Raw genomic sequence first — 40,898 nt, 5'->3', positions numbered from 1 at the left:
TCGGCTGGTGATCAACGCGCAGAACTGCGTGCACTGCAAGACCTGCGACATCAAGGACCCGACGCAGAACATCGTGTGGGTCACGCCGGAAGGCGGCGGCGGGCCGAATTATCCGAACATGTAACCTGCCGGAACGCGCCGCCACGAGCGGCGCGTTTTTTAGGGCCGCTGCAAACGGCTGCAAACGAAACGGGGCGCTGCATCACGCAGCGCCCCGTTTGCATTCGTCGCTCGACGGTCGAGACGGGGCGCCCCGCGCCGCGCCCTCTTGCGTCAGGTCGCGCTACCGGCGATCTTCGGCGTCTGCGTCTCGACGTCGCCGCACTGCGCACGATGGCGCAATGCATGGTCGATCAGCACCAGTGCGAGCATCGACTCGGCGATCGGCGTCGCACGGATGCCGACGCACGGATCGTGGCGACCGAAGGTTTCCACCGTAGCCTCCTCGCCGGCCTTCGTGATCGAACGGCGCGGCGTGCGAATGCTCGACGTCGGCTTGATCGCGATCGACACGGTGATGTCCTGTCCCGTCGAGATCCCGCCGAGCACGCCGCCCGCATGGTTGCCGACGAAGCCGCCCGGCGTCAGCTCGTCGCCGTGCACGGAGCCGCGTTGCGCGACGCTGTCGAAGCCCGCGCCGATCTCGACGCCCTTCACCGCGTTGATGCTCATCATCGCCTTCGCGATGTCCGCATCGAGACGGTCGAACACGGGCTCGCCCCAGCCAACCGGCACGCCCGACGCGACGACGTCGATGCGCGCGCCGATCGAATCGCCATCCTTGCGCAGCGCATCCATGTAGGCCTCGAGCTCGGGAACGACCGCCGCGTTCGGCGAGAAGAACGGATTCTCGCGCACGTGCGACCAGTCGACGAACGGCACGTCGATCTCGCCGAGGGCGCTCATGCAGCCGCGCACCTCGACGCCGAAGCGCTCGCGCAGCCACTTCTTCGCGACCGCGCCCGCGCCGACGATCGGCGCGGTCAGGCGTGCGGACGAGCGGCCGCCACCACGGTAGTCGCGGATGCCGTACTTCTGCCAGTACGTGTAATCGGCATGGCCGGGACGGAACGTCTCGACGATGTTGCCGTAGTCCTTGCTGCGCTGGTCGGTGTTACGGATCAGCAGCGCGATCGGCGTGCCGGTCGTCACACCTTCGAACACGCCGGACAGGATCTCGACCTCGTCGGCCTCCTGCCGTTGCGTCACGTGCCGCGACGTGCCGGGCTTGCGGCGATCGAGCTCGACCTGGATGTCGGCTTCGGCCAGCCCCATCCCCGGCGGGCAGCCGTCGATCACGCAGCCGATCGCGGGACCGTGCGATTCGCCGAAGGTCGTGACAGTGAAAAGCGTGCCGAGGGTATTGCCGGACATGATGGAACCGCCCAAAGAGAAATGGGCAAACCGATGCGCCGCCCGGGCCGCAGGCAGGTCGATCGTTTGCCGGTCGAGAAAAAGAGGTAAGCCGCTATTATGCCAGCCGTCCCGAGAGCGCGTGCCGCATGAGACGCAGGCCGGGCGCACGGTACATGCACGCGCAGCCCGGGCGGTGCGGCCGGAAGCCCGTTCCGGCCCGCTTGCAGGCGAAATACTCGTCTGGCGCGATACCGGCGGGCACCCCGCCCGCCTACTTCCGCGCGCCGCGCAGCTCGGTCACCGCGGCCTGCAGCGATTCGGGCGTCGCGACCGACGCCGGAATCGGCTCGCCGACCGCCAGCGTCAGCCGGCTCATCACGCCGCGCTTGATGGGCCGCGGCATCCGCGCATCGGAATGCCGCGAAAAATAGCTGCCCCACAATCCGCGCAGCGCCATCGGAATCACCGGCGCCGGCGTGCGGCTCAGGATCTCGGTGATGCCGTGGTGGAACGTGTTGATGTCGCCCGTCTTCGTCAGCTTGCCCTCGGGGAAGATACACACGAGTTCGCCGTCCTTCAGCGCGGCCTCGCAGGCGTCGTAGGCGCGCGCGAGCATCCCGGGATCCTCGTGGCGCGGCGCGATCGGGATCGCCTTCGCATGCCGGAACACCCAGCTCGCGAAGCGCGTCTTGAAGATCCGGTGATCCATCACGAAACGGATCGGGCGCGGGCTCGCGGCGGCCAGCACGAGCGCATCGACATAGCTGACATGGTTGCAGACGAGCACGGCCGCGCCCTCCGCCGGGATCCGCTCCGCGTGCACGAGGCGAATCCGGTAGAAGGTGTGCACGAGCACCCACGCGACGAAGCGCAGCAGGAACTCGGGCACCAGCAGGTAGATATACGCCGCGACAATGACGTTCAGCAGCGCGGTGACGAGGAACAGGCCCGGGATGCCGACGCCGGCCTTGGTCAGCCCCATCGCCATCACGGCCGACAGGATCATGAACAGCGCGTTCAGGATGTTGTTCGCGGCGATGATCCGCGCACGGTGCGTCGGTGCGCTGCGGCTCTGGATCAGCGCGTACAGCGGCACGCTGTAGAAGCCGCCGAACATCGCGAGCAGGAACAGGTCGGCGAGGATGCGCCAGTGGCGCGCGCCGGCCAGGAATTCGCCGACCGACAGCAGGTGGCCGGGCGACGGCAGCGCGTGGCTCGCGAAATACAGCTCGATCGCGAACACGCTGATGCCGATCGAGCCGAGCGGCACGAGGCCGATCTCGACGCGCCGCTGCGACAGGCGCTCGCACAGCAGCGAACCGAGGCCGATGCCGACCGAGAACGTCGCGAGCAGGATCGTAACGACGTCGGGGCTCGCGGACAGCACGTCCTTCGCGAAATTGAAGAACGACGTGAGGAACGTCGCGCCGACGAACCACAGCCACGAGATGCCGAGCAGGCTCAGGAACACGGTGCGGTTCTGCCGCGCGAGCCCGAGGTTGCGCCAGGTCTCGCTGAACGGATTCCAGTTGATCACGAGATCGGGCTGCGGCGCCGGCGTGGACGGCACGCGCTGCGCGACGAGCCGCCCCGCGAGCGCGATGACGACGACACTCACCGCGAGCACGCGCTCGCCGCTGCCTTCGATGCCAGCGGCCGCGCCGCCGATGATCGTGCCGATCAGGATCGCGATGAACGTGCCCATCTCGACGAGACCGTTGCCGCCGACCAGTTCGTGTTCGCCGAGATGCTGCGGCAGGTACGAATACTTGACGGGCCCGAACAGCGTCGAGTGCATCCCCATCATGAACGTGCACAGATACAGCAGGGTCGCGCTGTGCATGACGAAGCCGGCCGCGCCGACCAGCATCAGCACGATCTCGAAGGTCTTCACGAAGCGCGTGAGGGTCGCCTTGTCGTACTTGTCGGCGATCTGGCCGGACGTCGCCGAGAACAGCACGAACGGCAGGATGAAGATCGCGGAAATCAGGAATGCGGCAGTCTTCGCGTCGACGCCGGAGAATCGTGCGGTGTGATAGGTGACGAGCGACGTGAAGCCGATCTTGAAGACGTTGTCGTTCAGCGCACCGAGGAACTGGGTCGTGAAGAACGGTGCGAAACGGCGCTCGCGCAGCAGGTCGAACTGCGATGCGTGGGCGCGCCGTTCGTCGCGCCGCCCCGAAGTGGCTTGCGTTTGATCGCTCATGCGGAATACGCGCGCGTCGTCTTGGCGAAGCTGCGCGGGCCTTGTTGTGTTGTCGTTGAAAAAACGGCGGCGCAGGACAAACCTGCGCCGCCGCGTGCCGGATGGCGACGCCCGCGCGTCAGGGCGCGGGGCGCGGCGTGGTTCACGGCTTGTGCGCTTCGGCTTCCGATTCCGGCCAGTCGCGGATGTACGCCTTCAGCATCCGGTTCTCGAAGCTCTGCGCCTCGACGACCGTCTTCGCGACGTCGTAGAACGAAATGACGCCCATCAGCACCTTCTTGTCGAGCACGGGCATGTAGCGCGCGTGCCGCTCGAGCATCATCCGGCGCACTTCGTTGACGTCCGTTTCCGGCGTGCACGTGAGCGGCTCGTCCATCACCTTGCGCACCTGCACGTCGCCGATCGCACCGCCGTTGACGTGCAGGCGCAGGATGATTTCGCGGAACGTCAGCATCCCGACGAGATCGCCGTACTCCATCACGACGAGCGAACCGATGTCGTGCTCGGCCATCGTATCGACCGCTTCGCGCAGCGGCTTATCGGGCGTCACCGTAAACAGCGTGTTGCCCTTCACTTTCAGAATATCGCTGACGCGCATCGTAGTCCCCTCATGCTTGAATGCAAAACCTCTTTCGATCCTATCGGAAAGCCTGTCAAAAGGAAAGCACAGGCCGGCGCGGCGGGCCGCCCCGCTTGCGGACACCGGCCGCCGGCCGCACAATGGCCGCATGAACAGCGGCCCGAGGAGACGGCCATGGCGCATACCCATTCGGAGCAATTCGCCAGCTTCGCTGATTTCTACCCGTATTACCTGAACGAACACCAGAACCTGACGTCGCGGCGGCTGCACTTCATCGGCTCGCTCGGCGTGATCGGCTGCGTCGCGATGGCGATCGCGACAGGCAACTGGCTGTGGCTGCCGGCGGCTGTCGTCTGCGGGTACGGGTTCGCGTGGGTCGGACACTTCTTCTTCGAGAAGAATCGTCCGGCCACGTTCCGGCACCCGATCTACAGCCTGATGGGCGACTGGGTGATGTTCAAGGACATCTGCATCGGCAAGATTTCACTGTAGCCGCCGGCCCCGCATTCACGCGGGCCGCGGCGGCCGCGCATGCGGGTCGGGCACGCCGTCCGGCGCCTGCCCCGGGATACCTGTCGGCTGTGCGCCCGCGAGCCGGTGCGCGGCGATCAGCGACGCGAGCGACACGTCGAACCGCTCGTTCGACAGCACCTCGAGCAGCGCAGCGCCGTCGACATGGCTGCGCCGCCGCTGCAACTGGTAAGTCAGTTCCGTGCGGTCGATCACCAGCACGTCGAACAGTTGCGCCAGGGTCAACTGCTCCGGGTTCGCCAGCAGGACATAGCGCGACGCGGCATCGCCGCCGTCCAGCCGCGCGACCCATTCGCGTTCCTCCATGGTCGTCAGCAGCCGTTGCGCGGTTTCCATGTCGCAGCGCAGCATGGCCGCGAGCCGCAGAGCCGCGTAACCGGGCTTACCGGCCGCGCGCGCCTCGGCAAGCCGCGCGAGCAGTTCGAGCGCATCGAGCAGGTCGCTGCCCGGATAGTGGATGCGGTGGAACTGACCGACGCGGATCGCCGGCAGCGCGGAGGTCACCATCGCACCGAGAAGCGCGACGAACCAGCTGAGATACACCCACAGCAGAAACACCGGCAGCGCCGCGAATGCGCCGTACACGGCCGTATAGGTCGGAATGCGCCGCACGTAGTAGCCGAAGCCGCGCTTCGCGAGCTCGAACGCGACGGCCGCGAACAGCCCGCCGATCACCGCGTCGCGCCATGCGACCGTGCAGTTCGGCAGGTACACGTACAGCAGCGTGAACGCGAGAACCGTCAACGGCAGCGACGCAAGCGCGAGCAGCCACTCGACGATCGACGTGGACGGCGCGGCGCCGGTGAACGCCAGCGACTGCGTAAACAGGTACGACGAGATCGACAGGCTCACGCCGAACAGCAGCGGGCCAAGCGTGATCAGCGCCCAGTACGCGAGCACGCGCTGCGCGAACGGCCGCGGCTTGCGCACCCGCCAGATCAGGTTGAACGCCGATTCGATCGTCATCATCGTCATCACCGACGTGACGACGAGCACGATCAGGCCGGCCGTCGTCAGCCCCTTGGCCTTCGACGCGAACTGGTTCAGGTACTTGAAGATCTGGATGTTGAATTGCGCGGGCATCAGGTGATCCGCGAGGAACCCCTGCAGCGACAGCTGGAACGACGCGAACATCGGGAACGCGGTGAACAGCGCGAACGCGACCGTCACGAGCGGCACGAGCGCCAGCATCGTCGTGAACGTAAGGCTGCCCGCCACTTGCGGGATGCGATCCTCGGCGCTGCGCCGGGCCGCGAACTGCGCGAGGCGCTTGATGGTGTCGAGATCGACGCTCAACTTCGGCAAACGGCTTCTCCTACTTGGTGCCGCGCGCCCGAAGGCGCGCCGCCGCCGCGCTGCGCGACGGCTTCAGCCCCTATAATAGCCGCTCGATCCAGCAGGGGCCGACTGCACCGGGCACGCGCGCGGCCGCACGCGGTTCCGTAGCCCATGAAAGACATCCTCGTCCTCTATTACAGCCGTCACGGCGCCACGCGCGATCTCGCGCTCGCGATCGCCAACGGCATCGACAGCGTGCCGGGCATGCAGGCACGCATCCGCACCGTGCCGCCCGTGTCGACGGTCTGCGAAGCCAGCGCCCCCGACATTCCCGCCGACGGTCCGCCCTATGCGGAACTGCGCGACCTCGAGGAATGCGCGGGCCTCGCGCTCGGCTCGCCGACCCGCTTCGGCAACATGGCCGCCGCGCTCAAGTATTTCCTCGACGGCACGACGCCGCAATGGCTGTCGGGCGCGCTGACCGGCAAGCCGGCGAGCGTGTTCACGTCGACCGGCAGCCTGCACGGCGGCCAGGAATCGACGCTGCTGTCGATGATGCTGCCGCTGCTGCATCACGGGATGATGATCGTCGGGATCCCGTACACCGAATCCGCGCTCAGCACGACCCGCACCGGCGGCACGCCGTACGGCGCGTCGCATGTCGCGCAGCACGGCCGCGCCGACCCCGAAGGGCTGTCGGCGGACGAAAAGGCGCTCGCTGCCGCGCTCGGCGTGCGGCTCGCGCGCGCGGCGGCCGCCCTCTCCAACGCCCAGGCCGCCGAAGCCGCATGAACGCGCCCGCCCGCCCCGCCGTCGCTGCCCGGCCGCGCTGCGCGCTGGCCGCCGTCGCGTGCCTCGTCGCACTGATCGCGCTGTCGCTCGCGTGGGAGCTGTGGCTCGCGCCGCTGCGCCCGGGCGGCTCCGCGCTGATGCTGAAGGCCGTGCCGCTCGCGCTCGCACTGCCCGGCGTCTGGCGGCGTAACATCTATACGATGCAGTGGGCGAGCATGCTGATTCTCGTCTATTTCGCCGAAGGCATCGTGCGCGGCATGTCCGATCGCGGGTTGTCCGCGACGCTCGGCTGGTGCGAGACCGCGCTTGCCGTCGGCTTCTTCGTGGCGGCGCTGGCGTACGTCGCGCCGTTCAAGCGCGCGGCGAAAAAGTCGCGCGCCGCGTCCTGACCCTTACGCGACAAGGTGATGATGTCCTCCGAAGCTTTCGTTTCCGCGTGCCGCGACGCGATCGGCGCCGACCACGTGCTGACCGATCCGCACGATACCGAACCATTCCTGACCGACTGGCGCCGCCGCTACAAGGGTGCCGCGTGCGCGGTGCTGAAACCCGCGAACACGGCCGAAGTCGCCGCGCTCGTCAAGCTGGCCAACGCGCACGGCATCGCGCTCGTGCCGCAAGGCGGCAACACGGGCCTCGCCGGCGGCGCGACGCCCGACGCGAGCGGCAGCCAGGCCGTGCTGAGCGTCGCGCGCCTGAACCGCGTGCGCGCGCTCGATCCGCACAACAACACGATCACCGTCGAAGCCGGCGTGATCCTCGCCGACGTACAGGCACGCGCCCGCGAAGGCGGCCGGCTGTTCGCGCTGAGCCTCGCGGCGGAAGGCAGCTGCACGATCGGCGGCAACCTGTCGACCAATGCCGGCGGCACCGCGGTGCTGCGCTACGGCAACGCGCGCGAGCTGTGCCTCGGGCTCGAGGTCGTGACGCCGCAGGGCGAGATCTGGGACGGCCTGCGCGGGCTGCGCAAGGACAACACCGGCTACGACCTGCGCGACCTGTTCATCGGCGCGGAAGGCACGCTCGGGATCATTACCGCTGCCGTGATGAAGCTGCATCCGCTGCCGGCCGCGCAGGTCACGGCGCTCGCCGCGCTCGAATCGCCGCACGCGGCGCTCGACTTCCTAGCGCTCGCGCAGCGCGCGGCAGGGCCGCTGCTGACCGGCTTCGAGCTGATGTCGGATTTCTGCATGCAACTGGTCGGCAAGCACTACCCGCAACTGCGCTACCCGTTCACGCAGACGCATTCACAGACGGTATTGCTCGAACTGTCCGACAACGAAAGCGAAGCGCATGCGCGCGCGCTGTTCGAGAAACTGATGGAAGAAGCGTTCGAGGCCGGGCTCGTGGTCGACGCGGTGGTCGCGGAAAATCTCGCGCAGTCGCGCGCGTTCTGGGACCTGCGCGAGCACATCCCGCTCGCGCAGGCCGACGAGGGGCTCAACATCAAGCACGACATCGCGGTGCCGATCTCGTCGGTCGCGCGGTTCATCGACGAGACCGACGCGGCGATCCAGCAGGCCGCGCCGGGCGCGCGGATGGTCACGTTCGGCCACCTCGGCGACGGCAACCTCCACTACAACGTGCAGATGCCCGAAGGCGGCGATCCAAAGGCGTTCCTCGCCGCGTTCCAGGCGCCGATCAACCGGATCGTCTACGACAACGTGCACCGCCACCACGGCACGATCAGCGCGGAACACGGGATCGGCCAGTTGAAGATCGACGACGCGCAACGCTACAAGTCGCCGGTCGAAACGACGTTGATGCGCACGCTGAAGACCGCGCTCGACCCGCGCGGCCTGATGAATCCCGGCAAGGTCCTGCGCTGAAGCCGCCCACTCCGGAGCGAAGCCCGTGAAAGTCCGCGTACTGTCCGACCTGCATCTCGAAAGCAACCAGCCCGACGCGATCGCGCATGCCGACGCGGATCTCGTCGTGCTCGCCGGCGACATCCACAATCACGCGGAAGGCCTGCGCTGGGCCGCCGAGACGTTCGACCCGGCCGTGCCGGTGATCTACGTGCCGGGCAACCACGAGTACTACGACGGGGAATTCGGCGCGCTGGAGGCGGCGATGCGCGACGCGGCGCATGCGCTCGACAACGTGCATTACCTGAACAACGGCATCTATGTCGATCCCGAACAGCGCTTCCGCGTGCTCGGCACGACGCTGTGGGCCGATTTCTTGCTGTTCGGCAGCGACGAAGCCAGCATCGCCGCCGCAATCGACGCCGGGCTGCGCGTGATGCTCGATTTCAAGGGATTGATCCAGGTGACCTGGCCGCACGACGCGGCGCTGCATGCGGCACCGGGCGCGGCGGAGCGGGATTTCTCGCCGGCCGATGCGATCGCGCTGCATCGGCAAGGCCGCGCGTGGCTGGAAGCGCAGCTCGCGGTGCCGTTCGCGGGGCGGACGATCGTCGTCACCCACCATGCGCCGCACCGGCGCTCGCTGGCGGAACGCTATGCGGAAGACCTTGCGTCGGCGGGGTTCATCACGGATATGGCGGAACTCGTGCGGCCGCCGGTGGATTTGTGGATCCACGGCCACACGCATACGTCATTCGACTATGTTGCGGAGGGCGGCACACGCGTGGTGTGCAATCCGCGCGGCTACATCCGTCGGCGCACCGGCGAACTGGAAAATACCGCGTTCGTGTGGGACAAGGTCGTCGAGCTCGGCTGAACGCCGGCCCGCCCGGCCGCGTTGCGCGGCCTTCTCCGACCGGGGCTGATATGGGCTGATATGGCCCGATCAGCGGTCGCTGCGGCGCGATCCGTGCTGCGCCGCGCGCACGCGCACCGGCACCGGCTTCATCCGTGCCTTCGCCTTCATCGCGCGCAGCAGGTCGCGGGTCGCCGCGGCGGCAGCGGCCGCGCCAAGCAGGACTCCAAGGCCGATCATCAGGTGCGTGTCCATTGCTACTCCGGGGTGACGTATCTCGATTACTTTAACAGTATCAAACTGTCCGACACGCGTTCGTAAAAAAATGTTGCGTGAAGGACAAATCTCGTCAGATTGCGGTCAACCGCGCGGTCATGTCGCACGCGTGTACTGCTCGAGCGCGGCTTCGTCGGCGGCGAGCGTGGACGGCAACTCGTCGCGCAGGAAATCGACCCAGGTACGGATTTTCGCGTCGAGGTACTGACGCGACGGATACAGCGCGTAGATGTTCATCACGTGCGACCGGTACTCGGGCATCACGCGCACGATATGCCCGCTGCGCAGCCAGCCGATCGCCGAATAAAGCGGCAGCCCGCCGATCCCCATCCCCTCCCGCACGGCCACCGCGAGCGCCTCGGCGACGTTCACGCGAAACGGCGGCGCCGTGATCGGAACGACCTCTTCACCGTTCGGCCCCGCCAGCGCCCATTCGTCGTAGTGAAAGCCCGGCGCGACCATCCCGAGGCACACGTGCTGCGCGAGATCCGCCGGCCGCTGCGGCACGCCGTGCGCCTCGACGTAGCCGGGCGACGCGCACACAACGCTGTAGCTCTCGCCGAGCCGCTGCGACACGAGCCCCGAATCGGGCAGGTCGCGGCCGACGACGATTGCAACGTCGTACCCCTCGTCGAGCAGGTCGGGCATCCGCTGCGCGAGCGTCAGCTCGACGTGCACGTCCGGATAGCGCTCGCGATAGCGCGCGACGGCCGGCACCAGGTAGTGCTGGCCGAGGCTCGTGAAGCAATGGACCTTCAGCTTGCCGGACGGGCGCGCGTGCGCGTCGCCGGCCTCGGCTTCGGCCTGGTCGACGTACGCGAGGATCTGCTCGCAGCGCTGCAGGTAGCGCTCGCCGGCTTCGGTCAGCGCGATCCGGCGCGTCGTGCGGTTCAGGAGGCGCGTGCGCAGGTGCGCCTCGAGATCCGAGACCGCGCGCGACGCATAGGCGGTGGTCGAATTCATCTGCTGGGCGGCCGCGGTAAAGCTCCCCGCGTCGACCACGCGGACGAATACCCGCATGTTTTGTAACGTATCCATCCGATTACCCGTTTGAATCCGGACGGATTGTTGCACAGAGGCGAACAAGTATTGTCTCAGGATTCGTAAAAATGACTTGCACCGTTGTCCGTTTATTCAGGAATCACTGAAAAATATAATCGCATCCGACTCATCTATATCCGAAAGGGAGAAAATCGTGCAGTCTCCGGCGACAAAAGGGACGCTCGCACTGGCGGTTCTTGCAGTCTCATTAATAATGGCCGGATGCGCGAGCATGGGCGACAACAAGCCGCAGTCGGCCCGCATCGAAGCGAACGCGCTCGACGCCGGCGCCGCGATCCGAGCGGCCGACCGCGACGCGGGCTGGCCCGCGGCCGACTGGTGGCGCGCCTACCGCGATCCGCAGCTCGATTCCTGGATCGCCGCCGCCCAGGCCGGCAACCCGACGCTCGCGGCCGCCGAGGCACGCGTGCGCGAAGCGCAGGCGATGGCGCGCGTCGCCCGCTCGGCCGAACTGCCGCAGATCAACGGCAACCTGTCGCTGATGCGCGAGCACTGGCCCGACAACGTGTTCTACGGCCCGGGACCGCTCGCGAACGCGGACACCTGGAACAACACCGGCACGCTCGGCCTGTCGTACCACCTCGACCTGTGGGGCAAGGACAAGAACACGACCGAGCGCGCGCTCGACACCGCGCATGCGAGCGCCGCCGACGCGCGCGCGGCGAAGCTCGAACTCGAAGTCAACGTCGTGCGCGCGTATGTCGGCATGTCGATGAACTATGCGCTGCTCGACCTCGCGCACGAAACGTTCGAACGCCAGCGCTCGCTCGCCGATCTCGCGCGCAAGCGGCTGCAGGCCGGCCTCGGCACGCAGCTCGAAGTGAGCCAGGCGGAATCGACGCTGCCCGACTACGAGCGCCAGATCGACAGCTATGAAGAAGCGATCCAGCTCGCGCGCCACCAGCTCGCCGCACTGGCCGGCAAGGGCCCGGGCGCCGGCGACGCGATCAAGCGGCCGCAGCTTGCGCTCGACGCGCCGGCCGGCCTGCCGTCGGCGCTGCCGGCCGACCTGCTCGGCCGCCGCCCCGATGTGGTCGCGGCGCGCTGGACGGTCGACGCGCAGGCGCGCGGCATCGATGTCGCGAAGGCCTCGTTCTACCCGAACATCGACCTGCTGGCGACGGTCGGCGGCTTCGGCGTGACCGCGCCGTTCACCGACTTCCTGCGCGCGATGAACGGCGGCTGGACGGCCGGCCCCGCGCTGACGCTGCCGATCTTCGAAGGCGGCCGGCTGCGCGCGCAGCTCGGCGCGGCGAATGCCGGCTACGACCAGGCGGTCGAGCGCTACAACCAGACGATCGTCGGCGCGCTCAAGGACATCGCCGACCAGGTCGTGCGAATCCGCTCGCTCGATACGCAGAAGAAGGACGCCGCGCGTTCGGTGGCCGCCAACGACCGCAGCTACCAGTTGTCGCGCGAGGGCTTCCGCCGCGGGCTGACCGATTACGTGAACGTGCTGATCGCGCAACAGCAGCTGCTGCGCGCGCAGGAGACAGCGGCCCGCATCGATGCGGAACGCCTCGCCGCGCACGCGCAGCTGATGGCCGCGCTCGGCGGCGGCGTCGAGACGGGCAAAGACGTTCCGGCGGACGACCAACCCGCCGACGGCGCCAACCCGTCGGGCGCGAAGCCCGCGGCGGCCGTTGCCCGGCCCGCGCAGGTCGCCGCTGCCGGCACGTCCGGCACGTCCGGCACGTCCGGCACGTCGGCCGCACGGTAACGCGGAGCGCCCGCCATGTCAGCTTCCTCCTCCGCTTCCACGCACGCCGGCGGTCCGCTCGCGGCCTGGTCCGCCGCGTTCGGCGACTGGGCCCGCAGCGACGGCGCCGCGTGGCTCTATCTGTTCAAGGCGCTGCTCGCCGCGTTCATCGCGACCGGCGTGTCGATGCGACTCGACCTGCCCGCGCCGAAAACGGCGATGACCACGGTGTTCATCGTGATGCAGCCGCAAAGCGGCGCGGTGCTCGCGAAGAGCTTCTACCGCGTCGCCGGCACGATCTTCGGGCTCATCGCGACGCTCACGTTCGTCGGCTTGTTCCCGCAGCAGCCGCAACTGTTCCTGCTGGCGGTCGCGCTGTGGGTCGCGCTGTGCACGGCCGGCGCCGCGCGCAACCGCAACTTCCGCAGCTACGGCTTCCTGCTGGCCGGCTATACGACCGCGCTGATCGGGCTGCCCGCATCGCAGCACCCGGACGGCGCGTTCATGAGCGCGCTGACGCGCGTTGCCGAAATCATGGTCGGGATCGTGTCGGCCGGCGTGGTCAGCGCGCTCGTGTTTCCGCAGTACACGGGCGAGCAGATGCGCACGACGGTGCGCAAGCGCTTCGGCAGCTTCGTCGACTATGTTGCGTCGGCACTGTCGGGCAAGCTCGACCGCGCGCATATCGAAACCATCCATACGCGCTTCGTCGCCGACGTGGTCGGTTTCGAGGCCGCGCGCAGCATGGCCGTATTCGAGGATCCGGATACGCGGATGCGCAGCGGCCGCCTCGCGCGGCTGAACAGCGAGTTCATGAGCGCGTCGAGCCGTTTCCATGCGCTGCACCAGTTGATGAACCGGCTGCATGCGGCCGGCGCGCAGGCCGCGATCGACGCGATCGAGCCGTACTTCCGCGAGATCGCGCCGCTGCTGCTGACGCCCACGGGCGAACCCGTGCGCACGTCGACCGACGCGGGGCACGCGGCCGAGCAACTGCTCGCATGGCGCGACGCGCTGCCGCGCCGCATCCGCTCGACCCGTGCGGCGCTCGAAACGCAGCCGGACTTTCCGCTGCTCGACTTCGATACGGCCGCCGAACTGCTGTACCGCTTCATCACCGACCTGCACGAGTACGCGGCGACCTATGCGTCGCTGTCGACCGCGACGCACGAACGCGAGCGCTGGATCGAACGCTACGAGCCGCGCACCAACATGACGGCGATGGTGATCGCGGCGATTCGCACCGCGACCGTGATCCTCGTGCTCGGCTGGTTCTGGATCGAGAGCGCGTGGCCGAGCGGCGTGACGCTCACGCTGACGGCGGCGGCCACCTGCGCGCTCGCGTCGTCGACGCCGCGCCCGACCGCGATGTCCGCGCAGATGGGCATGGGGACGGCACTCGCCGTCTGCACGGGCTTCCTGCTGACGTTCGGCATCTATCCGCACATCGACGGCTTCCCGTTGCTTTGCGTCGCGCTCGCGCCGCTGCTCTCGATCGGCATCTTCATGACGCTGAAGCCGAAGCTCGCGGGCTACGGGATGGGCTACCTGATCTTCTTCAGCTTCCTCGCCGGCCCGGACAACATCACGCACTACGACCCGACCAGCTTCATGAACGACGCGCTCGCGCTCGTGCTGTCGATGCTGGCGTCGGCGATCGCGTTCGCGGTGCTGTTCCCGCCGACCGCGCCGTGGCTCAAGAAGCGGCTGTTCGCCGACCTGCGCCACCAGGCCGTCGCGGCCTGCCACGCGCGGCTCGCCGGCTTGCGCACGCGCTTCGAGAGCGGCGCGCGCGACCTGATGTACCAGGCCCACACGCTGTCGGCCGACCAGCCCGACGTGCAGCGCGATGCGCTGCGCTGGATGTTCGCGGTGCTCGAAACCGGCAACGCGGCGATCGACCTGCGCCACGAGCTGGCAACGCTGCCGTCCGACCCGCGCTATGCGCCGGCGATGCCGTGGCGTCGCGCGATCGAGACGATGCGCGGCTCGCTGTCGACGCTGTTCGCGAAACCGAGCGCCGAGCGCTTCGATGCAACGCTCGCCGCGACCAATGCCGCGATCGACGCGACCCGGCAGACGCTCGACGCGTTCGAGCCGACGCGCGACGAGCGCCATCGGCTGCAGCGCATCCTGAGCCATCTGCATTTCGTTCGCACCGCGCTGCTCGATCCGGAATCGCCGCTCGAGCCGCTCAACCGCAACCGCCCCGTGCGTCCCCAACCAGGAGCCTCGTCATGATGCCGCGTGAAATCGCCATTCTCGATGCCTACATGCCCACGGTGGTGCTGATGTTCGTCCTCGGCGCGCTCGCGACCTGGGCCGTCGACCGCCTGCTCGCCTATACAGGCCTCTACCGTCTGGTCTGGCACCCGTCGCTGTTCCGGGCCTGCCTGCTCGTCTGCATTTGCGGCGGACTGAGTCTTGCCGTTTACCGTTGATTCCGAACCATCATGATTCTCAGAAAACTCTTCGGCTTCGTCGCGACCGCCGTCATCCTTCTCGTCGCGATCCTGATCGGGCGCTCGCTGTGGGTGCACTACATGGACGATCCGTGGACGCGCGACGGGCGCGTGCGCGCCGAGATCGTCAACGTCGCGCCGGACGTGTCGGGCGCGATCGTCGAGCTGCCCGTGCATGACAACCAGCTCGTGAAAAAAGGCGACCTGATCATGCAGATCGACCCGTCGCACTACCAGATCGCGGTCGAGCAGGCACAGGCGGCCGTCGCCGCCCGCCGCGCGGAACTGCAGATGCGCCGCGACGACGCGGCCCGCCGCGCGGATCTCGATGCGCTCGTCGTGTCGAAGGAAAACCGCGAGAACGCAGCGCACAGCGCGTCGAGCGCCGATGCGCAGTACCAGCAGGCAATCGCCGCGCTCGACGCCGCGAAGCTCAATCTCGAACGCACGCGCGTCGTCGCGCCGGTCGACGGCTACATCACGAACCTGCAGACGTTCAAGGGCAACTACGCGGTGGCCGGCCAGGCGAAGCTCGCGATCGTCGACAGCCACTCGTTCTGGGTCTACGGCTACTTCGAGGAAACCAAGCTGCCGCGCGTGAAGATCGGCGCGCCGGCCGAGATGCGGCTGATGAGCGGTGGCGTGATGAAGGGCCACGTCGAAAGCATCTCGCGCGGCATCTACGATCGCGACAACCCGCAAAGCCGCGACCTCGTCGCGGACGTGAACCCGACCTTCAACTGGGTGCGCCTCGCGCAGCGCGTGCCGGTGCGCATCCGGATCGACGAAGTGCCGGCCGACGTGGTGCTGTCGGCAGGCACGACCTGCACGGTCATCATCGATCCGGACAAGCAGAAGAAATCGTAAGCGCGGAGCGGCCGGGCGCGCTCAGGCCGCGATGCGAAAACGGCCGACCAGCGACTTCAACGCCTGCGCCTGTTCGTCGAGCGCGTTCGCGGCAGCCGCCGCCTGTTCGACGAGCGCCGCATTCTGCTGCGTGCCGGCGTCCATCTGCGTGACCGCGCGGCCGATCTCCTCGATCCCGGCGCTCTGCTCGTCCGATGCCGCGGAAATCTCGCCGATGATGTCCGTCACGCGCTTGACCGCGCGCACGACGTCGTCCATCGTGCGGCCCGCGTCGTGCGCGAGCGCCGCGCCGTTCGCGACGCGCTCCACCGATGCGCCGATCAGCGCGCGGATCTCCTTCGCCGCGGTCGCCGCGCGCTGCGCGAGCAGGCGCACCTCGCCCGCGACCACCGAGAAGCCGCGCCCCTGTTCGCCGGCGCGCGCGGCCTCGACCGCCGCATTCAACGCGAGAATGTTGGTCTGGAACGCGATCCCCTCGATCGTGCCGATGATCTCGCGAATGTTCTTCGCGCTGTCATCGATCTCGCTCATCGTCGCGACCACCCGCCCGACGACTTCACCGCCCGTTTCCGCAACGGCCGACGCATTGGCCGCGAGCGTGCTCGCCTGCCGCGCATTCTCGGCGTTCTGCCGCACGGTCGACGTGAGCTGCTCCATGCTGGCCGCGGTGCGTTCGAGCGCGACGGCCTGCTGCTCGGTGCGCCGCGACAGGTCGAGATTGCCGGTCGAGATCTCGCCGGACGCGGCCGCGATGGCCTCGGCGCTGACGGCGATCTCGCCGACGGTCGCCGCGAGCCCCGTCTGCATCTCGGCCAGCGCGCGCACCATGCTGTCGCGGTCGTGCCGTCCGAGCGCGATCGGGCGCGTCAGGTCGCCGCGCGCGATGTCGGCGGCAATCGCCTTCGCGTGCGCGGGCTCGCCGCCGAGCTGCGACGCGAGGCGCCGCACGACGCGTTCGGCGATCGCGATCGCGAGCACGATCAGCGCGGCCGTCATGATCGCGATCATCGCGAACGACGACGAGAAAATGGTGGCGGACGCATCGAGCGTCGCCTTCGATTTCTCGCCGCGCGTCTTCACGAGTTCGGCGACGAGCTTTTCGAGCTTGCCGGTTTCGACCAGCAGCGACACGTCCTGCGTGCCGACCTGCCAGTTCATCTGCGACAGGTCAAGCGGCTGCGCGCGCACGAGCGCGACGAAATCGCGCAGATGCGCGCTCCACGTGCCGACAGCCGTCGAGAACGCACGCAGCCGCGCCGAATCGCCGGCGTCGGCCGGATCCGCATAGCGCTGCAGCGTGCCGAGCGCCTGGCCGATCGACGCGAGCCCCGCGCCGACCTCGGCGCCCAGTTCGTCGCGCTCCTTCGCGGTGGTCGCGGTCAGCAGCATCTTCTGCGCACGGCTCGCCCGCAGCACCTCGGCCCGGACTTCCTGCGCCGCGCGGCTCGCGACGTGGCCCTGCTCGTAGACCGACGAGATCGACGCGTTCAGCCGGCTGATCTGCCACAGCGAAAACACGCCGATCGCGAGCGTGCCGGCCAGCAGGATCGCGAACGCGGCGCGCAAGGTCGCCTTGACGGTCCACGGCCGGCGCTCGCGACGCGCCGCGCGCGAGCGCCGTGCGGCGCGACCGGCGGCAACGTCGGGTGCCGCGGCGGCCGCACCTGGCTGCGGATGCAATGATGCTGCTTTCATCGATATATCCCCGTATGGATCACGCTGCCGGAAAGGTCGGTTCCGGCGGTCCGCGATGGCAGGCCATGCCGCGCGTCCTGCGCCTGCACGGCGGGTAGCCGGTGCCGGGCGCGGCGCACCTGTGGTCATTGGGTCGTTCTACGGCCGCCACCGCCGTTTCTTGAGTCCGGTAAAACACGCACCGGGCCCTGGCGCGGCCTCGCAGTCAGGCAGACGCGCCGCCAGCGTTATACCCGGTCAAAAAAACGGGTAACGGCCGATCTGTCGGATGAATGTCCGATTCGCGATAAAACTTGGCCTGACATTCTCGATACGCCACATTACACTTCTTTGACGCATCAACGATTCGAAACGCGCCGATCCCCATCAGAGCGCGCCCGTTACCTCAACTCGTTCAGCTCACATGGAAACCAGCCTCGACACCGGAGCCGCCGGCGCAACCGCCGCGCAGCCGTCCGCGCCCCCCGCATCGCGCACCGTCTATCCGGTGCTCGGCGCGATCAGCTTCTCGCACATGCTCAACGACATGATCCAGTCGTTGATCCTCGCGATCTATCCGATGCTCAAGAGCCAGTTCGCGCTGTCGTTCGCGCAGATCGGCCTGATCACGCTCACCTACCAGATCACCGCGTCGCTGCTGCAGCCGCTCGTCGGCCTCTATACCGACAAGCGTCCGAAGCCGTATTCGCTGCCGGTCGGCATGGGCTTCACGCTCGCGGGGCTGCTGCTGATGTCGGTCGCGCCGAGCTTCCCCGTGCTGCTGGTGGCCGCGGCGCTCGTCGGCTGCGGCTCGTCGGTGTTCCATCCCGAATCGTCGCGGGTCGCGCGGATGGCGTCGGGCGGCCAGCACGGGCTCGCGCAGTCGGTGTTCCAGGTCGGCGGCAACGCGGGCTCCGCGCTCGGGCCGCTGCTCGCCGCGCTCGTGATCATTCCGCACGGCCAGCGCAGCATCGCGTGGTTCTCGGCGGCCGCGCTCGTCGCGATGGTCGTGCTCACGCAGATCGGCCACTGGTACAAGAAACATCCGTCGATGAAGAAGAAGGCCGCGGCGGCCGGCCACCCGACGCTGTCGCGCGGCCGCGTGATCGGCGCGATCGGCGTGCTGGTGCTGCTCGTGTTCTCGAAGTACTTCTACCTCGCGAGCATCAACAGCTATTTCACGTTCTACCTGATCGACAAGTTCCACCTGTCGGTGCAGGCCGCGCAGATCCACCTGTTCGTGTTCCTCGCGGCCGTGGCGGCCGGCACGCTGATCGGCGGGCCCGTCGGCGACCGGATCGGCCGCAAGTACGTGATCTGGGTATCGATCCTCGGCGTCGCACCGTTCACGCTGCTGCTGCCGTACGCGAACCTGTTCTGGACGAGCGTGCTGACCGTGATCATCGGCATCGTGCTGGCGTCGGCGTTCGCCGCGATCCTCGTCTATGCGACGGAACTGATGCCCGGCAAGGTCGGGATGGTCGCGGGCCTGTTCTTCGGCTTCGCGTTCGGCCTCGGCGGCGTCGGCGCGGCCGTGCTCGGCCAGCTCGCCGACGCGACGAGCATCACGTTCGTCTACAAGGTGTGTTCGTTCCTGCCGCTGATCGGCGTGCTGACGGTGTTCCTGCCGAACCTCGAAAGCAGCCGGCGCAAACAGGCGTGACAAGCCGGCAGCGGCGTGCGCGCCGCGGCCGGCCCAAAGGCTTGTACGGAGAAAACGACGGCGGCTTCAGGCCGCCGTCGTCGCATGCAGCGTCAGGAAACGCTTGAGGATGCCGGACGAATAGCTGCTCGCGATCGCCGACAGGAAGTGCGAGAACGACTGCGTCGCGTGATCGTCGGCCGTATCGGAAATCGTGCGCACCAGCGCGAACGGCACGTCGTGCTCCGCGCACACCTGCGCGATCGCCGCGCCTTCCATTTCGACCGCGAGCGCGTCCGGCAGTGCGTCGCGCAGCGTGACGACCTCGCGCTCGCTCGACACGAAGCGGTCGCCGCTGATGACGAGCCCTGCGTGCAGCGTCGCGCCGGCGAGCCCGAAACGCTCGGCGAACAACGCGCCCTCTTCCGCGACGAACAGCGTGCACGCGGCCCTGAGACGGGCCGTCAGTGCCGCGTCGGTCGCGAAGCGCGTGATGCCGAGCAGCGGCACCTCGTAGCGCGGAAAGAGCGGCGACGCGTCGAGATCGTGCTGCAGCAGCATGTCGGCCACGACGACATCGCCGACGCGCACCGTGCGCGACACGCCGCCCGCGACGCCGGTAAACACGACGCCCGCCACGCCGAACACGTGGATCAGCGCGCTGACCGTCGCGGCGGCCGCGACCTTGCCGACCCGCGCGAGCGTGACCACGCAGGCCGCGCCGTGCACGGTGCCGACATGGTAATCGCGGCGGCCGAACGTGACCGTCTTCATCGCGCCGTCGGCGCGCATCGCGGCGATCAGGTCGCCGAGTTCCTCGGGCAGCGCGGCCAGAATGCCGAGCGGGCGCGTCGAAGGCGTGGCAACCATGTCGATGCTCATCATTCCACCGCCTGCAGTTTCGCGACCGCGAGCGCGAGCCACTTCTCGCCGTGCCGCTTGAACTTCACCTGCGCCTTCGCATCGGTGCCGCTGCCTTCGAGCGCGGTGACCGTGCCTTCGCCGAACTTGGTATGGAACACCTGCTGGCCGACCCGGAAGCCGGCGCCGGCCGCGCGCTGCTTGTCCGCGAACGCAGGCAGCGGCGCGGACACCGCCGCATCGACGATCTGCTCGCGGCTGCCGCCGCCCGGCCGCGCGAACCAGTCGCGCCCGTATCCTGCGTTGTCCGAACGCCCGCCCCAGCGCGAACCGGCCTCGACCTTCGGCGTCAGCCACTTCAGCACGTGCTCCGGCAACTCGTCGAAGAAGCGCGAACGCACGTTGTAGCGCGTCTGGCCGTGCAGCATCCGGCTCTGCGCGAACGACAGGTAGAGCCGCTCCTTCGCGCGCGTGATCGCGACGTACATCAGCCGGCGCTCCTCCTCGAGGCCGTCCGATTCGAGCACGCTGTTCTCGTGCGGGAACAGCCCTTCCTCGAGGCCCGTGATGAACACGGCCGAGAATTCGAGCCCCTTCGCCGCGTGCACCGTCATCAGTTGCACGGCATCCTGCCCGGCCTGCGCCTGGTTGTCGCCGGCCTCCAGCGACGCATGCGACAGGAAGCCGGCGAGCGGCGTCATCGTGTCGGGGTTCTGCGCCGGGTCGCCCGGCGATGCCGGATCGAGTACCTCGACCGCCGGATCGTCCGTCGCCGCGCCGAGCGCGGGCGCCGCGATCGCACCCGCGCGCAGCGGGATCGAGCGGGCCGGTGTGTCGAGCCCGTAGCCTTCCTCGGCGACGAACGCGGTAGCCGCGTTCACGAGTTCCTGCAAGTTCTCGAGACGATCCTGCCCTTCGCGCTCGCCCTGGTAGAAATCGGCGAGACCGCTCGCGCGCACGACATGCTCGACGGTCTCGGGCAGGCTCATCTGCTGCGTGTCGGCGCGCATCTTCGCGACCAGGTTCGCGAACCCGCCGAGACTCGTGCCGGCCTTGCCCGTCACGTACGGAATCGCAGCCGCCATCGAGCAGCCGTACAGGCGCGCGGCGTCGGCGAGCTGCTCGATCGAGCGCGCGCCGATCCCGCGCGTCGGGAAGTTCACCACCCGCACGAACGCCGTGTCGTCGTTCGGGTTGTCGATCAGGCGCAGGTACGCGAGCGCATGCTTCACTTCCTGGCGCTCGAAGAAGCGCAGGCCGCCGTACACGCGGTAAGGGATGCCCGACGACATCAGCGTGTGCTCGATCGAGCGCGACTGCGCGTTGCTGCGGTACAGGACGGCCACTTCGCTGCGCGCCATCCCGGTGTTGATCAGCGAGCGGATTTCTTCGACGATCCAGCCGGCTTCCTGCGAATCGGTGCTGGCCTCGTACACGCGCACGGGCTCGCCGTGGCCCGCGTCGGTGCGCAGGTTCTTGCCGAGGCGGTGCGCGTTGTTCGAAATCAGCTGGTTCGCCGCGTCGAGGATGTTGCCGTGCGACCGGTAGTTCTGCTCGAGCTTGATCAGGTTGCGCACGCGGAATTCGTCTTCGAAATCGCGCATGTTGCCGACGTTCGCGCCGCGGAACGCGTAGATCGACTGGTCGTCGTCGCCGACCGCGAAGATCGCGTTCTGGCCGCCCGCGAGCATCTTGAGCCACGCGTATTGCAGCTTGTTGGTGTCCTGGAACTCGTCGACGAGGATGTGCTTGAAGCGCGCCTGGTAGTGCGCGCGCAGCGGCGCGTTGTACGCCAGCAGCTCGTAGCAGCGCAGCAGCAGCTCGGGGAAATCGACGACGCCCTCGCGCTGGCACTGCTGGTCGTACGCCTGGTACAGCTCGACGAACTTGCGGTTGAAGTTGTCGGTCGCGTCGACCTTGTCGGGACGCAGCCCCTGCTCCTTCGCGTTGTTGATGAAGTACTGGACGTTCTTCGGCGGGTACTTCTCGTCGTCGACGTTCGCGGCCTTCATCAGCCGCTTGATCGCGGACAGCTGGTCGGCCGTATCGAGGATCTGGAAGGTCTGCGGCAGGCCGGCGTCGCGCCAGTGCGTGCGCAGCATCCGGTTGCACAGGCCGTGGAACGTGCCGATCCACATCCCGCGCGTGTCGATCGGCATCATCGCCGACAGGCGCGCCATCATCTCGCGCGCGGCCTTGTTCGTGAAGGTGACGGCGAGCACAGTGGGCGGCGACGCGTAGCCCTGCTGGATCAGCCACGCGATGCGCGTGATCAGCACGCGGGTCTTGCCGCTGCCCGCCCCTGCGAGGATCAGCGCCGGTTCGTTCGGCAACGTGACGGCGGCGTGTTGTTCGGGGTTCAGATTGGCGAGCAGATCGGGCATGGAGCGGCGGCGGACGGGCGAGAAAAATGCGGACCCGACATTATAAGTCGGCGGCGCGATGCCGTTCCCGATCCGTTCGGTCGAGCGCCGCCAAGCGCGTTGCGGCCGCTTCGCGACAAGCCTGCGCCGGCAATGCGATGGCTGGTCGATGTGCATCCATTTATAATTGTCGGATTCGGCATCCAATTCACGCATTTTTCGGCAGATTTCCAACATGAGCGACAACACGCTTGCGAAGAGCTTCGAGCCCCATACCATCGAGTCCCAATGGGGGCCGGAGTGGGAAAAACGCGGCTATGCCGCCCCGGCGTTCGATCCGTCCCGCCCCGATTTCGCGATCCAGTTGCCGCCGCCGAACGTGACGGGCACGCTGCACATGGGCCATGCGTTCAACCAGACGATCATGGACGGCCTCGCCCGCTATCACCGGATGCTCGGCGAGAACACGCTGTGGGTGCCCGGCACCGACCACGCGGGGATCGCCACCCAGATCGTCGTCGAACGCCAGCTCGACGCGCAGGGCGTGTCGCGCCACGACCTCGGCCGCGAGAAGTTCGTCGAGCGCGTGTGGGAATGGAAGCAGCAGTCCGGTTCGGCGATCACGGGCCAGGTGCGCCGCCTCGGCGCATCGACCGACTGGTCGCGCGAATACTTCACGATGGACGACAAGATGTCGGCCGCCGTGCGCGACGTGTTCGTCACGCTCCATGAACAGGGCCTGATCTACCGCGGCAAGCGACTCGTCAACTGGGATCCGGTGCTGCTCACCGCGGTGTCGGATCTCGAAGTCGCGAGCGAAGAGGAAAACGGCCACCTGTGGCACATCCGCTACCCGCTCGTCGACGGCTCGGGCTCGCTGACCGTCGCAACGACGCGCCCCGAGACGATGCTCGGCGACGTCGCGCTGATGGTCCATCCGGAAGACGAGCGCTACGCACACCTGATCGGCAAGCTCGTCACGCTGCCGCTGACCGGCCGCGAGATCCCGGTGATCGCCGACGACTACGTCGACCGCGAGTTCGGCACGGGCGTCGTGAAGGTCACGCCCGCGCACGACTTCAACGACTACCAGGTCGGCCTGCGCCACAACCTCGTGCCGATCGAGATCCTGACGCTCGACGCGAAGATCAACGATAACGGCCCCGAGCAGTATCGCGGCCTCGACCGCTTCGACGCGCGCAAGGCGATCGTCGCCGATCTCGACGCGCTGGGTTTCCTCGACTCCGTGAAGCCGCACAAGCTGATGGTGCCGCGCGGCGACCGCACGGGCGTCGTGATCGAGCCGATGCTGACCGACCAGTGGTTCGTCGCGATGACGAAGCCGGCGCCGGAAGGCACGTTCAATCCCGGCAAGTCGATCACCGAAACGTCGCTCGACGTCGTGCGCAGCGGCCAGATCAAGTTCGTCCCGGAAAACTGGACGACCACCTACTACCAGTGGCTCGAGAACATCCAGGACTGGTGCATCTCGCGCCAGCTGTGGTGGGGCCACCAGATCCCCGCGTGGTACGGCGAGAACGGCGAGGTGTTCGTCGCGCGCAGCGAGGAAGACGCGCGCGCGAAGGCCGCCGCGCAAGGCTACACGGGTGCGCTGAAGCGCGACGAAGACGTGCTCGACACGTGGTTCTCGTCGGCGCTCGTGCCGTTCTCGTCGCTCGGCTGGCCGAACGAGACGCCTGAACTGAAGCACTTCCTGCCGTCGTCGGTGCTCGTCACGGGCTTCGACATCATCTTCTTCTGGGTCGCCCGGATGGTGATGATGACCACGCACTTCACGGGCAAGGTGCCGTTCCATACCGTCTACGTGCACGGCCTCGTGCGCGACGCGGAAGGCCAGAAGATGTCGAAGAGCAAGGGCAACACGCTCGACCCGATCGACATCGTCGACGGCATCGACCTCGAGACGCTGGTCGCGAAACGCACGACGGGCCTGATGAATCCGAAGCAGGCCGCGACGATCGAGAAGAAGACGCGCAAGGAATTCCCGGACGGCATTCCCGCGTTCGGCACCGACGCGCTGCGCTTCACGATGGCGTCGATGGCGACGCTCGGCCGCAACGTGAACTTCGACCTCGCGCGCTGCGAAGGCTACCGCAACTTCTGCAACAAGCTGTGGAACGCGACGCGCTTCGTGCTGATGAACTGCGAAGGCCACGACTGCGGCGCCGACAAGCCGGAAGTCTGCGGCGCGGGCGACTGCGGCCCCGGCGGCTACCTCGACTTCTCGGCGGCCGACCGCTGGATCGTGTCGCTGCTGCAACGTACCGAGGCCGACATCGCGAAGGGCTTCGCCGACTACCGCTTCGACAACGTCGCGACCAGCATCTACAAGTTCGTGTGGGACGAGTACTGCGACTGGTATCTCGAACTCGCGAAGGTGCAGATCCAGAACGGCACGCCGGAACAGCAGCGCGCCACGCGCCGCACGCTGCTGCGCGTGCTCGAGACGGTGCTGCGCCTCGCGCACCCGGTCATCCCGTTCATCACCGAAGCGCTCTGGCAGAAGGTCGCGCCGCTCGCGGGCCGCTATCCGCAAGGCAAGGCCGAGGGCGAAGCGTCGCTGATGACGCAGGCCTATCCGGTTGCCAACCTGCAGAAGATCGACGAGGCGTCCGAGCAGTGGGCGGCCGACCTGAAGGCGATCGTCGACGCATGCCGCAACCTGCGCGGCGAGATGAACCTGTCGCCGGCGACGAAGGTGCCGCTGCTCGCGGCCGGCGATGCCGAGCGCCTGCGCTCGTTCGCGCCGTACGTCCAGGCGCTCGCGCGCCTGTCGGAAGTGCAGATCCTCGCGGACGAAGCGACGCTCGACCGGCAAGCGCACGGCGCGCCGATCGCGATCGTCGGCCCGAACAAGCTGGTGCTGAAGGTGGAAATCGACGTCGCGGCCGAACGCGAGCGCCTGTCGAAGGAAATCGCGCGCCTGACGGGCGAGATCGCGAAGTGCAACGCGAAGCTCGGCAACGAGGCATTCGTCGCGAAAGCGCCGCCGGCCGTGGTCGAACAGGAGCAGAAACGCGTCGCCGAATTCCAGAGCACGCTCGAGAAACTGCGTGCGCAGCTCGATCGGTTGCCTGCGTAACAAACCGTAAGGCCGTTTGCGTTCACTATAATGCGGACGTGAACATACATCGTCTGACAAGTCGATTACAGGAATAAAGGTTCGATCATGTTGAAAGTCACCAAGGCGGTATTCCCCGTTGCCGGCCTCGGCACGCGGTTCCTGCCGGCAACGAAGGCGAGCCCGAAGGAAATGCTGCCGGTCGTCGACAAGCCGTTGATCCAGTACGCAGTCGAGGAAGCGATCGCCGCGGGCATCACCGAGATGATCTTCGTCACCGGGCGCAGCAAGCGCGCGATCGAGGATCATTTCGACAAGTCGTACGAGGTCGAAGCCGAGCTCGAGGCACGCGGCAAGGAAAAGCTGCTCGAGCTCGTGCGCAGCATCAAGCCGAGCCATGTCGACTGCTTCTACGTGCGTCAGCCGGAAGCGCTCGGCCTCGGCCATGCGGTGCTGTGCGCGGAGAAGCTGGTGGCCGACAACCCGTTCGCGGTGATCCTCGCGGACGACCTGCTCGACGGCAACCCGCCCGTGATGAAGCAGATGGTCGATGTGTTCGACCACTATCACAGCTCGGTGATCGGCGTCGAAGAGATCCCGCCGTCGGAGACGAAGTCGTACGGGATCGTCGACGGCAAGGAATGGGAAGAGTCGATCGTCAAGATGTCGGCGATCGTCGAGAAGCCCGCGCCGGAAGTCGCGCCGTCGAACCTCGGCGTGGTCGGCCGCTACATCCTGAAGCCGCGGATCTTCGAACACCTGCGCGCGCTGAAGCCGGGCGCGGGCGGCGAACTGCAGCTCACCGATGCGATCCAGGCGCTGCTCGCCGACGAACAGGTGCTGGCCTACAAGTACCAGGGTACGCGCTACGACTGCGGCAGCAAGCTCGGCTACCTGAAGGCGACGGTCGAATTCGCACTGCGCCACCCGGAAGTCGGCGCGGAGTTCGACGAATACCTGCGCACGCGCGGCGGCGCGCAATCGGCCGCCTGAGCGCGGCAAGGGCTCGCCCCGGCGAGCCCGCCCTCACCTCACCGGCCGGCGCTCAGCGCGCTTCGGCCGGCTTAACCGAGACGACGCCCGGCATTCCGCCCGCGTCGTCTTTTTTCGTCTTCACGAGCCAGCCGCCTCCATCGCCGAACGGCAGCTTCGCGAGCGCGCTCTTCACGAGCGCCGGCGCGGCCTGCTGCGTGGCCGGTTCGTGATCGCGCAGCGCGGCCGTCACGCGATAGACGTCGGCGCCCGATTTCGCATCGACGAAACGCAGCGTCAGCACGTGGCGATACACGCTACCCGCGAACGGCAGCGCGGGCGGCAACGGCCCGTCGACCGCCACACACGCGCTGCTCGCGGCGCCGCACTGGTCGGCGCTGGCCGCGACCGCCGCCGGCTGCGTCGCATACGCGATCGACAGCCGGTAGCGCGCGTCCTTGAGCGGCTGCGCGTCGAAGCCGCGGCGCGCGAGTTCGTCGCGCACGAGCGTCTCGATCTGCCGGTATTCGGCATCGTTGGCCTGCGCGGCCGTCCGGACGAAATCGTAGCCGTGCGCGCCGGATGCGAATGCATTCGGCTGCCCGACCGCACTCACGCCGCTCGTCACGCCGGCGCAACCCGTCAACAACGACGCCGCCAGCGCGGTCGCTGCCCATTCCTTTCTCATGGCTTTCCCCAATCCTGCCGTCGTGCCCGGCCCTGTCAGGCGGACGGCTCGTCGATCGCGGGCAGCGACACCGTCACCGCGGTGCCGACACCCACTTCGCTGTCGACCGACACGCTGCCCCCATGGCGCGTGACGACCGTCTTCACGAATGCCATGCCGAGCCCGGAACCCGGGATCTCGGGCCGCTCGCCGGCATGGAATCGCTTGAAACGCTCGAACAGATGCCGATGATCTTCCGGCGCAATGCCGTACCCCTGATCGCGAATCGTACAGAACATCCGCTTCGACGCGTGCTCGACCGTCAGCGTACACGTGATCACGGTGTCGGACGGACTGTATTTGACTGCGTTGTTCAGCAGGTTCACGAACGCGCGCGTGATCAGCGAGCGGTCCGCGCGCACCCAGCACATGTCGGCGCCGACGTTGGTGTCGATGCGGATGTGCTTCGCCTGCGCCTGCGGCCATACCTCGTCGCTCGCATCGATCAGCACGTCGACGAGGCTCGTCGCTTCGAGCTGGTACGCCTGCGACTCCGCGCGCGCCAGCTGCACGAACTCGTCGGCAAGCGACAGCGCGCGGTGCGCGTAGCGCTCGATCCGCGCGAGCAGCCCGCGCATCGCATCGGTGTCGACGCGGTCGCGCTCGATCTCGACGAGCGCGAGGATCGAAGCCTGCGGCGAGCGCATGTCGTGCGACAGCAGGTGCAGCGCTTCCTCGCGATGCCGCTCGGCCGCGTGCAGTTCGGTCACGTCGACGAGGCCGGCAATCCAGCCCGTCACGCGGCCCTGCGCGTTCGTGCAGGCGGCGTAGCGTAACAGATGGTCGAGCCCGTCGCGGTCGCGCACCTCGATGCCGCGCGCCATCGCGTCGTGCTCGGCCTCGAGCGTCGGGTCGAGCGCGGCCGGCCAGTGCTCGCGGATCGCCGCATCGTGTTCGGCGTTGCCGTCGACGGTCTTCATGAACGTCAGCTCGCCGAGCGCGGCGCGCAGCGGCCGCCCTTCCGGCAGCGGCAGCGCGAGGCGCGACCCGTAGCGCTTCGCCGCATGGTTCGCGATCAGCACGGTGCCGTCCAGGTCGGTCACGAAGATCGGCTCGGGCATGCTGTCGAGGCTGTCCCACACGAAGCGCTTCATGTCCTGCACGCGCTGCGCGGCTTGCGCCATCAGCGCCATCTGGCGCTCGAGCACGTCGCCGCCGACGCTGCGCGTGCGCGGCGCCTCGGGCAGCAGGTGCGGCTCGTCGGCGAGCCGCTGCAGTTCGCGGCGCAGGTACGACATCGTCATTTCGAGGCGCCGCCAGTTCCAGATCGGGTAGACGGCGATCAGCCCGAAGATCGCCGGCGCCGGCGACAGCCAGATGCGCGCCTCGAACAGCAGCGCCATGCTCGCGACGACGGCGAGCGCGGCGAGGCTCAGCGTCAGCAGCAGCGCGCGCCACGGCGACAGCATCAGGAAGCCGCCCAGCAGCGCGGCGAGCGGCAGCAGCGACGCGGCGAACAGCCCCGCGCGCGACGCCGGCGAGATCGCGCTGCCGGTCGCCAGCATGTCGAGCACGTTGGCGTGGATATACACGCCGGCGAGCGGGCCGAAATCGCCGGATACGGGCGTCGCGAAACGGTCGTACAGCCCGGAAGCGGTCACGCCGACGACGACGATCTTGCCGCGCAGCGCGTCGGGCTTCACACGCCCCTCGAGCACATCGTCGAACGACAGCGTCGGATAAGCGGGCGTGTTGCGGCTGAACGGGATCAGGTAGCGGCCGTCGCCGGCCGCGTCGTGCGCCAGGTCGTGCGCGTTCGCGCCCGGCGCGCCGCCGGCCGGATGCAGCCGGCCGGCCTGGATCGCGCGGTACACGGGCACCATCAGTTGTGGCCAGCGCACGCGGCCGTCGCTTTCGAACAGCGCGACGCTGCGCACGATACCGTCGGGATCGACTTCGAGGTTGATGTGACCGAGCCCAGTCGCGCGCGCCGCGAGCGCGGCCACCGGCGGTTCGACGGTACGCGTGCCGTCCGCCTGCTCGGGGCTCAGCAGCACGGGCAGGAAGGTCGGCACGTGGCTCATCGCGTCCGCGAACGCGCGATCCTCCGGCGACGGCTCGGTGAACAACACGTCGTAGACGACGGCGGCCGGCTGCGCGCGCGCCAGCGTGTCGAGCAGCCGCGCATGCACGTCGCGCGGCCACGGCCAGCGGCCGAGCGCCGACACGCTCTGGTTGTCGATGTCGACGACGACCACGTCGGGGGACAGCGGCAGGCTGCGCAGCATCAGCAGCCGGTCGTAGATCAGCCCGTCGACGCTCGACGACAGGCGGCCGAGCGCACACGCGAGGATGACCGCGATCCCGAGGCAGCCGATCGCGATCCATTCGATCAGGAAGCGGCGGCCGAGATGCCGCCGCGGGGAAACGGAGTCGGGTTTCATGCGCCGCGGGTCAGCGCGACAGCGTGAACGCGCTGACCGGACTGGTCTTCTCGTAGAACTTGCCGCCTTCGAACTCCTCGACGGTCACCGCCCAGAAATAATCGCCCGGCGGCAGGTGCGCGACGGTGATCTGGCGCGCGCGCAGGCCGACCTGGTCGACGACCGGTGCGCTCAGGTCCTTCGAGCGCGACAGCACGAACCGGTAGCGCGCGTCCTTGCCCGAACCGTTCGGCGACCAGCGGAACCCGTAGCCATCCGCGCCGGGCGACGCGCTCGCGTCGAGCCCCATCACGCGACGTTCGAACGCGTAGGTGCGCGGTAGCCCCTCGAGGCCGTTGGCATCGATCGCGGCGATCCGCACGAAGTAGTTCCCGTTCGGTACGTCGCGGAAGACCGCGCGCGGCGAATCGGTGCGCGTTTCGCGGAACAGGTCGAGCAGCCCCGCATCGTGCGCGAGCTGCACGCGGTACGCATGCGCGTTCGCCAGCGGCGCGACGTCGAACGCGACGTCGGGCTCGTCCTGCACCTTGTCGGGATGCGCGAGCGTCGGCGCGGCCAGCAGCGCGACAGGCGCGCCGACCGCGCCGGACGACGTCGCGACGCTGCCGAAGTTCGCATGCACGAGCGTCGAGCGGGCCGATTGCCGGCCGCCCGCGACCCCGACGGTGCCGTCGAGCACTTCGACGCGCGTCGACGCACTGCCGGCCGCGTCGTAGTTCACGCGAAAGCGCGTGCCGCGCACGCCGGCCACGACCGACGGCGAGCGGATCTGGAAGCGATCGTCGCGCTTCTTCAGATGAGTGACTTCGCTGTCGACCGAGCCGCGCGTGAGTTCGAACTGGCGATCGAGCGTGCCGGTCAGCACCGTGCGGCGCAGCGCCTTCAGGTCGAGCTGGCTGTCGGGCGGCAGGCTCATGTGCGTGCCGTCGGCGAGTTCGATCGTCACGAAGCCGTTCGCGCCCGTGCGCACGCGGTCGCCCTCGACGAGCGTCGCGTCGTTCGCCAGCGGCGCGTACGCGTCGCCGGACGCGCGCTCGGCCGTGCCCTGTACCGCGACGACGCGCGCGGTCAGCTTTTCCTTGCGCAGGCGCGCGACCGGCAGCTTCAGCGCGACGCCGGGCTGCAGGTGCTTCGGCGCGGGCACGCCGTTGATCTGCTGGAGCAGTTGCCAGTCGTCCGCGCCCTGCAGGTAGCGCGCGGCGACGTCGTACAGCGTGTCGCCGGCCTGCGTGCGGTAGACGACCGTCTTGCCCGCGGCAGCGGGAGGCTGTGCTGCAGCATGCTGCGCGGCGAACGCAAACGCGACCGCGCAGGCCGTGCGCAGCGCCATCGTGCGCAGGTTCGCAGTACGCTGCGTGATTCCCGACGTCACTCCGGTTCTCCCTGGCCGACCCGCTCGAGCCGGTAGCCGTAGCCGTAGATCGGCGCGAGGCGGTAGCCGTTTTCGGGCCGCAGGCCGAGCTTGGTGCGCAGCATCGAGATGTGCGTATCCATCGTGCGCGACGGGATGTCGGTCGCCTGCTTCCACACGAGATCGAGAATGTGCGCGCGCGACAGCGGCCGGTCGAGATGCTGGAACAGCAGCAGCGCGAGTTCGAATTCCTTCTGCGTCAGGCTCACCGGCTTGTCGCCGACGTAGGCCTGCTTCAGGTTCACGTCGAAACGGAATTGATCGAATTCGCGAACGGTCGCCTCGGCGTTGACCGGATACGCGCGGCGCAGCAGCGAGCCGATGCGCGCGCGCAGGATCGGGCCCGACACGGGCTTGACCACGTAGTCGTCGGCGCCGGCGTTGAGGATCTGCGTGATCCCCGCCTCGTCGTCGCGGCTCGTCATGAAGATGATCGGCAGGCTGTGCTCGGTCTGGTTGGCGCGCACCCACTTGAGCACTTCCTCGCCGGACATGTCGGGCACGTTCCAGTCGAGCACCAGCAGATCGAACGTTTCGCGCTGCAGACGCTTCTTCAGGGCCTTGCCTTCCTTGAACGCATAGCATGTATGGCCAACGGCAGTCAGCGTTTGACTGACGAAATCCGTCTGGGCCGGATCGTCATCCAGTACAGCAATTCTCATAGCACCCCGCAAAGCGAAATCGATTCGTCCAGTTCAGCTCCCCGGCACCCACCCTACCGCACAGCACGCGCGCAGCTTCCGGATACCGGCCGGCGAGCCGTCGTTCGCCGCTCGCGCCACCTGCGCAAACCGGCGACCCCGGCTAAATATCTCAAAAACGGGGCACGGACGAACCGGCGATTTCATCATAGTAGTATGAAATTCGCCAATAAATTGCGCGGACTACCGTTCTTTCTTCGAATAATCCTTCCCGTCGCGCAATCCGACGCCTAATCGACGCCCGCGATGCGGGCCACCGGCTCGGCGAAATCGTCGGCAGGCAGGCGCCGCAACAGCGGTTGCGACAGCGCCGGTTGTGCAAGCATCCGTTGCAACTGCCCGCGCACGCGCTCCCACGCGGTGGCCGCGTAGTCCGGCTGGCCCGCCGCCCATGCCTGCGCCAGATCGAACACGCGTTCGATCGTCGCACCGCAGTAGGTCGGGCCCGAGCCGTCGTCCTGTGCGGCATCGCGCAGCCGCTCGTCGAGCCACTCGGCCAGCCACGGCATCTCGACTGCTGCCGAATCCGCATAGGCCTCCAGCGCGGCACGCGCGTGGCGGTCCTGTTGCGGATCGAGCTCGATACGGCTCAATTCCGACGCGCGCTCGGGCGCAATGCATTCCGCTCCGGACGGACTTCGATAGGTCCCTGGTCTGAAGGACATGTCCTCTCCCCGTTGTACGACGGTACCGCCAGGCATGGCCCCCGTGCCCGCCGTACGACGTACCGTGGCCGGCGCCTCCACTGCAAGCGGACGACCGGCCGGGTCAGTATACGCAGCCGTTCACGAAGCGAGGTTTAAGAATTGTCAGAGGCTCGACCGGCCGGCGCCGGGCGTGGCCGGCCCGCGCACCGCGAGCGGACGCCACGGCCGGGCGCGCGAGGCAGGCCGTCAGCGGCGGCGCATCAGGAACACGAAGGTCTTGTCCTGCGTCGTCGATTCGACGATCTCGTTGCCCGTCTGCTTCGCGAACGCGGCGAAATCGCGCTGCGAGCCGGGATCGGTCGCGAGCACCTTGAGGATCTGCCCGCTTTCCATATCGGCAAGCGCTTTCTTGGCACGCAGGATCGGCAACGGGCAATTGAGCCCGCGCGCGTCCACTTCCTTGTGAATCTGCATCGGCTGTCGACCTTCGAATGTCGCGCCACACGAGGCGCGGGAGGAAGCCGCGATTTTACCGCAGCGCCGCCCCGCCCGCCCGGGCAGCCCACGGCGCGGCGCCGCGGGCACCGGCGTCACGCGCCGGAGAAGCCGCCCGCGAGCCGTTCGCGCAGGTGCCGCACGAGCGCGCGCACCGCGCTCGGCACGACCGGGCTGTACGGACGGATCGCGAAGATGTGGTCGCCGAACGCGCCCGACGGCCGCCAGCCGTCGAGCAGCGCGACGAGCCGGCCGGCGTCGAGATCGCGCCGCGCGCTGAAATCGGGCAGCAGCGCGATGCCGAGCCCGCCGAGCGCGGCCTCGCGCATCGCCTCGCTGTTGTTCGCCGCGAAACTGCCGCGCACCGGCACGCTCACGCGCTGGCGCCGCCGGCCGTCCGGCTCGAAGCTCCATGCGGCCGGTTCGTTGTCGCGCAGGTAGCACAGGCAGCTGTGATCGACGAGTTCGCTCGGGTGCCGCGGCGCGCCGCGCGCGTCGAGGTAGTCGCGGCTCGCGACGAGCAGCGAGCGCGTGTCGCACAGCTTCCACGCGACGTGGGTTTGCGGCGCGGTGGTCGTATGGCGGATCGCGAGGTCGAAACCTTCCTGAGTCAGCGAATGCAACCGGTCCGACAGGTCGAGTTCGATGTGCACGCCCGGATGCTGCCGCAGGAAATCGGGCAGGTGCGGCACGACCTGCTGGCGCCCGAGCGCGACCGGCGCCGTCACGCGCAATAGGCCGCGCGGCTCGCCGGCCAGATCCTTCACGCGCGCGAAATGCTGCCCGATCGACTCAAACGCGTCGCGCGTGCTATCGACTAGCGTCTGGCCCGCATCGGTGAGCCGCACGCTGCGCGTCGTGCGGCGCACGAGCGGCACGCCGGCCGCCTTTTCGAGATCGGCGATGCGCTGGCTCATCGCGGCCTTGCTGATGCCGAGCCGCTGCGCGGCGGCCGTGAAACTGCCGGCCGCGGCCAGCACCGTCAGTGAATGGATATGCGGCCAGAGCGCCTGGACATTTTGCTGATTCATTCACCAATTATTCATAATTCTGAACAGTGAATCAAGTTTCGCGGCCTTCTCCCGCGCGGCCGGTTTCCCTAGACTGGGTTCCGTTCCCCCTTCATCCCCCAGGAGACACGATGAATCCGGTTCCCGCGTACACATCCGACGCCGACGTCGGCCATTATGTCGACGGCGCGCCCGTCGCCGGCCGCAGCGGCCGCTTCCAGGACGTCCTCAACCCGGCGCTCGGCCGCGCGGTGCGCCGCGTGGCGCTTGCCGACGACAGCGAAGTGCAGCGGGCCGTCGCTTCGGCCAACGCGGCGTTCCCGGCCTGGGCCGAGACGCCGCCGATCCGTCGCGCGCGCGTGCTGCACCGCTTCCTGCAGCTGATGAACGAGCACCGCGACACGCTCGCGGCAATCATCACGGCCGAGCACGGCAAGGTGTTTTCCGACGCGCAGGGCGAAGTCGCGCGCGGCATCGATATCGTCGAATTCGCATGCGGCGTGCCGCAGCTACTGAAGGGCGACTTCACCGACCAGGTCAGCACCGGCATCGACAACTGGACGATGCGCCAGCCGCTCGGCGTGGTCGCGGGCATCACGCCGTTCAACTTCCCGTGCATGGTGCCGTGCTGGATGTTCCCGGTCGCGATCGCGACGGGCAACACGTTCGTGCTGAAGCCGAGCGAGCGCGATCCGTCGGCGGCACTGTTCATCGCCGACCTGCTCACGCAGGCCGGGCTGCCGGCCGGCGTGTTCAACGTCGTGCAGGGCGACAAGGGCGCCGTCGACGCATTGCTCGACCATCCGGACGTGCAGGCCGTCAGCTTCGTCGGCTCGACGCCGATCGCGGCCTACGTGCAGCAGCGCGCGGTGCAGTCGGGCAAGCGCGTGCAGGCGCTCGGCGGCGCGAAGAACCATCTCGTCGTGATGCCCGATGCGAACATCGAGCAGGCGGTCGACGCGCTGATCGGCGCCGCGTACGGGTCGGCCGGCGAGCGCTGCATGGCGATCAGCATCGCGGTGCTGGTCGGCGACGTGGCCGACCGGATCGTGCCGGCGGTCGCCGAGCGCGCACGCAAGCTGGTGATCGGCGACGGCATGCAACCGGAAGTCGAGATGGGCCCGATCGTCACCGGCGAAGCGCTGAAGCGCATCGAAGGCTATATCGAGCAAGGCGTGAGCGAAGGCGCGCAACTGGTGGTCGACGGGCGCGGGCTGCGCGTGCCGGGCCGCGAGGCAGGCTTCTTCACCGGCGGCACGCTGTTCGATCACGTGACGCCCGACATGCGGATCTACAAGGAAGAAATCTTCGGGCCCGTGCTCGGCTGCGTGCGCGTGAAGGATTTCGGCGAAGCGGTCGACCTGATCAACGCGCACGAATTCGGCAACGGCGTGTCGTGCTTCACGAGCGACGGCGGCATCGCGCGCGAATTCGCCCGGCGCATCCAGGTCGGCATGGTCGGCATCAACGTGCCGATTCCGGTGCCGATGGCGTGGCACGGCTTCGGCGGCTGGAAGAAGAGCCTGTTCGGCGACATGCATGCGTACGGCGAGGAAGGCGTGCGTTTCTACACGCGCCAGAAGTCGGTGATGCAGCGCTGGTCGTCGAGCATCGGCAAGGGCGCCGAATTCGCGATGCCGACCGCGAAGTAAGCCGGCCGGTGCGCCGCCCGCCTGACCGATCGGCGGGCGGTGCGCCGGCAGAACGCGTCAGCCGGCTTTCTTGCCGTGCGCACCGTCGGCGGTCGGCAGGTACGACAGTTCGAGCCGGTACGCGAGCGCGACGAACAGGCTCTGCGCGAGGCCCATCGTGGCCGTCAGCGCACGGAACCCGAACGTCTCGCTGTCCTGCACCATCAGCGTCACCTCGGCCTCCCGCGCGAGCGGGCTCATCCGGCTGTCGGTGATCGCGATCAGGCGCGCGCCGCGTTGCACGGCCTGCTGCGCGACCTGCACGGTCTCGTCCGCATACGGCATGAACGAGACGACGATCATCACGTCGCCGTTGCGCACCGACCGGATCTGCCCGAGATGCATGCTGCCGAGCGCGCTGAACAGCCCGATGCGCTTGTCGGTGTGCTGCAGCGCGTAGTCGAGATACACGGCGATCGGAAACGCGCGCCGCGAGCCGGCGATCCAGATCGCCTGCGTGTCGGCGAGCAGCTCGACGGCCTGCGCGAGCGCCTGCGGGTCGAGCGTCTGCCTCAACTGCTGCATCCCGGCAATGCTGCCCTTGATGAATTCGTCGGCGATCTGCTCGGGCTGCAGGCTCGACGAGCCCGATTCGATCACGTCGCGCAGCCGCAGGTTGTATGCGCGCCCCGGCGCGATCTGCTGCGCAAGCCCTTCGCGGAACAGCCGCTGCATCTCGGAGAAGCCGGAGAAGCCGAAATGCTTCGCGAAGCGCACGACGGCCGACGGCTGGACGCCGCACGCTTCCGCGAGCGACTGGATGCCTTCCAGGCCCAGCTGGTCCCGATGCGTTTCCACGTGGCGCGCAATGACCTTCAGGCGATTGCTGAGGCTGTCGTATTCCTGCGTCAGGTGCTGCAGGAACTGCTCGACGGTGGCGGGAGGTTTCTCGGATGAACTCATCGGATGGCGCGAAGTAGACGGCCCCGGTGCGCGCGCGATGCTGGCGGACGCGGCCCGGGACTCCCCTGGATACATGCATGAAGGGCGAATTTAATCACGTTTGCGGCACGGCCCGCGCCGCGCGTGTCGCTCCCACGCGCTCGATCATCACCTGCACACGCTCCACGGCAAGACTGGAAACGATTGTCCAACGCTCTCGCGGCGTCGTAAAGATTAGGGTGTCTACCGAGTCTAGCGAGGCCGACGGCCGGAGCGAAGCGGCGCGCGGCGCGCCGCATCCGGCCTGCCCTGCTCAGCGATAGTCGACCCATACGCCGCCCGCGTCGGCGGAACGCACGCAGTTCTCGACCCATCGGACGCCCTCGACGCCCGCGTGGACGTCCGGAAAGCGGATGCCCTTCAGCGCCGCGGCGTCGCCGCGATCAGCCGCGTCCATCGCGAGCGCGAAGCGCGCGTAGAGATTCGACCAGGCCTCGAACAGCCCTTCCGGATGCCCGGCGCCGATGCGATCCTCGCGCAACGCATTCGGATGCAGGTAACCCATCCCGCGATCGAGCACCTGCGCGGGCTGCCCCTGCACTTCGTAGCGCAACTGGTTCGGATGCTCGTCCCACCATTCGATGCTCGCCTTCGAACCGATCACCCTCACCTTCTGGCTGTGCATCGAACCCGCGTTCACCGCGCTCGACCACACGTAGCCGACCGCGCCCGTGTCGTATTCCATGATCGTGAACGCGTTGTCCTCGAGCGGCGCGCGGCTCTTCACGAAGCTCTGCCGCGAACACATCAGCCGCCGGATCTTCAGCTCGGGCGCCATCACCTCGGAGATGTACAGCGGATGCGTGCCGATGTCGCCGAGCACGTAGCTCGGACCCGCGAATTTCGGGTCGACGCGCCAGCGCGCGGCCGCGCTCGCGGCCTCGACACCTTCGCTGTGGAAGCCGTGCGCGAACTGCATCTGCACGATGCGGATCTCGCCGAGATCGCCGCGCGCGATCATCTCGCGCGCCTGTTCGATCATCTGGTGACCCGAATAGCCGTATGCGACGCCGACGATCCGGTTCTTCTCGACCGACAGGCGCTGCAGCGTCTCGGCCTCGTCGGTCGTGAAGCACAGCGGCTTCTCGCAGACCACGTGCAGCCCCGCATTCAGCGCGGCGCGGCAGATCTCGAAGTGCGTGTTGTTCGGCGTCGCGATCGACACCGCGCGAATGCCGTCCGGGCGGCGCGCCTCGGCGTCGAACATCGTCGCGTAGTCGGGATAGCAGCGCTCGGCCGCGACGCCGAGCTTCACGCCGAACTGGCGGCCGCGTTCGGGATCGATGTCGAACGCGCCGGCGACCAGCTCGAAGCTGCCGTCGCGCAGCGCGGCCGACCGGTGGCTGTAGCCGATCTGGCTGCCGAGCCCGCCGCCGACCATGCCCCAGCGAATCGAGTGTCCAAGCAGAATCTGTCCGTCAATCATGATGGTGGTGTTCCTGGTCCGTGTTCAGGGTTTCGGTAGTGCGAATGTTCATGCGAAGCCGGCCGACGCGAGAAACGCGCGGCTCGCGGCGACGTCGCGCAGGCTCGTGCCCGCATTGCGCGGATCGCGCTCCTGCTCGATCGTGATGTAGCCCGCGTAGCCGATGTCGTCGAGCGCGTGCCGGATCGACCGGTAGTCGAGCACGCCGGTGCCGATCGGGCACATCACGCCGCGCGCGCATGCGGCGAAGAACGCGATGTGCTCGCCCATCACCGCGTCGTACACGGCCTTGTCGATATCCTTGAAATGCACGTAGTCGACGCTCGCCGCATGGCGGCGCAGCCAGGCCTCCGGGTCCATGCCCGAGTAGTACAGGTGGCCCGTATCGAGACAAAGGCCGACCGTGTCGGCCGGCAGGTCGGCGACGATCCGGTCGATTTCGTCCGCGAACTCGATGTAGCCGCCCGCATGCGGATGGATCACCGCGCGCACGCCGAACTCGTCGCGCGCGATCGTCGCGATCTGCCGGATGTGCTCGACCATCCGCGCCCAGCGTTCGCCGGACAGCCGCGGCGCGCGATCGGCGTGGCCGGCCGCGTAATCGCGTTCTTCATGCCCCCAGTCCATCACGACCAGGTACGGCGCCGCGTGGCGCTGCCCGTGCTGCGTCGGCAGCTTCGGCAGCCGCGAGATCAGCGCGCAGATCTCGCGCGTCTGGCGCAGCAGGTTCGGCAGGTTCTCCGGCGACACGAGATCGTCGAAGATCGTGCCGGCGGTGATGCTCAGGCGCTGCCGCTCGAGTTCGGCGCTCACCACGTCGAGTTCGAGCGGGATATAGCCGTACGGCCCGAGCTCGATGCCCGAGTAGCCGGCCTGCGCGGCTTCGGCGAGCACGTGCCGCCACGGCGGCAGGTGCGGGTTCTTCACGTCGTCGACGCCCCAGCAGCAGGGTGCGCAACCAATCTTCATCGTCATGTTGGTCAGTCCGGCAGAAAAGCGGCGCACGGCCGCACGAGTCGTCGCGACGCGGCCACGGTTCAGCCGCGATAGAACGCGGGGCGCTCGGCCATCGCGATCGGTTCGACCGCGCCGCTCTTTTGCGCCCGCACGCACGCGTCGGCCGCAACCGCCGCCGCGTAGCCGTCCCATGCCGACGGGCCCGTCAACGCACCCTGCCGCACGCCGTCGATGAACGCCTGCAGCTCGACGTCGTACGACGCGATGAAGCGCTCCTTCCAGTCGGTCATGATGTCGACCGATTGCCGCGCCGCGCGCTTGAGCCCCACGGCCGGCGGATCCGGCAGCTTCGCGATGCCCTGCTCGCCGACCACCTCGCACTGGATGTCATAGCCGTACTGGCAGTTCACGAAAATCTCGACGTCGATGCGCACGCCGCTCGCGGTTTCCAGCAGCACGATCTGCGGATCGGCGAGATGCGCGGACGCATGGCGCGTCTTCTTCGGATAAACGACCTGCGCGCTCGCGTAATCCTCGCCGAGCAGCCAGCGCAGCACGTCGAGCTCGTGGATCAGCGTGTCGGTGATCGCCATGTCGGTCGTGTAGCGCTCGCCGACCGACTGGTTCCGGTGCGCGCAATGCAGCATCAGCGGCGCGCCGATCTCGCCGCTGTCGATCACGCGCTTCAGCGCGCGATAGCCTTCGTCGTACGGCCGCATGAAGCCGACCTGCACGAGCCGCTTGCCGTGCGCGACTTCCGCTTCGACGATCCGCATGCAGCCGTCGGCCGTGACGGCGAGCGGCTTCTCGCAGAACACGGGCTTGCCGTGCGCGATCGCGTCGAGCACGAACGCTTCGTGGGTCGGCCCCCACGACGTGACGAGCACGGCCTGCACGTCGGCGGCCGCGACCACTTCATGGCCGTCGCCGTAGATCTCGGCGTCGAGCCCGTACTTCGACACCGCATCGCGCGCCTGCTGCGGATCGATGTCGTTGACGGCCACCACGCGCGCACCGGACAGCGTGCAGGTCAATCTGCGGATATGGTCCTGGCCGATCGCGCCGCAGCCGATCACGCCGATTTGCAAGATCATCCGGGAGTCTCCAGTCGTTTCATCAGCGGCGCGGCCCGTGCCGCGCCGGTCAGTAATCGTTCAGCGCGCCGTGCGATCGAAATGACGATCGACGTAGCGCTGGATCGTGTCGCGCATGTAGCGCGACGACGCTTCCGCGCGGTCCTCCCACGCGAACACGCACGACGACATCACGCCGTCGAAGCCCGCGGCGCCTAGCGCGCGGAAAAACACGTCCCAATCGATCTCGCCCTGCCCGATGTCGAGATGCTGGTGCACGCGGATCTGGTTCGAACCCGGCGGGTTCACGATGTAGCGCAGCTGGCTGCTCTTGCGGTGGTCGAAGGTGTCGGCCACGCGCACGTGCGCCAGGATCGGCGCGGCCTGTGCGATCATCGCGGCCATGTCGTCGCCGTAGTAGAACGTGTGCGGCGCGATATACGACAGCTTCAGCGACGGCGAGCCGAGGTTCGTCACGATGTCGATCGCCGGCTGCAGCTGCTCGATCCAGTCCTCCGGATGCGGCTCGACCGACAGCACGATGCCCTCGCGTTCGAGAATCGGCAGCAGCTCGTCCATCGAACGGAACCACGCGGCTTCGCACAGCTCCTTCGGGTTCGCGCCCGGCCGCTCGCCGACCGAGCGCTCCGGCGACGCGCCACGCCCGAACTCGGACACCATCAGCGCGCACTCCATTTCGACCGCGACCTCGATCGCCTTCTTCCAGCAGCGCACAGCCCATAACCGCTCGTCGTCGAACGGGCTCGCCCAGCGGTACATCGGCTGCAGCGACGCGAGGCCGACACCGCTCGCACGCATCGCCTGGCGAAACGCGGCCATGCGTTCGCGCGTCGCGCGCGGCATCACCCACCAGTCGAGGAAATCGCTGCGTGGCGACAACTCGATCTGGTCGTAGCCGAGCTCGGCCACCGCGTGCGGCAGCCGGTCGAGCGGCAGGTGGCGAATCATGTACGGGTCCAGCGCGATCTTCATCAGGCTTCCTTGGCAATATCGGATTCCGGTCGGACCGGCAGGGTCAGCGACGCTTCTTCTTGTTGCGATACTGG

General features: G+C 68.0%; 36 protein-coding genes (1 of these 36 only partly in view). 14 read left to right on the top strand and 22 right to left on the bottom strand.

Going from position 1 to position 40,898, the window contains the following annotated elements:
• On the top strand, window positions 1-124 hold a 124-nt coding region (locus tag ACNQQL_RS23715; RefSeq protein ID WP_155630433.1), incomplete at its 5' end, for a 4Fe-4S dicluster domain-containing protein.
• 149 nt (window positions 125-273) lie between these two features.
• Here ACNQQL_RS23715 and aroC read toward each other — a convergent pair.
• The 3 genes from aroC to ACNQQL_RS23700 all read right to left on the bottom strand — a co-directional run bounded on the left by aroC (window position 274) and on the right by ACNQQL_RS23700 (window position 4,160).
• On the bottom strand, window positions 274-1,374 hold the full coding sequence (aroC, locus tag ACNQQL_RS23710; protein WP_347066106.1) for a chorismate synthase: 1,101 nt from the start codon (window positions 1,372-1,374) through the stop codon (window positions 274-276).
• 253 nt (window positions 1,375-1,627) lie between these two features.
• Window positions 1,628-3,562: an MFS transporter gene (locus ACNQQL_RS23705; protein WP_072444310.1), complete on the bottom strand. Its 1,935-nt coding sequence runs from the start codon at window positions 3,560-3,562 to the stop codon at window positions 1,628-1,630.
• A 142-nt stretch (window positions 3,563-3,704) separates the two neighbouring features.
• Window positions 3,705-4,160 (bottom strand): CBS domain-containing protein, encoded by a 456-nt coding sequence (locus ACNQQL_RS23700; RefSeq protein WP_006488504.1) that lies wholly within the window; start codon window positions 4,158-4,160, stop codon window positions 3,705-3,707.
• Between the two features lie 156 nt (window positions 4,161-4,316).
• Here ACNQQL_RS23700 and ACNQQL_RS23695 point away from each other — a divergent pair, with 156 nt between their 5' ends.
• Window positions 4,317-4,634, top strand: a complete 318-nt coding sequence (locus ACNQQL_RS23695; protein ID WP_111017253.1) for an Mpo1-like protein — start codon at window positions 4,317-4,319, stop codon at window positions 4,632-4,634.
• 15 nt (window positions 4,635-4,649) lie between these two features.
• On the opposite strand, the gene ACNQQL_RS23690 is transcribed toward ACNQQL_RS23695, so the two are convergent.
• Window positions 4,650-5,978: a YihY family inner membrane protein gene (locus ACNQQL_RS23690; protein WP_347066104.1), complete on the bottom strand. Its 1,329-nt coding sequence runs from the start codon at window positions 5,976-5,978 to the stop codon at window positions 4,650-4,652.
• Between the two features lie 144 nt (window positions 5,979-6,122).
• On the opposite strand from ACNQQL_RS23690, the gene wrbA reads away from it, so the two are divergent.
• Genes wrbA through ACNQQL_RS23670 form a run of 4 tightly spaced genes read left to right on the top strand, consistent with a single transcriptional unit; the run spans window position 6,123 to window position 9,428 of the window.
• Window positions 6,123-6,743, top strand: coding sequence for an NAD(P)H:quinone oxidoreductase (gene wrbA / locus ACNQQL_RS23685; RefSeq protein WP_111017255.1), 621 nt, complete (start codon window positions 6,123-6,125; stop codon window positions 6,741-6,743).
• Window positions 6,740-7,132, top strand: coding sequence for a DUF2069 domain-containing protein (locus ACNQQL_RS23680; RefSeq protein WP_034183397.1), 393 nt, complete (start codon window positions 6,740-6,742; stop codon window positions 7,130-7,132). Before wrbA ends, ACNQQL_RS23680 begins: the two co-directional genes overlap by 4 nt.
• A gap of 18 nt (window positions 7,133-7,150) precedes the next feature.
• Window positions 7,151-8,572 (top strand): FAD-binding oxidoreductase, encoded by a 1,422-nt coding sequence (locus ACNQQL_RS23675; protein ID WP_347066101.1) that lies wholly within the window; start codon window positions 7,151-7,153, stop codon window positions 8,570-8,572.
• 25 nt (window positions 8,573-8,597) lie between these two features.
• Window positions 8,598-9,428: a metallophosphoesterase gene (locus ACNQQL_RS23670; RefSeq protein ID WP_347066099.1), complete on the top strand. Its 831-nt coding sequence runs from the start codon at window positions 8,598-8,600 to the stop codon at window positions 9,426-9,428.
• A 69-nt stretch (window positions 9,429-9,497) separates the two neighbouring features.
• Here the strand turns inward: ACNQQL_RS23670 and ACNQQL_RS23665 are convergent, their stop codons facing one another.
• Both ACNQQL_RS23665 and ACNQQL_RS23660 read right to left on the bottom strand, forming a co-directional pair.
• Entirely contained in the window at window positions 9,498-9,662 is a 165-nt protein-coding gene (locus ACNQQL_RS23665; RefSeq protein ID WP_165948056.1) for a hypothetical protein, read from the bottom strand.
• 117 nt (window positions 9,663-9,779) lie between these two features.
• Entirely contained in the window at window positions 9,780-10,721 is a 942-nt protein-coding gene (locus tag ACNQQL_RS23660) for a LysR family transcriptional regulator (RefSeq protein ID WP_072444324.1), read from the bottom strand.
• Between the two features lie 157 nt (window positions 10,722-10,878).
• Here ACNQQL_RS23660 and ACNQQL_RS23655 point away from each other — a divergent pair, with 157 nt between their 5' ends.
• Genes ACNQQL_RS23655 through ACNQQL_RS23640 form a run of 4 tightly spaced genes read left to right on the top strand, consistent with a single transcriptional unit; the run spans window position 10,879 to window position 15,773 of the window.
• Window positions 10,879-12,465, top strand: coding sequence for an efflux transporter outer membrane subunit (locus tag ACNQQL_RS23655; protein WP_347066097.1), 1,587 nt, complete (start codon window positions 10,879-10,881; stop codon window positions 12,463-12,465).
• 15 nt (window positions 12,466-12,480) lie between these two features.
• The gene (locus ACNQQL_RS23650) at window positions 12,481-14,685 is read left to right on the top strand and encodes an FUSC family protein (RefSeq protein WP_347066095.1); all 2,205 of its coding nucleotides are present in this window, start codon (window positions 12,481-12,483) and stop codon (window positions 14,683-14,685) included.
• Entirely contained in the window at window positions 14,682-14,885 is a 204-nt protein-coding gene (locus ACNQQL_RS23645; RefSeq protein WP_011351756.1) for a DUF1656 domain-containing protein, read from the top strand. Before ACNQQL_RS23650 ends, ACNQQL_RS23645 begins: the two co-directional genes overlap by 4 nt.
• Window positions 14,886-14,897: 12 nt before the next feature.
• A complete protein-coding gene (locus ACNQQL_RS23640) occupies window positions 14,898-15,773 on the top strand; it encodes an HlyD family secretion protein (protein ID WP_014897260.1) in 876 nt (291 codons plus the stop codon).
• A 21-nt stretch (window positions 15,774-15,794) separates the two neighbouring features.
• Here ACNQQL_RS23640 and ACNQQL_RS23635 read toward each other — a convergent pair whose 3' ends face one another.
• Window positions 15,795-17,468, bottom strand: a complete 1,674-nt coding sequence (locus ACNQQL_RS23635; RefSeq protein ID WP_347066092.1) for a methyl-accepting chemotaxis protein — start codon at window positions 17,466-17,468, stop codon at window positions 15,795-15,797.
• A gap of 403 nt (window positions 17,469-17,871) precedes the next feature.
• Here ACNQQL_RS23635 and ACNQQL_RS23630 point away from each other — a divergent pair, with 403 nt between their 5' ends.
• Window positions 17,872-19,110 carry an MFS transporter gene (locus tag ACNQQL_RS23630; protein WP_347066090.1) on the top strand — a complete coding sequence of 413 codons (1,239 nt, stop codon included), beginning with the start codon at window positions 17,872-17,874 and terminating at the stop codon, window positions 19,108-19,110.
• Window positions 19,111-19,176: 66 nt separating this feature from the next.
• Here ACNQQL_RS23630 and ACNQQL_RS23625 read toward each other — a convergent pair whose 3' ends face one another.
• Both ACNQQL_RS23625 and ACNQQL_RS23620 read right to left on the bottom strand, forming a co-directional pair.
• Window positions 19,177-19,974 carry a 5'-methylthioadenosine/adenosylhomocysteine nucleosidase gene (locus tag ACNQQL_RS23625; protein WP_347066088.1) on the bottom strand — a complete coding sequence of 266 codons (798 nt, stop codon included), beginning with the start codon at window positions 19,972-19,974 and terminating at the stop codon, window positions 19,177-19,179.
• Window positions 19,971-22,334, bottom strand: coding sequence for a UvrD-helicase domain-containing protein (locus ACNQQL_RS23620; RefSeq protein WP_347066086.1), 2,364 nt, complete (start codon window positions 22,332-22,334; stop codon window positions 19,971-19,973). Before ACNQQL_RS23620 ends, ACNQQL_RS23625 begins: the two co-directional genes overlap by 4 nt.
• A gap of 214 nt (window positions 22,335-22,548) precedes the next feature.
• Between ACNQQL_RS23620 and ACNQQL_RS23615 the strand changes: the two genes are divergently transcribed.
• Both ACNQQL_RS23615 and galU read left to right on the top strand, forming a co-directional pair.
• The gene (locus ACNQQL_RS23615) at window positions 22,549-25,416 is read left to right on the top strand and encodes a valine--tRNA ligase (protein ID WP_347066084.1); all 2,868 of its coding nucleotides are present in this window, start codon (window positions 22,549-22,551) and stop codon (window positions 25,414-25,416) included.
• Window positions 25,417-25,503: 87 nt separating this feature from the next.
• Window positions 25,504-26,388: a UTP--glucose-1-phosphate uridylyltransferase GalU gene (gene galU / locus ACNQQL_RS23610; RefSeq protein WP_347066082.1), complete on the top strand. Its 885-nt coding sequence runs from the start codon at window positions 25,504-25,506 to the stop codon at window positions 26,386-26,388.
• Between the two features lie 52 nt (window positions 26,389-26,440).
• Here galU and ACNQQL_RS23605 read toward each other — a convergent pair whose 3' ends face one another.
• From ACNQQL_RS23605 to ACNQQL_RS23575, 7 genes are all read right to left on the bottom strand, one after another.
• Entirely contained in the window at window positions 26,441-27,055 is a 615-nt protein-coding gene (locus tag ACNQQL_RS23605; RefSeq protein ID WP_347066080.1) for a DUF4136 domain-containing protein, read from the bottom strand.
• Window positions 27,056-27,090: 35 nt separating this feature from the next.
• On the bottom strand, window positions 27,091-29,478 hold the full coding sequence (locus tag ACNQQL_RS23600; protein WP_347066078.1) for a CHASE2 domain-containing protein: 2,388 nt from the start codon (window positions 29,476-29,478) through the stop codon (window positions 27,091-27,093).
• Window positions 29,479-29,488: 10 nt separating this feature from the next.
• Window positions 29,489-30,850: a FecR family protein gene (locus tag ACNQQL_RS23595; RefSeq protein WP_347066076.1), complete on the bottom strand. Its 1,362-nt coding sequence runs from the start codon at window positions 30,848-30,850 to the stop codon at window positions 29,489-29,491.
• Window positions 30,847-31,551 (bottom strand): response regulator transcription factor, encoded by a 705-nt coding sequence (locus tag ACNQQL_RS23590; protein WP_034183383.1) that lies wholly within the window; start codon window positions 31,549-31,551, stop codon window positions 30,847-30,849. Before ACNQQL_RS23590 ends, ACNQQL_RS23595 begins: the two co-directional genes overlap by 4 nt.
• Before the next feature lie 269 nt (window positions 31,552-31,820).
• Entirely contained in the window at window positions 31,821-32,255 is a 435-nt protein-coding gene (locus tag ACNQQL_RS23585) for a peptidase (RefSeq protein ID WP_204426221.1), read from the bottom strand.
• Between the two features lie 228 nt (window positions 32,256-32,483).
• On the bottom strand, window positions 32,484-32,711 hold the full coding sequence (locus ACNQQL_RS23580) for a sulfurtransferase TusA family protein (protein ID WP_006402122.1): 228 nt from the start codon (window positions 32,709-32,711) through the stop codon (window positions 32,484-32,486).
• Between the two features lie 116 nt (window positions 32,712-32,827).
• Window positions 32,828-33,763: a LysR family transcriptional regulator gene (locus tag ACNQQL_RS23575; RefSeq protein WP_065500209.1), complete on the bottom strand. Its 936-nt coding sequence runs from the start codon at window positions 33,761-33,763 to the stop codon at window positions 32,828-32,830.
• 110 nt (window positions 33,764-33,873) lie between these two features.
• On the opposite strand from ACNQQL_RS23575, the gene ACNQQL_RS23570 reads away from it, so the two are divergent.
• Window positions 33,874-35,394, top strand: coding sequence for a CoA-acylating methylmalonate-semialdehyde dehydrogenase (locus ACNQQL_RS23570; RefSeq protein ID WP_347066073.1), 1,521 nt, complete (start codon window positions 33,874-33,876; stop codon window positions 35,392-35,394).
• Between the two features lie 57 nt (window positions 35,395-35,451).
• Here ACNQQL_RS23570 and ACNQQL_RS23565 read toward each other — a convergent pair whose 3' ends face one another.
• From ACNQQL_RS23565 to ACNQQL_RS23540, 6 genes are all read right to left on the bottom strand, one after another.
• Window positions 35,452-36,336 carry a MurR/RpiR family transcriptional regulator gene (locus ACNQQL_RS23565; protein WP_072444351.1) on the bottom strand — a complete coding sequence of 295 codons (885 nt, stop codon included), beginning with the start codon at window positions 36,334-36,336 and terminating at the stop codon, window positions 35,452-35,454.
• Window positions 36,337-36,628: 292 nt separating this feature from the next.
• Window positions 36,629-37,801 (bottom strand): Gfo/Idh/MocA family oxidoreductase, encoded by a 1,173-nt coding sequence (locus tag ACNQQL_RS23560; RefSeq protein WP_347066070.1) that lies wholly within the window; start codon window positions 37,799-37,801, stop codon window positions 36,629-36,631.
• 48 nt (window positions 37,802-37,849) lie between these two features.
• Window positions 37,850-38,776, bottom strand: coding sequence for a TIM barrel protein (locus ACNQQL_RS23555; RefSeq protein ID WP_347066068.1), 927 nt, complete (start codon window positions 38,774-38,776; stop codon window positions 37,850-37,852).
• 62 nt (window positions 38,777-38,838) lie between these two features.
• Window positions 38,839-39,852 carry a Gfo/Idh/MocA family oxidoreductase gene (locus ACNQQL_RS23550; RefSeq protein ID WP_347066066.1) on the bottom strand — a complete coding sequence of 338 codons (1,014 nt, stop codon included), beginning with the start codon at window positions 39,850-39,852 and terminating at the stop codon, window positions 38,839-38,841.
• A 60-nt stretch (window positions 39,853-39,912) separates the two neighbouring features.
• Window positions 39,913-40,824, bottom strand: coding sequence for a sugar phosphate isomerase/epimerase (locus tag ACNQQL_RS23545; protein WP_347066064.1), 912 nt, complete (start codon window positions 40,822-40,824; stop codon window positions 39,913-39,915).
• A gap of 43 nt (window positions 40,825-40,867) precedes the next feature.
• On the bottom strand, window positions 40,868-40,898 hold the final stretch of the coding sequence (locus ACNQQL_RS23540) for an ABC transporter permease (protein ID WP_347066062.1). 995 nt of this gene lie beyond the right edge of the window; 31 of the gene's 1,026 nt are visible here — the last part of the coding sequence; the start codon falls outside the window, past its right edge; it ends in the stop codon at window positions 40,868-40,870.

Origin of the sequence: Burkholderia sp. LFS061 (genome assembly GCF_047978125.1) — a bacterium.
GTDB lineage: Bacteria > Pseudomonadota > Gammaproteobacteria > Burkholderiales > Burkholderiaceae > Burkholderia > Burkholderia pyrrocinia_C.
Note: the sequence above shows the minus strand (reverse complement) of the source record. Positions and strands in the feature narration are given on the sequence as shown.

Excerpts from the sequence above, each read along its gene's own strand:
- galU (WP_347066082.1), top strand. The coding sequence starts at position 25,504 with ATGTTGAAAGTCACCAAGGCGGTATTCCCCGTTGCCGGCCTCGGCACG.
- ACNQQL_RS23630 (WP_347066090.1), top strand. The coding sequence starts at position 17,872 with ATGGAAACCAGCCTCGACACCGGAGCCGCCGGCGCAACCGCCGCGCAG.
- ACNQQL_RS23555 (WP_347066068.1), bottom strand. The coding sequence starts at position 38,776 with ATGACGATGAAGATTGGTTGCGCACCCTGCTGCTGGGGCGTCGACGAC.
- ACNQQL_RS23570 (WP_347066073.1), top strand. The coding sequence starts at position 33,874 with ATGAATCCGGTTCCCGCGTACACATCCGACGCCGACGTCGGCCATTAT.
- ACNQQL_RS23695 (WP_111017253.1), top strand. The coding sequence starts at position 4,317 with ATGGCGCATACCCATTCGGAGCAATTCGCCAGCTTCGCTGATTTCTAC.
- ACNQQL_RS23650 (WP_347066095.1), top strand. The coding sequence starts at position 12,481 with ATGTCAGCTTCCTCCTCCGCTTCCACGCACGCCGGCGGTCCGCTCGCG.
- ACNQQL_RS23560 (WP_347066070.1), bottom strand. The coding sequence starts at position 37,801 with ATGATTGACGGACAGATTCTGCTTGGACACTCGATTCGCTGGGGCATG.
- aroC (WP_347066106.1), bottom strand. The coding sequence starts at position 1,374 with ATGTCCGGCAATACCCTCGGCACGCTTTTCACTGTCACGACCTTCGGC.
- ACNQQL_RS23620 (WP_347066086.1), bottom strand. The coding sequence starts at position 22,334 with ATGCCCGATCTGCTCGCCAATCTGAACCCCGAACAACACGCCGCCGTC.
- wrbA (WP_111017255.1), top strand. The coding sequence starts at position 6,123 with ATGAAAGACATCCTCGTCCTCTATTACAGCCGTCACGGCGCCACGCGC.
- ACNQQL_RS23625 (WP_347066088.1), bottom strand. The coding sequence starts at position 19,974 with ATGATGAGCATCGACATGGTTGCCACGCCTTCGACGCGCCCGCTCGGC.
- ACNQQL_RS23645 (WP_011351756.1), top strand. The coding sequence starts at position 14,682 with ATGATGCCGCGTGAAATCGCCATTCTCGATGCCTACATGCCCACGGTG.
- ACNQQL_RS23550 (WP_347066066.1), bottom strand. The coding sequence starts at position 39,852 with ATGATCTTGCAAATCGGCGTGATCGGCTGCGGCGCGATCGGCCAGGAC.
- ACNQQL_RS23705 (WP_072444310.1), bottom strand. The coding sequence starts at position 3,562 with ATGAGCGATCAAACGCAAGCCACTTCGGGGCGGCGCGACGAACGGCGC.
- ACNQQL_RS23545 (WP_347066064.1), bottom strand. The coding sequence starts at position 40,824 with ATGAAGATCGCGCTGGACCCGTACATGATTCGCCACCTGCCGCTCGAC.
- ACNQQL_RS23605 (WP_347066080.1), bottom strand. The coding sequence starts at position 27,055 with ATGAGAAAGGAATGGGCAGCGACCGCGCTGGCGGCGTCGTTGTTGACG.
- ACNQQL_RS23675 (WP_347066101.1), top strand. The coding sequence starts at position 7,151 with ATGATGTCCTCCGAAGCTTTCGTTTCCGCGTGCCGCGACGCGATCGGC.
- ACNQQL_RS23600 (WP_347066078.1), bottom strand. The coding sequence starts at position 29,478 with ATGAAACCCGACTCCGTTTCCCCGCGGCGGCATCTCGGCCGCCGCTTC.
- ACNQQL_RS23680 (WP_034183397.1), top strand. The coding sequence starts at position 6,740 with ATGAACGCGCCCGCCCGCCCCGCCGTCGCTGCCCGGCCGCGCTGCGCG.
- ACNQQL_RS23615 (WP_347066084.1), top strand. The coding sequence starts at position 22,549 with ATGAGCGACAACACGCTTGCGAAGAGCTTCGAGCCCCATACCATCGAG.
- ACNQQL_RS23700 (WP_006488504.1), bottom strand. The coding sequence starts at position 4,160 with ATGCGCGTCAGCGATATTCTGAAAGTGAAGGGCAACACGCTGTTTACG.
- ACNQQL_RS23665 (WP_165948056.1), bottom strand. The coding sequence starts at position 9,662 with ATGGACACGCACCTGATGATCGGCCTTGGAGTCCTGCTTGGCGCGGCC.
- ACNQQL_RS23585 (WP_204426221.1), bottom strand. The coding sequence starts at position 32,255 with ATGTCCTTCAGACCAGGGACCTATCGAAGTCCGTCCGGAGCGGAATGC.
- ACNQQL_RS23635 (WP_347066092.1), bottom strand. The coding sequence starts at position 17,468 with ATGAAAGCAGCATCATTGCATCCGCAGCCAGGTGCGGCCGCCGCGGCA.
- ACNQQL_RS23590 (WP_034183383.1), bottom strand. The coding sequence starts at position 31,551 with ATGAGAATTGCTGTACTGGATGACGATCCGGCCCAGACGGATTTCGTC.
- ACNQQL_RS23575 (WP_065500209.1), bottom strand. The coding sequence starts at position 33,763 with ATGAATCAGCAAAATGTCCAGGCGCTCTGGCCGCATATCCATTCACTG.
- ACNQQL_RS23640 (WP_014897260.1), top strand. The coding sequence starts at position 14,898 with ATGATTCTCAGAAAACTCTTCGGCTTCGTCGCGACCGCCGTCATCCTT.
- ACNQQL_RS23580 (WP_006402122.1), bottom strand. The coding sequence starts at position 32,711 with ATGCAGATTCACAAGGAAGTGGACGCGCGCGGGCTCAATTGCCCGTTG.
- ACNQQL_RS23660 (WP_072444324.1), bottom strand. The coding sequence starts at position 10,721 with ATGGATACGTTACAAAACATGCGGGTATTCGTCCGCGTGGTCGACGCG.
- ACNQQL_RS23565 (WP_072444351.1), bottom strand. The coding sequence starts at position 36,336 with ATGAGTTCATCCGAGAAACCTCCCGCCACCGTCGAGCAGTTCCTGCAG.